This window comes from Rhodococcus sp. KRD197, assembly GCF_017168235.1.
GTDB lineage: Bacteria > Actinomycetota > Actinomycetes > Mycobacteriales > Mycobacteriaceae > Rhodococcoides.
This window is the reverse complement of record NZ_JABFAO010000076.1, coordinates 1-57,671: the sequence shown is the minus strand read 5'-3', so window position 1 is coordinate 57,671 and position 57,671 is coordinate 1. Positions and strand designations below refer to the sequence as shown.

The 57,671-nt window shown below is 63.3% G+C and carries 49 protein-coding genes and 1 pseudogene (1 of these 50 running past the window's edge); 27 read left to right on the top strand and 23 right to left on the bottom strand.

What is annotated here, in order from left to right:
* The 15 genes from J1M86_RS25235 to J1M86_RS25165 all read left to right on the top strand — a co-directional run.
* Window positions 1-1,473 carry the 3' portion of an acyl-CoA dehydrogenase family protein gene (locus J1M86_RS25235; RefSeq protein ID WP_206511824.1) on the top strand. 336 nt of this gene lie to the left of the window's left edge, so the window shows 1,473 of its 1,809 coding nt (coding positions 337-1,809); its start codon lies beyond the left edge, outside the window; it ends in the stop codon at window positions 1,471-1,473.
* Window positions 1,470-3,107, top strand: a complete 1,638-nt coding sequence (locus J1M86_RS25230; protein ID WP_206511823.1) for an acyl-CoA dehydrogenase family protein — start codon at window positions 1,470-1,472, stop codon at window positions 3,105-3,107. The genes J1M86_RS25235 and J1M86_RS25230 overlap by 4 nt, the downstream gene beginning before the upstream one ends.
* Window positions 3,108-3,209: 102 nt before the next feature.
* Window positions 3,210-3,470, top strand: coding sequence for an acyl carrier protein (locus J1M86_RS25225; protein ID WP_206511822.1), 261 nt, complete (start codon window positions 3,210-3,212; stop codon window positions 3,468-3,470).
* Window positions 3,467-6,511: a type I polyketide synthase gene (locus J1M86_RS25220; RefSeq protein WP_206511821.1), complete on the top strand. Its 3,045-nt coding sequence runs from the start codon at window positions 3,467-3,469 to the stop codon at window positions 6,509-6,511. The genes J1M86_RS25225 and J1M86_RS25220 overlap by 4 nt, the downstream gene beginning before the upstream one ends.
* The gene (locus J1M86_RS25215) at window positions 6,511-7,515 is read left to right on the top strand and encodes a 3-oxoacyl-ACP synthase III family protein (protein WP_075837580.1); all 1,005 of its coding nucleotides are present in this window, start codon (window positions 6,511-6,513) and stop codon (window positions 7,513-7,515) included. Before J1M86_RS25220 ends, J1M86_RS25215 begins: the two co-directional genes overlap by 1 nt.
* On the top strand, window positions 7,512-9,236 hold the full coding sequence (locus J1M86_RS25210) for an HAD family hydrolase (RefSeq protein WP_206511820.1): 1,725 nt from the start codon (window positions 7,512-7,514) through the stop codon (window positions 9,234-9,236). Before J1M86_RS25215 ends, J1M86_RS25210 begins: the two co-directional genes overlap by 4 nt.
* A gap of 3 nt (window positions 9,237-9,239) precedes the next feature.
* Window positions 9,240-9,461 carry an acyl carrier protein gene (locus J1M86_RS25205; protein WP_206511819.1) on the top strand — a complete coding sequence of 74 codons (222 nt, stop codon included), beginning with the start codon at window positions 9,240-9,242 and terminating at the stop codon, window positions 9,459-9,461.
* Window positions 9,458-10,246 (top strand): 2-oxo acid dehydrogenase subunit E2, encoded by a 789-nt coding sequence (locus J1M86_RS25200; RefSeq protein WP_206511818.1) that lies wholly within the window; start codon window positions 9,458-9,460, stop codon window positions 10,244-10,246. Before J1M86_RS25205 ends, J1M86_RS25200 begins: the two co-directional genes overlap by 4 nt.
* A gap of 4 nt (window positions 10,247-10,250) precedes the next feature.
* The gene (locus J1M86_RS25195) at window positions 10,251-11,357 is read left to right on the top strand and encodes an alpha/beta fold hydrolase (protein ID WP_206511817.1); all 1,107 of its coding nucleotides are present in this window, start codon (window positions 10,251-10,253) and stop codon (window positions 11,355-11,357) included.
* Window positions 11,354-12,097 carry a thioesterase II family protein gene (locus tag J1M86_RS25190; protein ID WP_206511816.1) on the top strand — a complete coding sequence of 248 codons (744 nt, stop codon included), beginning with the start codon at window positions 11,354-11,356 and terminating at the stop codon, window positions 12,095-12,097. The genes J1M86_RS25195 and J1M86_RS25190 overlap by 4 nt, the downstream gene beginning before the upstream one ends.
* On the top strand, window positions 12,094-13,356 hold the full coding sequence (locus J1M86_RS25185; protein ID WP_206511815.1) for an MFS transporter: 1,263 nt from the start codon (window positions 12,094-12,096) through the stop codon (window positions 13,354-13,356). The genes J1M86_RS25190 and J1M86_RS25185 overlap by 4 nt, the downstream gene beginning before the upstream one ends.
* A complete protein-coding gene (locus J1M86_RS25180; protein WP_206511814.1) occupies window positions 13,353-14,840 on the top strand; it encodes an MFS transporter in 1,488 nt (495 codons plus the stop codon). Before J1M86_RS25185 ends, J1M86_RS25180 begins: the two co-directional genes overlap by 4 nt.
* Window positions 14,837-16,324, top strand: a complete 1,488-nt coding sequence (locus J1M86_RS25175) for a class I adenylate-forming enzyme family protein (protein WP_206511813.1) — start codon at window positions 14,837-14,839, stop codon at window positions 16,322-16,324. The genes J1M86_RS25180 and J1M86_RS25175 overlap by 4 nt, the downstream gene beginning before the upstream one ends.
* Complete coding sequence (locus J1M86_RS25170) at window positions 16,321-17,859, top strand: phosphopantetheine-binding protein (protein ID WP_075837645.1); 1,539 nt, start codon at window positions 16,321-16,323, stop codon at window positions 17,857-17,859. Before J1M86_RS25175 ends, J1M86_RS25170 begins: the two co-directional genes overlap by 4 nt.
* A 175-nt stretch (window positions 17,860-18,034) precedes the next feature.
* The gene (locus tag J1M86_RS25165; protein ID WP_083667226.1) at window positions 18,035-18,841 is read left to right on the top strand and encodes an AfsR/SARP family transcriptional regulator; all 807 of its coding nucleotides are present in this window, start codon (window positions 18,035-18,037) and stop codon (window positions 18,839-18,841) included.
* 64 nt (window positions 18,842-18,905) lie between these two features.
* On the opposite strand, the gene J1M86_RS25160 is transcribed toward J1M86_RS25165, so the two are convergent.
* Complete coding sequence (locus tag J1M86_RS25160) at window positions 18,906-20,195, bottom strand: FAD-dependent monooxygenase (RefSeq protein ID WP_075837571.1); 1,290 nt, start codon at window positions 20,193-20,195, stop codon at window positions 18,906-18,908.
* Window positions 20,196-20,511: 316 nt separating this feature from the next.
* Between J1M86_RS25160 and J1M86_RS25155 the strand changes: the two genes are divergently transcribed.
* The 4 genes from J1M86_RS25155 to J1M86_RS25140 all read left to right on the top strand — a co-directional run bounded on the left by J1M86_RS25155 (window position 20,512) and on the right by J1M86_RS25140 (window position 24,702).
* On the top strand, window positions 20,512-21,684 hold the full coding sequence (locus tag J1M86_RS25155) for a cytochrome P450 (protein ID WP_206511863.1): 1,173 nt from the start codon (window positions 20,512-20,514) through the stop codon (window positions 21,682-21,684).
* Window positions 21,681-22,718: a ketoacyl-ACP synthase III family protein gene (locus J1M86_RS25150; protein ID WP_206511812.1), complete on the top strand. Its 1,038-nt coding sequence runs from the start codon at window positions 21,681-21,683 to the stop codon at window positions 22,716-22,718. Before J1M86_RS25155 ends, J1M86_RS25150 begins: the two co-directional genes overlap by 4 nt.
* Before the next feature lie 2 nt (window positions 22,719-22,720).
* Window positions 22,721-23,377: a hypothetical protein gene (locus J1M86_RS25145; RefSeq protein WP_206511811.1), complete on the top strand. Its 657-nt coding sequence runs from the start codon at window positions 22,721-22,723 to the stop codon at window positions 23,375-23,377.
* A gap of 119 nt (window positions 23,378-23,496) precedes the next feature.
* Window positions 23,497-24,702, top strand: coding sequence for an oxygenase MpaB family protein (locus J1M86_RS25140; protein ID WP_307786745.1), 1,206 nt, complete (start codon window positions 23,497-23,499; stop codon window positions 24,700-24,702).
* A 478-nt stretch (window positions 24,703-25,180) separates the two neighbouring features.
* On the opposite strand, the gene J1M86_RS26940 is transcribed toward J1M86_RS25140, so the two are convergent.
* The 4 genes from J1M86_RS26940 to J1M86_RS25120 all read right to left on the bottom strand — a co-directional run bounded on the left by J1M86_RS26940 (window position 25,181) and on the right by J1M86_RS25120 (window position 28,646).
* On the bottom strand, window positions 25,181-25,873 hold the full coding sequence (locus J1M86_RS26940; RefSeq protein ID WP_206511810.1) for a PLDc N-terminal domain-containing protein: 693 nt from the start codon (window positions 25,871-25,873) through the stop codon (window positions 25,181-25,183).
* Between the two features lie 29 nt (window positions 25,874-25,902).
* On the bottom strand, window positions 25,903-26,943 hold the full coding sequence (locus J1M86_RS25130) for a zinc-dependent alcohol dehydrogenase family protein (RefSeq protein ID WP_075837567.1): 1,041 nt from the start codon (window positions 26,941-26,943) through the stop codon (window positions 25,903-25,905).
* Between the two features lie 111 nt (window positions 26,944-27,054).
* On the bottom strand, window positions 27,055-27,954 hold the full coding sequence (locus tag J1M86_RS25125) for an EamA family transporter (protein ID WP_206511809.1): 900 nt from the start codon (window positions 27,952-27,954) through the stop codon (window positions 27,055-27,057).
* Window positions 27,951-28,646, bottom strand: a complete 696-nt coding sequence (locus J1M86_RS25120) for a nitroreductase family protein (RefSeq protein ID WP_206511808.1) — start codon at window positions 28,644-28,646, stop codon at window positions 27,951-27,953. The genes J1M86_RS25125 and J1M86_RS25120 overlap by 4 nt, the downstream gene beginning before the upstream one ends.
* Window positions 28,647-28,750: 104 nt before the next feature.
* On the opposite strand from J1M86_RS25120, the gene J1M86_RS25115 reads away from it, so the two are divergent.
* Together J1M86_RS25115 and J1M86_RS25110 are read left to right on the top strand one after the other, a co-directional pair.
* On the top strand, window positions 28,751-29,251 hold the full coding sequence (locus J1M86_RS25115; protein WP_075837642.1) for a MarR family winged helix-turn-helix transcriptional regulator: 501 nt from the start codon (window positions 28,751-28,753) through the stop codon (window positions 29,249-29,251).
* A gap of 98 nt (window positions 29,252-29,349) precedes the next feature.
* Window positions 29,350-29,769, top strand: a complete 420-nt coding sequence (locus J1M86_RS25110; protein ID WP_083667218.1) for an SgcJ/EcaC family oxidoreductase — start codon at window positions 29,350-29,352, stop codon at window positions 29,767-29,769.
* 47 nt (window positions 29,770-29,816) lie between these two features.
* Here the strand turns inward: J1M86_RS25110 and J1M86_RS25105 are convergent, their stop codons facing one another.
* Window positions 29,817-30,755 (bottom strand): universal stress protein, encoded by a 939-nt coding sequence (locus J1M86_RS25105; RefSeq protein WP_206511807.1) that lies wholly within the window; start codon window positions 30,753-30,755, stop codon window positions 29,817-29,819.
* A 330-nt stretch (window positions 30,756-31,085) separates the two neighbouring features.
* Between J1M86_RS25105 and J1M86_RS25100 the strand changes: the two genes are divergently transcribed.
* Window positions 31,086-32,957 carry a pyruvate kinase gene (locus tag J1M86_RS25100; protein ID WP_206511806.1) on the top strand — a complete coding sequence of 624 codons (1,872 nt, stop codon included), beginning with the start codon at window positions 31,086-31,088 and terminating at the stop codon, window positions 32,955-32,957.
* 21 nt (window positions 32,958-32,978) lie between these two features.
* On the opposite strand, the gene J1M86_RS25095 is transcribed toward J1M86_RS25100, so the two are convergent.
* From J1M86_RS25095 to J1M86_RS25070, 6 genes are all read right to left on the bottom strand, one after another.
* Window positions 32,979-34,970, bottom strand: a complete 1,992-nt coding sequence (locus tag J1M86_RS25095; protein ID WP_206511805.1) for a TerD family protein — start codon at window positions 34,968-34,970, stop codon at window positions 32,979-32,981.
* 140 nt (window positions 34,971-35,110) lie between these two features.
* The gene (locus J1M86_RS25090) at window positions 35,111-37,870 is read right to left on the bottom strand and encodes an HAD-IC family P-type ATPase (protein WP_206511804.1); all 2,760 of its coding nucleotides are present in this window, start codon (window positions 37,868-37,870) and stop codon (window positions 35,111-35,113) included.
* Between the two features lie 106 nt (window positions 37,871-37,976).
* Complete coding sequence (locus J1M86_RS25085; RefSeq protein WP_206511861.1) at window positions 37,977-38,555, bottom strand: FKBP-type peptidyl-prolyl cis-trans isomerase; 579 nt, start codon at window positions 38,553-38,555, stop codon at window positions 37,977-37,979.
* A 152-nt stretch (window positions 38,556-38,707) separates the two neighbouring features.
* Window positions 38,708-39,463, bottom strand: coding sequence for an SDR family NAD(P)-dependent oxidoreductase (locus J1M86_RS25080; protein WP_206511803.1), 756 nt, complete (start codon window positions 39,461-39,463; stop codon window positions 38,708-38,710).
* Window positions 39,460-41,025, bottom strand: a complete 1,566-nt coding sequence (locus J1M86_RS25075; protein WP_206511802.1) for a long-chain fatty acid--CoA ligase — start codon at window positions 41,023-41,025, stop codon at window positions 39,460-39,462. The genes J1M86_RS25080 and J1M86_RS25075 overlap by 4 nt, the downstream gene beginning before the upstream one ends.
* Before the next feature lie 11 nt (window positions 41,026-41,036).
* Window positions 41,037-42,164, bottom strand: a complete 1,128-nt coding sequence (locus J1M86_RS25070) for a DUF5938 domain-containing protein (RefSeq protein WP_206511801.1) — start codon at window positions 42,162-42,164, stop codon at window positions 41,037-41,039.
* A 226-nt stretch (window positions 42,165-42,390) separates the two neighbouring features.
* Between J1M86_RS25070 and J1M86_RS25065 the strand changes: the two genes are divergently transcribed.
* A complete protein-coding gene (locus J1M86_RS25065) occupies window positions 42,391-43,014 on the top strand; it encodes a TetR/AcrR family transcriptional regulator (protein WP_206511800.1) in 624 nt (207 codons plus the stop codon).
* 68 nt (window positions 43,015-43,082) lie between these two features.
* Here the strand turns inward: J1M86_RS25065 and J1M86_RS25060 are convergent, their stop codons facing one another.
* Window positions 43,083-45,983, bottom strand: coding sequence for a BTAD domain-containing putative transcriptional regulator (locus J1M86_RS25060; RefSeq protein ID WP_206511799.1), 2,901 nt, complete (start codon window positions 45,981-45,983; stop codon window positions 43,083-43,085).
* A 219-nt stretch (window positions 45,984-46,202) separates the two neighbouring features.
* Here J1M86_RS25060 and J1M86_RS25055 point away from each other — a divergent pair, with 219 nt between their 5' ends.
* Complete coding sequence (locus tag J1M86_RS25055; RefSeq protein WP_206511798.1) at window positions 46,203-47,249, top strand: trans-aconitate 2-methyltransferase; 1,047 nt, start codon at window positions 46,203-46,205, stop codon at window positions 47,247-47,249.
* 36 nt (window positions 47,250-47,285) lie between these two features.
* Window positions 47,286-47,666, top strand: coding sequence for a hypothetical protein (locus J1M86_RS25050; protein ID WP_206511797.1), 381 nt, complete (start codon window positions 47,286-47,288; stop codon window positions 47,664-47,666).
* A gap of 13 nt (window positions 47,667-47,679) precedes the next feature.
* Here J1M86_RS25050 and J1M86_RS25045 read toward each other — a convergent pair whose 3' ends face one another.
* Window positions 47,680-48,180 carry a hypothetical protein gene (locus J1M86_RS25045; RefSeq protein WP_206511796.1) on the bottom strand — a complete coding sequence of 167 codons (501 nt, stop codon included), beginning with the start codon at window positions 48,178-48,180 and terminating at the stop codon, window positions 47,680-47,682.
* Window positions 48,181-48,276: 96 nt separating this feature from the next.
* Complete coding sequence (locus tag J1M86_RS25040) at window positions 48,277-48,843, bottom strand: dihydrofolate reductase family protein (RefSeq protein ID WP_206511795.1); 567 nt, start codon at window positions 48,841-48,843, stop codon at window positions 48,277-48,279.
* Window positions 48,844-48,981: 138 nt separating this feature from the next.
* Here J1M86_RS25040 and J1M86_RS25035 point away from each other — a divergent pair, with 138 nt between their 5' ends.
* Complete coding sequence (locus J1M86_RS25035; protein WP_075837639.1) at window positions 48,982-49,914, top strand: LysR family transcriptional regulator; 933 nt, start codon at window positions 48,982-48,984, stop codon at window positions 49,912-49,914.
* A 24-nt stretch (window positions 49,915-49,938) separates the two neighbouring features.
* On the opposite strand, the gene J1M86_RS25030 is transcribed toward J1M86_RS25035, so the two are convergent.
* Genes J1M86_RS25030 through J1M86_RS25000 form a run of 7 tightly spaced genes read right to left on the bottom strand, consistent with a single transcriptional unit; the run spans window position 49,939 to window position 56,660 of the window.
* Complete coding sequence (locus J1M86_RS25030) at window positions 49,939-50,928, bottom strand: cyclase family protein (protein WP_206511793.1); 990 nt, start codon at window positions 50,926-50,928, stop codon at window positions 49,939-49,941.
* Complete coding sequence (locus tag J1M86_RS25025; RefSeq protein WP_307786744.1) at window positions 50,925-51,638, bottom strand: SDR family oxidoreductase; 714 nt, start codon at window positions 51,636-51,638, stop codon at window positions 50,925-50,927. The genes J1M86_RS25030 and J1M86_RS25025 overlap by 4 nt, the downstream gene beginning before the upstream one ends.
* The gene (locus J1M86_RS25020) at window positions 51,631-52,605 is read right to left on the bottom strand and encodes a fumarylacetoacetate hydrolase family protein (protein ID WP_206511791.1); all 975 of its coding nucleotides are present in this window, start codon (window positions 52,603-52,605) and stop codon (window positions 51,631-51,633) included. The genes J1M86_RS25025 and J1M86_RS25020 overlap by 8 nt, the downstream gene beginning before the upstream one ends.
* Window positions 52,602-53,540, bottom strand: coding sequence for a VOC family protein (locus J1M86_RS25015; protein WP_206511790.1), 939 nt, complete (start codon window positions 53,538-53,540; stop codon window positions 52,602-52,604). Before J1M86_RS25015 ends, J1M86_RS25020 begins: the two co-directional genes overlap by 4 nt.
* A complete protein-coding gene (locus tag J1M86_RS25010) occupies window positions 53,537-54,556 on the bottom strand; it encodes an amidohydrolase family protein (protein ID WP_206511789.1) in 1,020 nt (339 codons plus the stop codon). The genes J1M86_RS25015 and J1M86_RS25010 overlap by 4 nt, the downstream gene beginning before the upstream one ends.
* Window positions 54,553-55,677 (bottom strand): FAD-dependent monooxygenase, encoded by a 1,125-nt coding sequence (locus tag J1M86_RS25005; RefSeq protein ID WP_206511788.1) that lies wholly within the window; start codon window positions 55,675-55,677, stop codon window positions 54,553-54,555. The genes J1M86_RS25010 and J1M86_RS25005 overlap by 4 nt, the downstream gene beginning before the upstream one ends.
* A complete protein-coding gene (locus J1M86_RS25000) occupies window positions 55,674-56,660 on the bottom strand; it encodes a fumarylacetoacetate hydrolase family protein (protein ID WP_206511787.1) in 987 nt (328 codons plus the stop codon). The genes J1M86_RS25005 and J1M86_RS25000 overlap by 4 nt, the downstream gene beginning before the upstream one ends.
* Before the next feature lie 334 nt (window positions 56,661-56,994).
* On the opposite strand from J1M86_RS25000, the gene J1M86_RS24995 reads away from it, so the two are divergent.
* Complete coding sequence (locus J1M86_RS24995) at window positions 56,995-57,321, top strand: transposase (protein WP_241260654.1); 327 nt, start codon at window positions 56,995-56,997, stop codon at window positions 57,319-57,321.
* Here J1M86_RS24995 and J1M86_RS24990 read toward each other — a convergent pair.
* Window positions 57,281-57,544, bottom strand: a pseudogene (locus J1M86_RS24990) (transposase); the annotation flags it as partial. The gene J1M86_RS24995 and the pseudogene J1M86_RS24990 overlap by 41 nt on opposite strands.
* Between the last annotated feature and the right edge of the window lie 127 nt (window positions 57,545-57,671).

Genomic DNA, 57,671 nt, shown 5'->3' with positions numbered 1-57,671 from the left:
CTCGCGGACCTCGTCTGCGAGGGGAAGCAGGTGTCATGGGGGTTGACCGAGCGATCACGCGGAAGCGATCTGCTCTCCGGTGACGTCCACGCGGACGCCATCGATGTGCACGGTCACGCCACGGACGCGAGAGTGGGCTTCGGACAGGACGCCGACGGGTTTCTGCTGCACGGCGAAAAGTGGTTGATCAACAACGCGACCCGCGGACATGCAGTCTGCGTACTGGCACGCACCCGCGACGGCGGCACCGCGCGGGGCTACAGCTTGTTCCTCGTCGAGAAGTCCGAACTCGGTGCCGCGACATTCGGCACACTGCCGAAAGAGCTGACCCACGGCATTCGGGGCGCCGACATCAGCGGCATCACTTTCGATCGTGCATACGTGCCGGCGTCAGCTCTTGTCGGACGCGAGGGTCACGGCCTCGAGATCGTACTCAAGGCACTGCAACTGACTCGCACGATGTGTTGCTACCTCTCGCTCGGCGCCAGTGACCACGCCTTGGCGATCACGGGCCGGTTCGTCCGCGATCGTGTGCTGTACGGTCGCACGCTCGGCGATCTGCCTGCCGCGCGAACCGTGCTCGTCGAATCGTTCGGCGCCCACTTGCTGGCGGAGGCATTGACCACTGTCGCAGCACGGTCGATGCACGTTCTGCCTGGCGAACAGTCCTGCCTCGCGGCCGCGAGCAAGTACCTCGTCCCGTCGACGATCGAGTCGACGATGATCGACCTCCGCAGACTGATGGGTGCCCGATCGCTCCTCTCGGGGATCGGTACCGAAGGAACCCTGTACAAGGTCGAGCGAGACCACAGAATCGTCTCCCTGTTCGACGGAAACACCGTGGTCAATCTGAACACTCTGATCAGCCAGTTCTCGGTACTGTTGTGGAAGAAGAACGCACGGACCGCCGAGGACCATCACAACCTCCGAGTGTCCGCCTCCATCGGTGCGCCGCTCCCGGCTCTCGATCTCGACCGACTGTCCTTGATTCCCCGCCGCGGGCTCGGGCTACTGTCTGTTCTCGCCGAATCGGTCCGCGAACTCGACAAAACCCTCGACAGCCGGGACTCAGGGCACGCATTCGTGCTCGACTGCGCGCAGGAGTTGGTTCATACCGTCGAGACACTGTCCGAGGAAACCCGCCTGCTGGGCCGTGACCCAGTCGAAGTTCCGACTGCGGCTTTCGTTGCAGCGGAACAACTCGCAGCATGTATCGCCGGATCAGCGGCAATACAGATATACCTGAACAACAGAGCAGATATGCCTTCAGACGCACTGTGGTCCGATGCACTCTGGCTACAGCTCGCGCTGCACACCGCACTCGCCAGAATCGGGATACGACGCCCCCTGCCCCTCGACAGCGTCGACGCAGGCTATCGCGTGCTGCTCGATCAGCTCGGCCGTCATTCGCACCCGACGCTGTTCGACGTGCCGGTCTCAGGCAACGTCGACGACGGGCGGGTGATCGCATGACCAGCCTCGACACAATGCTCGGCGATCCGTACGATCCCGACAACGCCTACGGGGTCACCGGTGTTCTCGAAGCCGACGAACGCCGCGAGATCATGGCCGGAACACGATCGGTCCTCGACAGCTACGGGTTCGGCGCGGAGTTCGTGCCGACTGCACTCGGTGGCCGATTCACCTCGACCGAGCGGCTGATTCAGTTGCTACGACCAGTTTTCGGACGCGACGCCTCACTCGGCCTCGGGTACGGCCTCACCTCGTTCATGGCCGCGGTCAATGTCTACGCAGCAGGTCGGGACGACCAGAAGGCTGCGGTTGCTGCAACGCTGATGTCGGGCACTCCGATCTCCGTTGCCTACCACGAGCTCGATCATGGGAACGACTTCGGCGCGAATGCACTGCAGGCCACGGAGGACGCCGACATCTACCGGCTGAACGGCACGAAATCGGTGATCAACAACGCCGACCGGTCAGCGTCGGCCGTCGTGTTCGCTCGCACCGGAGCATCCGGATCCGGTGGCCGGGAGCACTCGCTGTTCTTGGTCGATCTCGACGGTCCCGACTCGCCCACAGCGACTCCCCGGCATCGGAGCTTGGCTCTGCGCGGTTGTCGACTCAGTGGACTCGACTTTCGGAACACGCCGGTGGCGTCCTCGAACATGCTGGGTGCACCCGGCACCGCAGTCGAAACCGCCCTCAAGTCTTTCCAGGTGTCGAGATGTGTGGCCGCGGGCGCAGGTCTGGGGCCAGTCGACGAGAGCCTCTTCGCGGTCGCCGGTTTCACTTCGCGAAGGCGCCTGTACGGCCGCGACCTTTCGGATCTACCGCACGTTCAGCACACTCTCGCATCGGCTTTCGCTGATCTCATGGCTGCAGAATGCATGATCGCCGACGCGGCCGAGACACTGCATACCCGGCCGGAGTTCGGCAGTGCGCACTCCGCTGCAGCGAAATACATCGTTCCGAGGGTCTTGGAATCTGTGATGTCCGACCTGTCCGTCGTTCTCGGTGCGCGTTTCTACCTGCGAACGGGACCGTACGCACTGTTCGGCAAGCACTATCGTGATTTTGCCGCACTCGCGATCGGACATGCGGGTGGAGCTGCCTGCCAGTTGGCGATCCTGCCCCAGCTCAAGCGCCTGACCACCCGAGGTGACGCGGCCGCAGCCAGCGCCCGTGAATCCGAACCAGTGCCGTTGAATTTCGCGTCCCTGCGGATGCTCAGCCCTGGACCGGACCCTGTCCTGAACCGTCTTCGAGTCGGCATCGAGTCGGCGCCGAAACATCCAGCGCTGGCCGAGGTGTGGCCAGTTCTCGCGGGTGCTGTCACCGAGCTGCGGTCAGCGGCCGCAACCCTGACTCCGCAGGACCTCGGTGTGACCGCGTCTGCCGCGGCGATGCGCCTCACCGAGCAGTATTCGCTGCTCCTCATGGCGGCTGCCGTCGTCGACAGGCTCGATGGGGACGCCCCGCCGTGGGCAGTGCTTGCCCTGCACCGCATCGCGGAACGGGTGGCAGGCCTGCGGCTGGCGGCACCTACCCATGTCGTACTCGAGACCTTCACCGAAGTACTCCGACGAACCCACGAGGGGCGCGCATTCGATCTTCGTGAGCGCGCAGTCCCCCGCACGATGCCCTGACGCCCGGGCCCGAGCGATCGGGCCGCAGCAACCTTCATCCACTACAGATCAACAGCACTACACCGTCATTCATGCACTCCCGTCACGCCAGAAGGAACGACTATGCCTGCTCGTCCGATCGACGAAACCGAATGGCTGATCGAGAAGCTCGCAGGATTCCTCCGAATCCCACCGAGTTCGGTCGACATCGACCGCCCACTTGCCGAGTACGGACTCGATTCGGTCTATGCCCTCACCCTGTGCGGTGACATGGAGGACGAGTTCGGAATCGTGGTCGAACCCACGATGGCGTGGGACTACCCGAGTGTCGCTGCGATGGCGGGGTATCTACGCTCCGAGATAGCAGCCAAGGCCAGCTCGTGACTGCGATTGCACCCGTCGCAGTCACCGGAATCGCCTGTCGGTTCCCCGGTGCGCCTGACGCCGCGGCATTCTGGAAGCTGTTGGTAGAGGGGCGCCACGGCACCACAGAAGTGCCCTCGGATCGCTGGACCACGAAGGACTGGACAGGCGGAGACTTGAGGGGCGGGGACTGCACTAGCGGTTCGGCCTCGCCTCGCCAGCCGAGTCGATTCGGTGGGTTCATCACCGGGCACGGCGAGTTCGATCACTCCTTCTTCGGCATCTCACCGGCCGAGGCGAGTGAGATGGACGTTCAGCAGCGGTTGATTCTCGAAATGTCCTGGCACGCGATCGAAGATGCGGGAATAGACCCCACCAGCTTGGCCGGCAGCAACACCGGCGTCTTCGTCGGGATGATGTCGAGTGACTGGACCTCGATGGCGATGTCGAGTCCTGCAGAGATGACACCGCATCGAGGCACCGGCGGAGGCTACTGCATGGCAGCCAACCGCGTGTCCTACCACCTCGACCTGCACGGCCCGAGCATGACCGTCGACACCGCGTGTTCCTCTTCGCTGGTGGCAGTCCATCAGGCTGTCAACGCAATTCGGATCGGCGATGTCGACACCGCGATCGTGGCCGGGGCCAACATGATGCTCTCGCCCGCCTTGTCGGTCTTCTATGCCGAGTCCGGACTCGCCTCCACGGACGGCAGATGCAAGCCGTTCTCCTCGCGGGCCGACGGAATCGGGCGCGGTGAAGGTATCGGAGTCGTCGTGCTTCAGCGTGAGACCGACGACATCGCACGTTCGGGGATGTCGTACGCCCGGGTCCTGTCCTCGGCCGTCAATCACGACGGGCGCAGCAACGGGATTTCCGCACCCAGCATGTGGTCACAGATCGACGTTCTCGAGTCGGCGTATTCGCGGGCCTCGCTGGTTGCGTCCGACGTCGACTTCGTCGAAGGGCATGGCACGGGGACTGTCCTGGGCGACATGATCGAGTCTCGTGCCCTCGGGAAAGTGCACGGCGTAGACCGCGCCCAGCCGTGTCTGCTCGGTTCGGTGAAGGGCAATGTCGGTCATCTCGAGGGAGCCGCGGGAATCGCTGGTTTCATCAAGGCAGCGCTCTCGGTGAAGAAACGTGTCTTTCCCCCATCACTGTTCGCCGATCCCGAGAACAACAGTCTCGGACTGGGCGAGAAGGGTTTGCAGCTGAACGCCTCGGTAGCCAGGCTGCCACGCAGATCGCTCGTGGGCGGGATCAGTTCGTTCGGTATGGGCGGGACCAACGCGCACGTGGTCATCGGGTCACCCAGCGAATCCCGTTCTCCCAGTCGCCTGTCCGGCACTTCGGTGATCACCGTCTCAGCAGTGGACGAGAGCGCATTGGCCACCAACGCCATCGAACTCGCCGACTTCGTTGCCGATATCTCCGCCGACCGCTTCAACCAGGTCGCCTACTCGACCAATATGGTCAAGTCCGGTCTTCGATCGCGCCTGGCCGTCGTGGCCGACAGCGCGGCGGAGGCGTCGGCGGCCCTGAGACGAGCTGCTGTCGAACGCTCGGCCAGCGACGTAGAGCGGGGCCGGACGCCCGCACCGGCGTTTCTGTTCACCGGGCAGGGATCGCAATACCCGGCGATGGGCAGTGCCCTCGCGCGCCAATGCCCGGCATACGCGGAGAGGCTCCTCGAGGTTCTGGACGCGGCACCGGCCGAACTGCGTTCGGATCTCGAAAAGGTGCTCTTCCTGGAGGACTCCGCCGACCTGGTGCGCCGTGCCGCTGTTGCGCAGCCTGCCCTGTTCGCAGTCCAACACGCCTTGGCCGCAGCCTTCCTCGACGTCGGCGTCCGCCCCAGCGCAGTTCTGGGACACAGCCTCGGTGAGTTCGCAGCGGCCGTCGCAGCGGGTGTTCACTCGATGCCGGAAGCCCTTGCACTGGTCTGCGCGCGCGGTCGCGCAATGGACTCCGCCTCGCCCGCCGGCGGAATGCTCTCCGTCCGTGCCGACGCCGAGACCATCGCATCACGCGTGGACCTCGATGCGACGCTGTGCATTGCCGTGATGAACGGTCCGCGAAACACCGTGCTCGCAGGTGAGGCCGCAGCGCTCGAACGTGCCGAACGCGCTCTGGCAGAGTTCTCGCCGAAGCGACAGCGGGTGACCCATGCTTTCCACTCCCCCGCGATGGAACCGGCGGCTTCGGCGTTCCGGGCCGAGGTGGGATCCGGTATGTCGGCCGGCGACGCAACGATGGGGTTCTACTCCACCCTCCGCGGCCACCGGATCGACGGTCGCGACATCTCGCTCGACTACTGGAGTGAGCAGATGGTCCGGCCGGTTCGCTTCCTCGCCGCATTCGAGGCGCTCGCCGACGACGCCCGACCTACGCATCTCATCGAAATCGGTCCGCACGCGGTCCTGACGACCCTGGCACGCGATATCGGCACCTCGGGTGCGGACTGCCTCATTCCTATCGCAGGGCCCGCGTCGGTCGGATCGGAGTTCGCGCAAGTTCTCGCGACTCTCTACACCGCGAGTGCCGACATCGTGTGGCCTGCGCTGTACGAACCGCAACACCGCACGATTCGACGCCTCCCCGGATACCGCTTCGATCACGACCGGCATCGGTTGGCGAGCAAGCCGGCGCTGCGACTGCGTTCGAGTATGCCTGCCGCAGAATCGGGGCTCGAGAGCCCGGCGGTCGGGGCGGAATCGAGCGGCCTCACGGCCGGACGGTCGTCCTATGCAGCGGCGGAAGCGGCTTCGGGTGAAGTCGATTTCGATCTCGAAACGTCGATTTGCACAGCCATCGCGCAGCTCGGTGGATTCGACATGGCCGAGTTCACTCGCGAATCCCGACTGCGCGACGATCTCGGCTTCGACTCCATCATGGCAGTCCGACTCGGGGATCGAGTCAACGAGATACTCGCGCCGTGCCCACCCATAGCGGTGGTCGATCTCGCCGACAACCTCGATACCGTCGGCAGTCTCGTCGACTTCGCCCACCAGCACGCGCAGCAGCATGTGCGCACACCGATTCTCGAAGGAGCGAACTGATGTACGTGCTCGCAACCGGGACCTGCCTGCCCGGCAATGCAGTGGACAACTCGGCGCTCGCTGCACGCTTCGGCATGAACGCCGAGTGGATCGAGCTGTTCGTCGGCACCCGAACACGTTACTTCGGAGTCGATCTCGAGTCCGGGGAGCGAACGCACTCGATCGTCGATCTCGGGACGCACGCAGCCAGACAAGCGCTCGATCGCGCCGGGCTGGAGCCGTCGGACGTCGATTTCCTGGTACTGGCCACTGCAACGCCGGATACGCTCATGCCGACCTCTGCGACCGGAGTCGCAGATCGGCTCGGTATGAACCTCATTCCTGCGTACCAACTGCAATCCGGCTGCTCAGGGGCGATATCGGCCTTGGACGTCGCGCGCCGCATGCTCGACGACGAAAACCGAATCGGTCTGGTGATCGGGGCCGACCTGTGCGCCAAACATATGGTTCTGGACCGCGATATCAGCTCCATGCACCCGTCGAAGCTCGTAAACTACATGCTCTTCGGTGACGGGGCGGGCGCGATGGTGATCTCCGCGGACCCGGATGGTGCAATCATGCGAGCGAACACCATCCATTGCGTGTTCAGCGGCGTGGGCAGCGTTCCAGGGCAGACAATCGAGTGGTTCGGCGATGCCGATCGCGATTCGGAAGTTCCTGCCGTGCAGGAGGACTACAAGGCGATCGAACGACGCGTGCCCGGCATGAGCGTCGAGACCGCACGCGAACTCCTGCGTCGATCATCCTGGACCACGGACGACGTCGGCTACCTCCTGCCGCCCCAGCTGTCCGGAATCATGACGGCCCGCATCCGGAAAGAAATGGGCATGGACGGTGCACGCGAGATCAGCTGCGTCGCTGAGACCGGAAACAGCGGAAACGCACTGGCGTTCCTCCAATTCGACCTCCTCGCCGAGGTCATCGGGCCCGGTGAACGGGCCCTTGCCGTAGCCATCGAGTCCAGCCGCTGGATTCGCGGCGGAATCACGCTGGAGGGATTGTGACCACCACCAACCCGCACGATCCGATTGCGTTATCGATACTCGGTAGTTCGACCGTCCGCGGACTCGAAGCCCCTCTCGTCGCGGAGCTTGCGCGACATGGCTTCACCTCGGCGATTCGCATCGGTGGATACGGCACCTGGGCTCTGGAATTGATGGACGACCGAGCTCAGGTCTTCGAACACGACCCGATGATGACCGTCGTGATGCTCGATGCGAAGGTGGTCCTGGATCACCTCGGCGACACCTGGACGGCGCAGGACATCACCAAGGCCCTCGATCTCGTCGCCACCCAGCTCGAGGAGTCCCTGCCGGCTCATGCAACACGGCGGCTGACTGTCCTCACGACGATCCCTTTGCCCATGGCCGTGCTTGCGATGTCGATAGACCTGACATCCAAAGCACGAATCGGTGCCGCGTGGCGCCGATTCAATGCGCGGTTGCTCGACCTGGCCGTGGCGGACCCCTCGATCGTGGTTCTGGATGCGGATGCAATTCTCACCGAGATCGGCCCCTTGGCCGATCCTCGTATGGCGGCCTACGTCGGCATAGCGCTCGGCACCGACTACATGCGCGAGTGCGCGCGTCAGATCGGCCACATCGCCCGTTCGCGTCGCGGCTTCGCCAGCAAGGCGCTCGCTCTCGACCTCGATGGAACCCTTTGGGAGGGAATTCTTTCCGAGGATGGCATCGACGGTATCAACTTTCGACACGGCCATTCCGGGGAGGCATACGCAGCGTTTCGACGCGCACTTCGCCAGCTCGCCTCCCAGGGAGTGCTGCTGTCGATTCTGAGCAAGAACGACGACGACCTCGTCCGACGGGCACTGCTGGACCACCCCGACTCCGACCTGAGCGAAAGCGATTTCGTCAGCATACGAGCCGATTGGAACCCCAAGCCCGGCAATCTGGTCGAGGTCGCGGCCGGTCTCGGAATCGGTGTGGACTCCTTCGTCTTCGTCGACGATTCCCCGTCGGAGCGGGGTGCGATGCGCTCGGCCATGCCTACCCTGCCGATCGTGGCCGTCGACCCGGATGAGCCCGCGTTGCATGTCGTATCGCTACTGCGCGACGGGTGGTTCACCACCACGTCCATCACGGATGAGGACACAGCACGAACGGCCAGGTATCGAATCGAGATGCAACGCAAGTCGCTGCGCGAGCGAGCGCAGGACATCGAGACCTATCTGCGCGATCTCGGAACGACCGTGGTGGTCTTCGAACCCCTCGGCGTCGAGATCGCTCGGATCGCGCAGATCACGCAACGCACCAATCAGTTCAACCTGACAACTCTGCGCATGGACGAACAGGCCGTGCGGTCGTGGATCGAGAATCCGCAGTCCGCAGTGCTGGCAATCGAATGCGCGGACCGGTTCGGCGACCACGGAATCGTCGGCGCTGTGTTCCTCGAGCGTGCAGGCACGACCACATTCGTGCGCAACTTCGCGCTGTCCTGCCGGGTCTTGGCTCGCGGGGTGGAAACCGCTCTGCTCGCGTACGTAGCGCAGGGCGAGTTCACGCGTGGGCAAACGGGGATGATCGCTTGGCGCACACCGAGCGCGAAGAACTCGGCCACCGCCAGCCTGTACCTCGATCACGGGTTCCGCGTGTCCTCGCACGATCATCGTGCAGCGCACGGCCTGAGTTCGGACTCCGACCAATTCGTCCTGGCTGCCGCCGACGCGCCGTCGGTGCCGCTGTACGTAGACATCAAGGAGAGATGAACAATGACCGAGGAACGATTCGTCGAGCTGGTACGCGCTGAAAGCGGCTTGGACATCACGCAGTCGGGCCTGTCGACTCCATTCGACGGCATCGCCGGATGGGACTCGCTCTACCTGTTGAAAGTCATCACAGCAGTGGAGGGCGAGACAGGCAGACCGGTCTCGGTCGTTCGCGCCATGGAAAGCACGAGCCTGCAGGACATCTACAAGGTCGCCACGGCATGACCTCGCTGGTGTCGATGGCTCGGAGTCTTGGGGTGGTGCCGAACAGCCGATGGCACACCCTTGCGTTCCTCGCAGGCAACGGCGGTCGCAGTCCGGTGTACCTCGGCGTGGAGGTGGATGCGTCGGCGATGCTCGCCCGCAGAGCCGACACGGCCGCCGCGTCGATCGTTGCCCAGGTCGTCGCTGCTGTCGGCACGGTCTGGGTGCGCCACCCGGAGGCGAACTCCTCGTTCACCTCCCTCGGTCTGCCGTTCGTGGCGCGTCACCGTGATGTCGACGTGAAGCTGTCGTTCGACATCACCGTCGCAGGGACGAGAACTGTGCAGTCGGCGATTCTCGCTGCCGCACAGAATGTATCGGCCACCGAAGTCACCGAATGGATAGCTGCGACACGTACACGGCTCGAGGCGGGCGACCGTGGGCCCGTCCGCGCTCTGCAGTTCCTTCCCGGTGTGGCCGGCCGTGCCGCCTTCGAATTGGCCACCCTGCTGCCATGGGGCCACCGATCGCTGGGAACCGTTGCCGTCACCTCACTGGGCCACCGTCCGATCCGGCACTTCTATTCAGACGGAGGCACCACGATGACGGTGGGGATCAGCAGACTGACCGAGACCGTCGCACTCGTGAACGACACCGTCGTCAGCAGGACGGTGCTACCGCTGTCGCTGACTTTCGACCACCGGGTGATCGACGGCGCTCTGGCGGCCGAGGTCGCCGCAGACCTTGTCTCGGCGCTGGAATCCCCCGTCGCACGAACCGCACCCGAACTCGAACGGACCGTTTGACATCATGGACTACCTCGACGACTTGAAGACCCTGGTCGCCCTGCATGCGCGCGCCCAGGGAATGGGTCCCAGGCACACTCGAAGGATCCTCGACTCCATCACCACTCTGGAGGACGGGGAAGGCGGATGGGCGGACGCATGGTTCGCAGAAGGCACTGCTCGACTGGAGGCTGGTCGAGACCGCGAGGCCATACAGCTTTTCAACCTGGCCCGCTTTCCTTTCGCCTCCTCGCCTCGTCGGAAGCAGGCGTACAAGGCATGCACCGCCGCGTTCACGAATTGGGCAGCGGAGATCGACGGCGTGGAGAAGCTCACTGTCGGGCTCGACGGGTCCACCGTGCCGGTCTGGTTCCGGGGACTACCCACCGACGGTCCGAGTCCGCTACTCGTGGTGATCGGCGGGATAGTCAGCCCGAAAGAACAGTGGGCAGAGATGCTGCTGTCCGCACGCGCACTAGGTATGGCAGTGGTGATCGCCGACTTTCCCGGGGTAGGTGAGAATTCGACTCGCTACAGCGAGAACAGTTCGGTGCTGATCTCGGCCATCGTCGATGCAGTGTCGACACGCATGATGATCGAAGGCGTCCACGCACTCGCGATGAGCTTCGGTGGCACCCTCGTTCTGAAAGCCGCGGCGACCGATCCTCGCATTCGTTCGATGGTAACGGTCGGGGCACCGATCAAGTACCTCTTCGGGAGCGCATCGATATCAGGTGAGCTGCCCGCAGCCACCGTCCGCACTCTCGAACACGTCACCGGCGCTACAGGTTCGGCATTGGCGTCGACGCTGGCCGGCTGCGCTCTGGACGATCGCGAACTCGACCGCATCAAGATTCCGGTTCTCTACATCAAGAGCAGCCAGGACGAGATCACCCCTGCAGCTGAATCACAGCTGGTGCGAGACCGCATAGTGAACTCGCGCGTCATCGAATTCGACGATGTCCATGGCTCGCCCGAACACATGACGGCTATCCGGTTGTGGACCATCGTGGCGTTGATGCAGCAGACCGGGCTCAAGCCGGTTGCAGGTGCGGCCCTGTCGCTGATTCTCTCGCTGGGGTCACGCCTGTCGATGTTGTCACCGGTCGATCTGGGCAGGCGTGCAGCATGATCGATTCTGCTGCAGAGGCTGTCACGGAATCGCCTACTGTGCTGTGCTTTCACCATGCCGGCGGATCGGCCTCGGTGTACCGGCGCTGGTCCGACTCCGCCATCCTCGACGTCGTTCCCGTCCAGCTTCCAGGTCGCGAGAACCGCCGCCGTGAACAACGTTTCACGGATCTGTCCGCACTGCTCGATCTCCTGGAGATCGAGCTCGCGGATGTGATGAACAAGCCGTACGTGCTGTTCGGCCACAGCATGGGCGCCCTCGTGGCCTACCGGCTTGCCGTTCGTGCACTCGATGCAGGGCGCCGACTGCCCGAGTCGTTGGTGGTCGCAGCCGGTGCGCCGCCGCACGTGCCCACACTCCCGCTTCCGCTGGACTCCTTGACCGATCTGGAAATCGCGCACGCGCTCGCCGAGTTCGACGGCCTACCAGCAGTGCTGTTGGACCGGCCGGAATGGCTCGGTCCGCTGCTGGCCGTCGTCAAAGACGACATCAGGGTGTGTCAGAGCAACCGTGTCGACGACACCACGACATTGCCGATACCGATCCACGCAATCGGCGGTACCACCGACCGGCTGGTCTCGACGGCTTCCCTCGCACAGTGGGACCGGCACACAAGCAGAGAATTCTCCATGACCACTATCGACGGGGGACACTTCCTCACCACGGACAACAGTGAGGAACTGTTTTCTCTGGTGGAGCGGATCGTCCGCACGACCGTCGGGTCGGTGAGCATCCCATGACGATCGAATCGGCCCAGGGCAGGCGCATCGGGCGCGGGCCCGTCGAGTCCCCGGCTCCGCGCGGACTCGAAACCGGACTCGCCCTCGCGGGGCTCGCCGGGTGGGTGGCGTTCTTCGCGCCGACGCAGGTATTGCTCGCGGTCGCGACCGAACGTATGTACCCCTCCGACAAAGAGCTCTTCTTCGGATTGATCTCCGCGGCGGGCAGCGCGGTCATGCTCATCAGCTATCCCCTGATCGGGGCCTTGTCCGATCGATTCCTGCAGACCGTCGACAGACGGACGGTGTCGCTGGTCGGTGTCGTTCTCGCAGCGGCCTGTCTGGTCATGACGGGACAAGCCGACAGCGGTGTGGAACTTGTCATCTGGTGGTGCGCGACACAAGCCGGAATCGCCGCGATCCAATGTGGCGTGGAAGCAACTGTCGCCGATCGGATTCCGGTCGCACACCGTGCTCGCATCGGCGGGAAACTCGCGGCAGCGCAGATGTTCGCCGCCTTGCTCGGTACTGTCGTCGCGTCGGTCTCCACCGATCTGTCCGTCTCGTACCTGGTCGTAGCCGGCGTCGTCGTACTGCTGGCGGCGCCGTTCATCTTCGTGTCGACCACACGTGAGCCGAAATCGGTTCTCACACCGCCCTCGCCGGGGCCTGAACGCAACCGCGAGCACACCTCGACACCACAGTTGTGGCTGGGATGGACCAGCCGAACGCTTGTCCTGTTCGGGCTGGGCAACGTGACTCAGTTCCTCTACTTCTTCGTGCACGACGAGCTTGCACGGCCGGAGCCCGCTCGCGCTCTCATTCTGTTGACCGGGCTCTTCGTGGTGTCCGTCGTGGTGAGCGCTCTGGTGTTCGGGAGGCTGTCCGACCGTATCGAGGACCGGACCGGGCCGGCAATCATCGGCTCGGCGCTCGCAGGACTTGCGGCCTCGGTATTCGGGTTCACCTCCTCCTGGCCCGTGATCCTCTGTGCGGCAGTTGCCTTCGGAGTCGGACTCGGCGCGTTCATGGGGCCGACGTTCGCACTGCTCACCGAGTTGCTCCCCGATCCCAGACACCACGGCCGAGACCTCGGGCTGCTCAACTCGGCTGTCGTCGCCCCCAGCGCGCTGGCCCCTGTGGTGGGGGTCGCGATCCTGCGACTCGACCACGGCTTCACCGTGCTGTACGTGGTCGCAGGCGTGTCGCTTCTATTCGGATCGGCCGCGATGTACGTGCTGCGTCGGCGCAACCGCGCCATCTCGATGGGTGCGCTATGACCGCGACCGAGGTACAGGTCAGCCGACGACCCTGGGTCGTCCTGGTCGCCATGTCGGCGGCTGTCACGATCGTCATCTTCAACAGCTCTGCCATCAATGTCGCCCTGCCGACGATGGCCACCGAACTCGGGCTCTCGGCAGCAGCCATGCGCCTGGTCGTCGTCATTTACTCGGTGACGTTCGCGGCCATGCTGCTACCTGCGGGATACCTGTGCAACCGAACGGGAGCGCGGACCGTATTGCTGCTCGGTCTGCTGGCGACCGGACTGGGCGGAGCCGCAGCAGCTGCCGTCGACAACGTGCCGACCATCATGATCTCCCGTGCGGTGATGGGCGTCGGCGCCGCGTGCGTGATGCCGTCGACCCTCGCGCTCGTCGTCGCCACGACTTCCGAGGCGGGCCGATCGAGGGCCATCGCAGTGTGGAGTGCGGTATCGGTGGCCGGGGCGGCAGGAGGCCCGATCATCGGCGGAATCCTCGTCGACGGATGGGGCTGGAACTACATCTTCGTGGTGTCGGCCGTCGGTTCAGCCGCGATGGCCACTGCCATTCTTGTCCTGGTGCGTCCGCAGGCAAAGCTGCCGCAATCAGCGGTCGACGTCCGGCTTCTCGTGCTCGCTGCCGGCGCCATCACCACCTTCGTGCTGGGTGTGACGATTGTCAGCGACGAGATGCTGCCCGGCATCGCTCTGATCGCGGTCGCCTGTGTCCTCGCCGCAGCAGCGTGGGCAGTGAGCGGCAAGAAACCCGACAGCACCGGTGACGAGCCGCCGCGAACCCGAGAGCAACGTCGTGAGTTCTTCGGCGCGTCGGTCTCGAACATGCTGTTGTTCTTCGCTCTCGCCGGGACATTGTTCGTACTGACCCAAAAACTCCAGTTCCAGTTCGGGCTGTCACCGTCGACGGCCGGGTTCGCTGTCGCGCCGGTGACGCTTGCGTTGCTGATCGGAGTTGCTGTATCCACGCCGTGTTCGAGCGCCTTCGGTCGCCGACCCGTCGTCGTGGGCGGCCTCGTCACCGCAGCGATCGCCTCGATCACGCTCTCCGCGTTCGGAGGCGAACTGAGCACCGTGCTGGGTGCGGTGTTCTTCGCAGGCATCGGCGTCGGAATGGCGCTCCCGCTCGTCACCGAATCCATGGTTGCCTCCGTGCCCTCCCATCGCGTGGGCGAGGCCGCAGCGGTCAACGACACGATGCAGGAAATCGGATTCTCCCTGGGCGTCGCGGTCCTCGGTTCGGTCCTGGCCGGCTTCTACCAAGCTGGACTACGCGAAACGTCGACCGAGACTGGGTCGCTCGGCGCAACCCTGGCCGAGGCCGACCGACTGGGCGATCGGGAACTACACAACGCGGCAATGTCCGCGTTCTCCACCGGATCTACCGCCGCCTTCACCGTCGGAGCAGTCTTCCTCGTGGCCGGCGCGATCATCGCCCACCTGTACCTCCCCTCGACCGACCGAACAGCACGAAACGGAGCGAGATGAACACGACCCTGGCGTCGACTCCCCTTGGCCTACTGCACGACACCGCTGCGAAGTCACCGACTTCGATCGCGCTCCACGCCCCCGGCGGGCACACGGTCGAGTACGGGGACCTGGCCGGTCTGGTCGCCGAGACAGCGGCCGCACTCGCCGCGACGGGCGTATGTCCCGGGGATCGTGTCGTCACACGGTTGCCCAACGATGTGCCGGCAGTCTTGCTGATCTTCGCAGCGTGGACGGTCGGTGCGATCGCCGTTCCGCTTCCCCCGTCGACGACTGACAGTCAATTGCACTCCGTGGCAGCGGATTGCACGGCAGCCCTCATCGTGGTCCAGTCCCTACCGAGCGACGAATTTTCGAGTGGTTCAACGGTTCTGACCTGGAGTGACCTCATCGCTGTCGAGACTCTCGAGCAAACCGTGCACCGCCCGGTCGCCGGAGCGGAGCCCGCGCTACTGATGTACACCTCGGGCAGCACTTCCAAGCCCAAGGGTGTGATCTGCCCGGCTGCCGCAGTGGTCTTCGCCGTGGACTCGATCGGGCAGCGGCTCGAATACAGGGCATCCGACCAGGTACTGCTGATGTCCCCTTTGTCCTTCGACTACGGCCTGTATCAGATTCTGCTGTCCTTCTCCGCCGGTGCTTCGGTGGTGCTCGCGGACGCTGCGGACGCCTTGGGTCTTCTGAAGACCATTCGGTCGCGACCGGTGACCGTCGTGCCGGCGGTGCCTGCCGTTGCAGGCATGCTGCACACGCTCCTCTCCCGTGGCGGCAGCATCGAGACGGTACGGATGGTCACCAGCACCGGAGCGGACCTCCCCCCGTCACGAATAGCGCAGTTGCGCGGTGTGTTCCCGAATGCAGCGATCATCGCCATGTACGGAATCACCGAATGCAAGCGCGTGACGATCGCCGAACCCGATATCGACCGCCACCGCCCAGGGTCGGTGGGGCGGGCGATCCCCGGCACCAAGGTGTCCATAGTCGACGACGACGGCCAGGAAGTCGAAACGGGCAACGAAGGTCAGATTGTCGCTATCGGGCCGCACGTCATGAGTGGCTACTGGAACGCCGAACACCTCAGCGCCGAACGCTTCGGTACCGATGCCGCTACCGGTGAACGGTGCCTTTTCACAGGGGATTACGGCCGTGTCGACCCCGACGGGCACCTCTACTTCACCGGGCGTCGAGACGACATCTTCAAGTCCAACGGAGTACGCACGAGCGTGTCCGAAATATCGGCCGCGGTCGAGTCGCTCGACTGCGTTCAGTCCGTCATTGTCGTCAAGCCCACCGAGGAGCGGGGACTGGCCATCGTCGTGACGGCAACGACGTCCGAACCCGCAGTCCTGACGGCGCTGTCCGCGCTGCTCGAACCTGCCAAGATGCCGACGCGCTGCGTCGTACTCGAAGAACTACCACTCACCGCCAACGGAAAAGTCGACACCCGCCGCGCGGTGCTCGCATTGACGAAGGAAACGCCATGACACGCCATGCCGACATCGCCCGTGACTTCGGAACACCGGTCTACATCTTCGACGCAGAGCGACTCGAGTCTGCAGCGCACGATCTCGCCCGTGCGTTGCCGCAACCGAGCTCCATCTATTTCTCGCTGAAGGCAAACCCGAATCCCGCTGTTGCAGAGACACTTCGACACGCTGGGTGTTCAGCAGAGGTGAGTTCCATCGGAGAGCTCGATGCGGCGCTGACCGCAGGCTTCGACGCCGCCGACATCATCTACACCGGGCCGGGAAAAACCGACGAGGAAATCGTGCACGCTCTGACGAGCGGCGTTCGCGAGTTCTCGACCGAGTCGAGGACGGATCTGCAGCGGCTGTCCACACTTGCCGAAGGCTTGTCGATACAAATCGGAATCCTGTTGCGTGTCAACAGTGAATCGGCACCGGGAGCAGCAGGAATGCGGATGACGGGAGCGTCGTCCCAGTTCGGCATCGATACCGGGACCGTCCCGTTGACGCGCGAGGACATCGATCTTCCCTCCATCGAGGTCCACGGCTTCCACTTCTACCCACTGAGCAATGCCTCCGACGAGGCGGCGCTCATCTCCGAGATGAAGAACAGTATCGATACCGCGTGCAGACTGCGCGACGAGCTGGGTATCGAATTGAAGATTCTCGACCTCGGTGGCGGTTTCGCCGCACCGTACGCTGCGTCCGGCGCCCGGCCGATCTACACGAATCTGAGCGAATCCGTCTCCGATGCGCTGGACGCACGACTGCCCGGTTGGCGGTCCGGTGAGACCAGGATCGTTTTCGAATCCGGCCGCTACCTCACAGCGGACTCGGGCGTGCTCGTTGCTCGAATCATGGATGTCAAGGACAGTCGCGATCGTCGATATGTGATTGTCGACACCGGAATTCACCATGTCGGCGGGCTTTCCGGTATCGGTCGCGTACTGCCGGTTTCGGCACAGGTTCTCGCGAGCTCGACCCATGGCGAGGTTGCCGGTGTCGATACGTCGAGCGTCGAGGTGGGAGACGAGCGCGACATCGTGATTGCCGGTCCGTTGTGCACTCCAGCAGATGTCCTCAACCGCAACGCCGAGCTCGTGGATCCTCACCCAGGTGATCTGCTCGAGGTCCCGAACGTAGGGGCCTACGGTCTATCCGCCAGCTTGATGGGATTCCTGTCCCGTCCGGCGCCCGCGGAGGTTCTCGTCCGCGGCACCGATGTGTTGTCGGCCACACGAATTCACTTCAACAGAACGGCGCTACCCATGCCCGCACCACAGCTGAACCATTCCAACCACAACTGGGATCGAGCGTTCGAACGTCATATCGCTCGCGCGGTCCCCCGCCTTTCGATCGAAAACGGTCTGAGCGCCGAGGAGGACCTCAAGAACGCCGGGCTCGACTCGCTCGCGCTGGTCGCCCTCCTGGGAGACCTCGAACGCGAGTATGGCATTGCGATCACCGATGACCAACTGACCGCGGAGAACTTTGCCTCGCCGGCGTCGATCTGGGCGCTGATCGAACGCGCAGGAGCGGCCGTCAGGACGTAAGAAGTCGATCATGTACATTGCCGATTTCCTCGGTGGTATAGGACTTTCCGTGTAGGTGATCGAAGTTCGACCTCAACGTGAACAGTTGTCTCTCGCAACGCAAACTGGTCAATGACTCAGTAAAGTAGATCCTCGGCAGGTTGAGCAGCAATCGAATGAAGGAACATCTACAAAAATGAGCGTGTCGGGGCTCGAGGGTAGAGAAATTTCGATCAGAACGTTCGGATCTCTCGAATTGCATTCACAAGATGCGGTATTCGAGATTCCCAGCGGGACAAAGCTCAGGTCGGTGTGGGCCGCTCTCGTCATCGACCCTGGTAGTACCGTCTCGATGGAAACCGTCGCAGAGATCGTGTGGGGAGCCAAACAGCCCAAACGGAGTCGAGAGTCCGTCCACGTCTACATCTCGCAGCTCCGCGCATTCCTGGACTCGTGCGGCGAGTTTCCTGGGCTCATCGAGACACGATCCGGCGGATATCGACTGGCGGTGGACAAACTCGACGTCGATTGGTGCGCGTTCGACGACGCCATGAAGACCGCCCGCCCCAAGGCTCGGGCGGGCGATCTCGACGGTGCATGGAAGGACTTCGAGAGTGCGCTGGCGTTGTATCGCGGCCCCTTCCTTTCCGGACTGTCCGACAGCCCGCAACTGGAAGCGGCTGTCAACGAGATGAACGAGCTGTACCTGGCGTGCCTCGAGCAGCGAAACGAGGTGATGCTCGCGCGCGGAGACGTCGCGCCGTTGATCCGAGAGCTACTCAAGCTGACGAGGCAGTTCCCGGTGCGCGAGACGATGCATCGGCAACTGATGCGCGCTCTGTATCTGTCCGAGCGACAGATCGAGGCGTTGGAGGTGTACAACCGGTTGAGGCACACATTGCAGGGCGACTACGGAGTCGAACCGGGCCGCCAGGTCCGCAACGTCCACCAGTCGATTCTCGAGCGCGACTGCGACGCCATACGCGAGATGATCTTCGTCTAGCTCACGAGACGACCACGGGCGGCAAAGGTGCGAGTCATTCGCACCGTTGCCGCCCGTCGTCGTTTCAGACCGAAGAGGTCTCACCTGCGCGCCGGGCTGCCAGCCTGTCGACGGCGTGCCTGGTCACATTGTCGGAGTTCAGCAGGCTGTAGTAGATGGATCCCCAGATCCGCTTCTTGAGAAAGGCGGAGTTCCCGATTGCCCTGTAGATCGACCGGCGTCCGAACTCGCCGACCACGCCACGCTGCGCGAACGCCATCTCCTGTCGCATCTGAAGTGACCGAGCGATTTCGACGGACGGCTCGCGAATTTCCTGAAGCCGCCTGCATGCATCGTCGACAGCGATGTCGGTCGGGTGGGTGAGGGCCGCAGGCAGAAGATCTGCCAGCACCACGCCGTCGAGAATCGCATGGTTGACGCCCTGGGCCAGCACCGGCGACAGAGTGTGCGCTGCGTCGCCGATCGCAACGAGACCAGGTGTGGACCAGCGTGGCGTGTAGCTGGTGAAGATGTCGAGCACCGACGTATCTCGCCACGATCCGACCTGTTCGGCCACGGTATCGGCGAGCTCGGGTACCAGCTTGCCGATCTTGTCGTGCAGAGCAGACAATCCGGATGCGCGGATCTCGCGGAGTCCGCCCGGTGGGATATTGACACCCAGACGGACCAGGTCGGGCACGGTCGGGATGCACATCACGTGTGAATTGGCCTTCATATGAACCTGGTAGCAGGACCTATCCCATGTATCCGGCGCCGTCACCTTGACCCACAGGAAATCCCGCTGCATCGGTTTGCGCCGCGAGGGCAGTGACGCCATCGCCGCGGTCGTGCCGTAACGCCCGTCTGCGGCGACCACCAACCGCGAACGCACCTCGTGTATCGCGCCATCACGGCGGTACCGAACGCCACTGATGCGGCCTGCGGTTCGGACGAGTTCGCTGACGGTGGCGCTGCGAACCAACCGGAGTCTGTTGTGATCGGCGGCTGCCACCATCGCGTCGAGCAGTACGTCCTGGGGAACTTCCGTGGGGAGCTCTGAATCAGCTCGCAGTTCCTCGAATCGCAGGGACAGAACCGGGTTGCCCGAATCGACTATTCTGAGGCCATCCACGCTCATGTGCGACGCCGCCGGCAGTTGGTCGAATACACCCAGTGAGCGCAGCGTGAAGACGGAATCGGGTGAGATCGATTCGCCTCGAAAGGACCTCGAGGACGTTGCCGAGCTTTCCAGAACGGTGACGTCCACGCCGTTGATCGACAGCGCGAGTCCGAGCGCCATACCAGCAGGCCCGCCTCCGACCACCAGGACATCGGTGACGATTGTTTCGCCTTCGTTCGGATTGTATTCGCCCACGATTGCGGCTCCCTGGTTCCTGGTTCGAATGTCTTTTTCGACCGTAACAAGACTCGAATTCATTTAAATTGCAAAGCAATTGCATTCCGCCAAAGGAACGCTTAAGTCCGCCCTGAAGTCCGTTGACCGCCTCGCCGACACCCGCATAGCCTTCGACGGATCGCTTCCCACACTCGAAAGGCTGCTACCGCAGATGCAGAACGGAAACGACGGCGCACGTTGCCCTTACTCATACCCCTTCGAGCGCCCCTCCTCGATGGAGATCGCGCCCGAATACAACTCCATACAAACGGGCGAAGCGGTCGCGGTCGTGAGCATGCCTTCCGGCGACTCCGCATTTCTCGTCACGCGGTACGAAGACGTCAAGACAGTCCTCGGTGATCGACGCTTCTCACGCGCCGCGACATTGGCCGAGGGTGCACCGCGCCTCGGTCCGGTGCCTCAGAATTTTCCGACGCTGCTCAACATGGACCCGCCCGATCACTCGCGCGTCCGCAAGATGATCAGCGGCACCTTTACAGCTCGCCGCGTCAACACGCTGATTCCGTATATCGAACAACACGTCGATTCGTTCCTCACCGACATGATCAAGGCCGGTCCCGACGCCGATCTCATCGAGTCTTTCGCGGCGCGGCTGCCGGTCCAGATCATCTGCGAGTTGCTCGGTGTACCGATGTCCGACCGGGCGCAGTTCGGGGCATGGTCGCGGGCGTTCCTTGCCACGACGAGCAAGGAGTACACACCCGAGCAGGTCAAGGAAGCCCAGGTTGCGCTGTTCACATACCTCAACCAGCTGATCGAGACCAAGAAGGCCGACCCGCAGGGCGACATTCTGTCCGATCTCGCCGTGCAGAATGCGGCAGACCCCAAGATCTCCGACCTCGAGCTCGTATTCCTGGGCGTCACCCTTCTCGTTGCCGGCCACGAGACAACGGTCAACATGATCGGCAACGGCATCTTCGCGCTACTGCTCGAGCCCGCCAAGCTGGAAGAACTCCGGGCCCACCCCGAACTGATCGATACAGCGATCGAGGAGCTCCTCCGCCTGTTCGGACCCGGTACCGAAGGCCTGCTGCGGATCGCAACCGAGGACGTCGAACTGTCCGGGGTGCTCATCCCGGCCGGCAGCGGTGTGCTGCCGAGTCTCGTCGCGGCAAACCGGGACGAGGACAAGTTCGAGGATGCACAGAGTTGCGCACTCGGCCGAGACGAAGCGCAGCACCTTTCTTTCAGTCACGGGCCGCACTTCTGTATCGGCGCCTCTTTGGCTCGGGCGGAACTGAGGATCTCCTTCAACGAGATTCTGCGGCGTCTCCCCGGCCTCGCACTGGCCGTCGACCCGGCCGAGGTACCACGCCCGGAAGGCCTGCTCGTCAACGGCGTCTCGCGCCTCCCGATCACCTGGGATGCCGAGGCTGCACGCGCATTGCACGACTCCGAAACCGCAGCACTGTTGGACACACTCACCCTGCAGGAGCAGACTCGATGAAGGTCACCGACACGTACATCACCGGCACCGGCCACTGGTTGCCCGAGACCGTCACCAGCCAGTGGGCTGTCGAAGCGGGCTTGTACTCGCAAGAAGACCGCGACGCCGACGGGTTCATCGGCGCGTGCGTCGAGAAAGAACTCGCTCCCCCGCAGATGGCGGTGAATGCTGCACGCGATGCGATCGAGGGCGCTGGCATCGACCGGGCCGACATTTCCGTCGTTTTCCACAGCAGCATCTGGTTCCAGGGCGTCGACATGTGGCCGTCCGCATCTTATGTCGCTGCACATGCCGCACATTCGGGCGCAAGAGCTTTCGACCTGCAGCAGCAGTGCAATGTCGGCCTCGGAGGAATGGAGCTCGCTTCGCAGCTGCTCACCGCCATTCCTGGCGGAAACATCCTGATGACAACTGCGGATCGTTTCGGAGGCGATCGCATCGACCGCTGGAAGACCGAAAACGGAGTTGTCTACGGCGATGGCGCGGGTGCAATCGTGCTCAGTCGCAACCCCGGTGCCTTCCGTGTCCTTTCGACCTTCACACAGGCCGAAAACGATCTCGAAAAGGTCGTCCGTGGACCGGAATTCCGAGACAACCCCGAATCCGGAACCATCGACATCACGTCGCGGTTCGCTCACTTCATCGGAACCGGGGGAATGCGGGAAGCCGCCGGCCGTCTCGTCAACGCTGTCAAGAACTCGGTGGCAGGCGCGCTCGCGGATGCGGAATGCGAAATCGGCGAGATGGCGAGCGTCGTCATTCCCGCAGTGGGACGCACCAAGCTCGATTGGCAGTTGCAGGAACTCATCCCCGTCGATCTCGACCGCACCAACTGGAGCTTCGCCAGCACGACCGGACACCTGGGCTCCGGCGATCAGTTCGTCGGCTTGAGCGCGTTGCAGTCCGGCGGAACGCTGCAGTCCGGCGACAAAGTCCTTCTCGTGGGCGGCGGTGCCGGATTCACCTGCACAAGCGTCGTTCTGGAGTACAGCGACACCAATTTCGGTACCGCACCCTCGACCGAGGAGAAGTAGCTGTGACGTCAGCAAAGGCAGGCAGTGCGCTGTGGGCGTTCGCCGCCATCATGTTCCTCGCATACCCGATCCTGCGTCCCTACTCGTCCGAGGTGGGGATGGAGGGAGCCGAGGCATTCGGGGAGACCAGTTGGGTCATCGCTCACGTGTGCGCGATGTTGGGCTTCATCGCCATCGCGCTGGCAATGCGTAGCCTCGAACAGCTCGTCGGCCCGAGCGCCGGGGCGTCCGCAGCGAGTGTTGCCGTCGTCGTGACTTGGATCGGTGTGGGGTTGACGCTCGCCTACTACGGCGCGGAAGCATTCGCGCTCAACGCGGTCGGCGCCAAGGCGGTGTCCGACGCGGATCCCGCGATCATGGAACTGGCGGATCCGATCAGGAACGGCGCAGTGCAGATCTCGATGTTCGGAATCGGCCTGCTGCTCGTCCTGATCGGCGGCGTCTACGCGGCACTCGCTGTTCGCAGCTCGGACATTCTTCCGTCTTGGTCGGGGTTGCCGCTGGCCGCTGGTCTGATCTTGTTCGCGCCACAGTTCTTCGCACCTCCGGCAGTACGCATCGCACACGGGGCACTCATGTTCGTGGGTTGCCTCATCCTTGCGTGGGCTTTCTGGAAAGCACGATCCCTGCGTGCGGATCTGGTGACCTCTGCCGCGTAGGACACTCTGCTGACACGATGCTCGCCGATCGGACGGTTTCGTCCGATCGGCGAGCATCGTGCTGTTTCGGTCACCCAAGGGGGTTGACAACGGGCGTTGTCAGAACGAAGCTGAACAGTGTGACCACCGAAGCAGCACCGACCCGCTACATGCGTGACCGCGCACATTCAGCGCGAATCAGCGCGCCCCTGCGCCCGTTCGCATGGCCCGCACCGGATGCGACGGAAGACGAAGCCACGCACTTGCGTCGCGCTCTCCTCGAGCGCGACGAACCGAGCGCGGCCCTGGTCCGGGCAATCCGTGAGGACCGAACCGTGACCCTCGCGCAGTTTCGACTCGCACTGCACGAAGGTATCGACGCGGTGGTCGACGCCCCTGCCGAACTTCGCGACTATTTCAGGATGCTCGAGGACACTCCCGCCTGGGTCGACCGAGACAAGATCGCACTCGGTGGGCGCGCGTTGCGTCGAGCCGGGTCCGATGTCGGCGACGTTCTCGCGTACGGATCCCTGCTCGGCGGGTACAACAATTCGGGTCCACTCCCGATCTTGACAGGCACGGGCCGACTGACCGGGGCCCGGACCGCTCGACGGATTGCCGAAACCGGCACCTGGTGGAACGGATGCGTTGCCGACGGCGGGTTGGACCGGTTCGGCGAAGGTTTCACGCTATCCGTCCACGTGCGTCTGATGCACGCGTTCGTCGACTACCACTACGAGTACGAAACCGACTGGGACAGCAGCGATCGAGGGCTTCCCATCAATCAGTTCGATCAAGCGGGCACGCTGGGACTGTTCTCGATCACGTTCCTGCTGCATACCCGAATTCTCGGTGTCCGCTACACCCGGGAAGAAGCCGATGCAGTCCTGCATCTGTGGTGCTATGTGGGCTGGTTGATGGGCGTCGATCCACGATGGCTGCCGTTCGAGCAGCGGGCGGGCCTACGCATGATGTATCACATCGGCGCCTCCGCTCCGGCAGCCGACGAACACAGTCACGTCCTGTCGAAAGCGCTGGTCGAAGTGCCGCTGCACACCAAGTTTTCCCGGTTCGACAAGCTCCGACGACGATACGAGTACGAGCGTGGGTTGTCCTTGGCCACGACACTTCTCGGTCCAGCGGCGGTAAGAGCACTCGAGGTACCTGTCCGACCACCGTGGTACCCGGTGGGCCGAGTCGTCGTCAATACCGTCAAACACCGTGTCATCGGCCGATTTCCGGCGGGCAAGCGGTATCTGCAACGGCTCGGCGAGCGGCAGTTGACGGAGAACGCGCTGCGCCTGCTCGATGGTGAGCACGCGGAGGTTCCGCCGATAGCCGGGTAGTACCGGCGAGCATCGCCGAGACCGAAAGAGTCGTTCGACGCCGCTCGCAGTGACAATGGGCCGTGTTTCTCCACTGTCGTGTAGCGCAGAATTCGAGGTGTGAACGCAGAGAATTCGACATTGACTGTGAGCCTGGAAGAGGTGGGGGCGCGTCGCTGGTGGGCTGCGCTCCTGGCGACTGTGGCGTCACAGTCGGGAAATGCATACATGCGATTCGTCGGTGTAGTGGACGGGGAGCCGAGGTACGTCGGCGATACATTTCCAGTGCCTCGAACATGGGGGACGATTCCGCCGCGCGAAGCGTGGGCTCCCGGCATGTCTTCCGCACTTGCGCAATTGCAGGAACAAATCGAAAGCGCGGGCTGGCAACTGCGCAGTAGCTCGGACCACCCGTGGTCGTGGGTATATGAACGACCTTCCCACGACCACGATTGACTCGGTGGTGTGCGCACTCGACCAGTCCGTGCGCTCTGTTGATTCAGTCGGCGTGAATGTCGGAAGCTGGACTGCTACCGAACTGGAGCAGGTTCGACACCTCGTCGGCATCGACTTCACGCCGGCGGCCGTCCGCGCACAATTCGACATAGAAGGCCTCGTATCCGCGGGGATCAGCACCCCGGTCCCCCGTGCTACGACGCTCGAACACGCGCGCTCGAGGCCAGTGCACCAGCACAGCAGACCGCAGGGCCGACCCCTCGGGTGCGGTGCCACCGACGGGGCCGTACTCCCCGATCACCGCAGCCTGCACGACTCCGTTCACCGATGCCGTGGTCACAGGGAATACGACAGGAGATGCGCTGTCGGCAACATCGATGGCGATCGAATGTGATTCGATCCGCGCCGGAGCATCAGGGGTTGCCGGTTGAGGTCGATCGCCCTCGGTCGGGAGTCCCGCCGACGGTGTGGGTTCTGCCGACGGTGTGGGTTCTGCCGACGGTGTGGGTTCTGCAGACCGTCTGCCGAACAGGAAGTAGGCGACGGGCCCTACGAAGTTGACGCAGATGATCAGTGCCCACATTCGCTTGTTTCCCACAACCTGATCGCGTTCGCGTCGCGCAAGATCGACCCACGCACCCCCAGCCAGCAAGAGTTGGACAACAGCGAGCACAACCAGGGCGCCCAGACGGAGCGGGCTCAGCTCTTTCCATTGATTTCGATCGCGGTGCAACATGGCTCTCCTTTTCACCGACCCACGAGCGTTCACCTACTGACAACTACCTTCAAGGCCCCTGAATCGGCGGCACCGCTGAACACGTCGTAGGCCTCCGCGAATTCGTTCATCGAGAATCGGTGAGTGATCAAACCTGCGGGGTCGAGCAAACCGTCGGACGCAAGTTTCGCCAGAGTGGGCGTCGAGAACGTGTCGACCAATCCTGTGGTGATCGTGAGATCACGGATCCAAATGTCTTCCAGGTGCAACATCACGGGAGCTCCGTGCACCCCGATATTGGCCACATGCCCGCCGGGACGGACCACTTCGACGGCCATCTCGAAGGTGGCGGGAATCCCGACGGCTTCCATGGCCACGTCGGCTCCCAACCCGTCAGTGATCGCGCGGACCGCCTCGAGGACGTCCTCGGAGCTGTTGTCGATGACGATGTCTGCCCCGAGCTTCAGGGCCGCTGCCAGTCTGCCGGGGTCTTGGTCCACGACCACGATCCGACTGGGCGAAAGCAGCTTGCTGGTCATGACGGCTGCCAGGCCTATCGGGCCCGCACCGATGATGACGACGACATCACCGGGCTGCACCCGTCCATTGAGGACACCGACCTCGTAGCCGGTCGGGAAGATATCGGCCAGCATGAGCATCTGCTCGTCGCTGAGTCCGGTGGGCACCGGGTGGGTGGAGTTGTCGGCGAAAGGAACTCGAACCAGCTCGGCCTGGGTTCCGTCGATGGTGTGTCCGAGAATCCATCCCCCTCCGCCGGTGCACTGGCCGTAGCGTTGCTCGCGACAGAACCGGCAGGAGCCGCACGAGGAGATGCAGGAAACGAGCACGCGGTCACCGACTTCGACCCGAGCTACCCCGCTACCGACTTCGACCACGGTGCCGACGGCCTCATGGCCGAGGACTCGTCCGGGTGTCGTTTCGGGGACGTCGCCTTTCAGGATGTGCAGGTCGGTGCCGCAGATCGTGACGGCGTCGACACGAACTATGGCATCGGTCGAACTCTCGATCACCGGGTCGGCGACCTCGTCCCACGATTTGCTGTCGGTCCCATGAAAAATCATCGCTCGCATTGTGTCTTCTCTCTTCGAGTCGCAGGCACTAGGTTCGAGGTTCTCGCTACGAGGCTAGGACTGCGTGCGGGACGGGAGAAGAGCATTCGGTCTGCAAGGCAAGGACCAACGTCACGTGCTCACTCTTGCTCTGCCATCTACCGCTGCGCGACGCTTCCAGATCGGTTGCGCGAGGATGACTGCGGCGATGACGACGACCGCCCCGAGCAGCTGGAGGACCGAGAGCGTCTGACCGAGAACCATATACCCCAACACTGTGGCGGCAAGCGGACTCGCGAAGGACAGGAACGAGACCGCCAGCGCAGGAAGCTTCTCGATGCCGCGGAACCACACAGCGTAGGCGAGCAACGCACCGATCACGCTGAGGTACAGGAAGCCGGAGACATTCTCGACCGTAATCGTTTTGGGAAGTCCCTCGCCGGCCAGCATGAACGGCAGGAGAACCACTCCGCCCACCGTAAGCTGCCAACCAGTGAAGGTCAGCACGCCCACGCCTTCGGGACGCCCCCATCGCTTCGTCAGCACCAATCCCGTCGCCATACTGGCTGCCCCTGCCAAACCGGCGACTACGCCGACGAAATCCAGAGCGGCGTGGGGCTGCAGGACGAGCAATCCGACGCCGAGAGCTCCGAGTACACAGGAGACGATGTGGACTGCCTGAATTCGAGCACCGAGCAGTCCTGCGCCGAGGACAAGCACGAGCATCGGTTGCACCGTCATGACCAATGCCGCGACACCGCCCGGCAAGTGATATGCAGCGACGAACAGAAAGTAGAAGAAGGCGCCGATGTTGAGAATCCCGAGAATCGCAGTTCGCCACCACCACATACCCCGCGGGAGTGCGCGCCCCACCGCGACCAGGAGCAGACCGGCGGGGAGTGCACGAACCACCGAATCCAACAGCGGTCGGTCCGGTGGCAACAACTCCGTCGTCACGAGGTAGGTGCTCCCCCATACTGCGGGAGCCAGGGCGGTGAACAACGAGTCGCGGAGAGCGCCGCCGGCCTTCATCGCAGTGGTCGCGTGTACGGAGGATCGAGACGGTCGGTTGCAGTGTCTCGGTACCGCTGATAATGGACGGAAGACGAGGTGGGTCGTCGACCGGGGTGGCGACGTTCCTCGGCGGCATAGCCGATGGGCAGCAGCAAGGCGACAGCAATGCTGTCGCGGTCGCCGATTCCGATCGCCTCTTTGACCAGCGTTTCATTCCATCCGTTCATCGGCGAACAGGCCAGTCCCAGCTCTGTGGCGGCAAGCATCGCGAAGCTCGCCGCAATCACTGCGTCTTTGACGGCGTACTCGCGTTCGAGACCGCGTTCGACGAGGTCCTCCTGAAACTCGCGACTCGACTCGGCGGAACTCGAGACGAACCGGTCGGACCAGGCTCGATTGCGGCGGGCGGAGTCGAAAATGTCGGTGTTGTCACGGCGCCATGCGTCCAATTCGGCAAGAAACACCAACACCACCGGCGCTTCACGTGGATGTGGTTGCTCGCCAGTAGCTTTCACCAACCCCGCTCTTGCCTCTGAATCACTCGCAACGACGATGGCGCGTCCCTGGTAGTTCCATGCGGACGGAGCTTCGAGTGTCAGTTCCAGTAGTTGGTCGAGCACTTCGGTGGGAATCGGATCAGGTCGGTAGTGCCGGTGACTCCGGCGTGACCTGATTGCATCGGTGACGGAGATTGTCGGTGATGTGTTCATATCTCGTTTCCGAATATTTCGATGTCGAATCATTTTCCATCGAGACGCTACGTCGGGTGCTAGCATCTGTCAAACAGTTCGATGTCGAAATATTTGGAGGTTCGTTGTCCGACGCAGTCGACTCCTTCCTGGCGCAGTGGCAACTCGAGCGACCCGAGATGGACGCGTCGCCGATGGGTATCGTCGGACGACTCTCGCGTACATCGCGGCTGGTAGAACGCGAGATACGCGAGTACTTCGCCGGTGAGGACATGGAGCCGTGGGAGTTCGACGTGCTCGCAACGCTGCGTCGCTCGGGGCCGCCGTACACCCTGACGCCGAAGGACTTGGTCGCGAGGACGATGGTCGGATCAGCAGCGATGACGAACCGCGTGGATCGACTCGTTGCGAAGGATTTGGTGAGCCGCGAGACCGATCCCAGCAATCGCCGCAGCATTCTGATCAGCTTGACCGAACAGGGCCACGGCCTTGTCGAAAGAGTGGTCGACGGCCATGTCGCCAACGCGGCTCGTGTCGTTGCCGATCTCGACCCCGGGGAGCGAATCGAACTGGACCGCCTACTGCGCAAGCTGCTGATCTCACTCGGCGACACCGGCGCGGAGTAGTCCTCCGGTCCACACGTTCGATGGCAGAGAACCCTGCAAAGGGGCTGCGCGAGTCAGTCCTTGACCTCGAGTGCACTCGAGTTTCTAGCATTCGCAGGATGACACACAGAATGGACAGCGACGTTCCGAGCCCCGCCGACGTCGAAGCAATTCGAGGAATCGTCCGAGACATTCAGGACGGATTCAACAACAACGACGCCGCGTTGATGAACGCGCATATGGCGGACGACGCCGTAGTCGTCAACGCACGCGGCGCGGTTCTCAATGGACGTCGTGCCATCGAAAAAGCCACTGAGGACAGCCTCGCCGCTGGCTACCTCCGAGACTCGACTGCGTACTACGAACTGACGGACGTCATAGCGCTTGCTACTGACGTGATTACGGCCCGCAAGAACGCATGGTCCACACGCGAGAACTCGCAGGACGGAATACCGCCAGAGATGAATGCGCTCTACATCTTCGTTCGTCGCGCCAATCGGTGGGTTGTTTGGCGCAGACAGAACACTCTGATCGCATGAGTCCGCCGCCGCAAACACGTGTTGAACCTGACTGAATTCCTTTCGGCTTACTCGTCGACGGGATCCGCGGTGGGCCGGTCTGCTCGGGCGCTGTCACCGACAACCAAGTCCGTAGGACAGATCAGGATTGGACATGGGCTGTGTCCGACGAGGCGATGAGTGGTCGACCGATAGAGCGTTTCGGTAACGCGACCACGACCGTGGGTGCCCACAACGAGCAACTGGGCATCGACCGAACCTGCTGCCAGCGCATGCGCTCGGTGGTTCACCCGCGCCACTTCCTGCGTCACCTGCACTTTCGGGAATCGGTGTCGGGCGGCGACAAATGCGTCGACAGAAGGCATCGCCCCCTCCCCCGCAACCGAACTCGCATCCGCTCGTCGCAGTGTCCTGTCGCGATCGGAGTCATCCGGCAGATGGGCGTGCACCGCACGGATCGGTGCACCGAATCGGTCCGCATACTCGAACGCGCTCATGACGGCCTGTTCGCTCGACCCGTCGGCATCGACTCCGAGAACGACGGGTCGCTTGTTGTCCGGGTACTGCCAGGACGGGCCTCGCCGCACCAGCACCGGACATGAGGCCCTGCTGGCGACGTCGGCAGCGATCGACAATGCCGACGTCGGCCCGTCAAGGCCTCGCGGGTGACCCAGCACGATCATCTGGGCGTCGCGGCCGACTCTCGCCAGTGCAGTCGATGTCGGACCGGCAACAATGGTGCCCGACGACGAGATGTTCGGGTGCCGTTGACCGACCGCGGCTACGGCGTCATCGACGATTGCCCGCGCAGCATCGCGTTTGCGCGCGATGACCGCTCCCTGCTTGATGACCATTTCCGCGCTTACCCGGTAGAGATCTTCGGGAAGCACGTGCACTATCCGTATGGGGCAGCCGACTTTGTCGGCAACGGAAGCCGCCCACAATGCAGCGACTACCCCCGCGCGCGAACCGTCGACCCCCACGACGATTTTTCGGCTGTCAGCCATATATGTCTCCGATCCAGATGATGACTTGTTCGACGAACATCAGACTGCCGTTCGACGAGTGCGCTGCACCAGGGTCGTTCGACCATGACAAGACCCTCTCTGGAACCGTGACACTGCTTCTGGGTTCACCAACAACAGAGAACAGTCGCACCGTGTTCACACCAAGCCCCACGAGAATTCACTCACTATTCATCCGACAGCGCTTCCGATCATCCAGACGGGTCGAGATCCCCTGTCCGCGTGGGCAATTTGCGAGAGCTGCACCACACTCGGCCGACAGACGACCAAAGACCCTAGAGCCGACACAGCGGTGCGGACACACTCGGGACTATGACGACGCACCAGCAAGTAGCACTGGTCGAGCTTGCCTCGAAGCTCGACGGCCTCCGCGGTGAGCTGATCGCTGCCGCTGGCGGCGACGATCGGCTCGCTGCAGTGGACCCATGTAATCGGGCCAGTGCCGAGAACCTCATGCACTACATGGCGTTGCGCCGACATGACGTGCGCTTCCTGCAGGCAGATCTCGCAGCGTTGGGGTTGTCCTCACTGGGACGATCCGAGGCGCACGTCCTCGCATCCGTCGATGCGGTGCGGGCGGCGGTGGCGAGCCTGGCCGGGTTGGAGCCCCCGGAGGACGGCAGAGGCATGGTGGACTTCGCTTCCGGCGAACGGCTACTCGAACGCAACGCGATCACGCTGCTCGGTGCGGGCCGCAATGGCCGACAAACGCGCATCATGGTGACATTACCCAGCGAAGCGGCCACCGATGCAGCCCTCGTCGACCGACTCGTGGCAGCCGGAACCGAAGTTGTCCGGGTGAACTGCGCACATGACGGTCCGGCGCAGTGGGCGGCGATGATCGCCAACGTGCGCACCGCGGCCCGGGCGCACGGCCGCCATGTGAAGGTCACCATGGATATCGCCGGCCCGAAACTGCGGACCGGGCCGATCCTCCCAGGAGCCACAGTGGCGCACATCAAACCCACCCGCGACGATCTGGGCCGATGTGCGACTCCAGCCCGAGTGTGGCTGACACAGCCGAACGGACCCGACTGCCCTGACGCGGCACGCCTTCCGGTGACGGACGAGAAGTGGCTCGCCCGCCGCAAGACGGGCGAGCGGATCACTTTCCGCGACACCCGCGGATCCAAACGCAGTCTCCTGATCACCTCGGCGACGCCCGAGGGGTGCGTGGCTGACTTGGCGGATACCGCGTACGTGGAGCCCGGCACCACCCTGCACCACAACGACCACGAACACCACCATCATCACGGCGACGATGTGGTGCAGGTGGACGCGTTGGTGCCTCGCGAGCAGAAGCTCCGGCTCCGTGTCGGCGACGACCTCCTGGTGGTGCCAGATCTCGATCCCGTCGACCCCCACGCCACCCCGGTTCGGATCGGATGCACCCTGCCTCAGGTGTTCGAGGACGCACGAGTGGGGCATCGCGTGTTCTTCGACGACGGAAAAATCGGCGGCATCATCGAAGCCACCGGTCCGGGTGGGTTGACGGTGAAAATCACGGACGCGGCACCGCAGGGCGCTTCGCTCGGCGCAGGCAAGGGCATCAATCTGCCCGACAGCCAGTTGCGGCTATCTGCGCTGACCGACGAAGACACTGCAAACTTGCCCTTCGTGGTCGAGCATGCCGACGCCGTGAGTCTCTCGTTCGTCAGAAGCGCCGACGACGTCGCCCTGCTGCAGCGTCGGCTGACAGATCTCGGCGGCACCCATCTCGGCCTGATACTGAAAGTCGAGACCGTCGCCGGGTTCGAGAACCTGCCGGAGATCTTGTTGACGGCGATGCATTGGCCGCAGGTCGGGGTGATGATCGCCCGCGGCGATCTGGCCGTGGAGGCAGGGTACGGACGCCTGGCGGAGCTACAGGAAGAGATCCTCTGGATCTGTGAGGCCGCGCATGTGCCGGTCATCTGGGCCACGCAGGTCCTCGACACGTTGGCCCGCACCGGTCACCCCTCGCGCGCCGAGGTCACCGATGCGGCGATGGCGGGTCGAGCAGAGTGCGTGATGCTCAACAAGGGGCCATTTGTCGATCACGCCGTCACCTTCCTCGACGACATCCTCGTTCGGATGGCAGAGCACCAACGCAAGAAGAATCCGCTACTGCGGCAGCTTCATTCGTGGGGTTACCCACACGACCGCGCATCCGAACCCGCCGAGGCAACGCACCGCGCGCCGTGATCGAGGTACTGGCCGAGTGCTTCACACATCGGCGGCCTCCGCCGAAGCCGCCTCCGGCGCTGACGGCACCCAAGGCTTGAGAGGTTGCACCACATCACGGTAGAAGGCATCGACTCCATCCGTGACGCTGCCGATGAACCCGGCCGCTGATCCCGAACGCTTACTACCCATCTTGGTCGGTGATGTGAGTGTGAACCGCTCCAGTTCGCTGACACGCCCGACGGTCAACGACTTCGTATCCGCCCGAACCGTGGCCAAGTTCTCGCACGAGACTTCGCTCGCATCGGCGAACACAGCCTCGACGAGAATATCTGCCGGAGCGGTCTTGAGCTGCTTGAGCAACCACGAGGCACGTCTGAGCGCTGTACCGTCCGTCGGTGCATCGATGGTGGTGCTGCACTTGATCTTGTTGGTGCGCAGATCTGCCTCGACCGTGAGATCACCGGCGGCATCCGGAATCCGCATGGTCGCGGACAGAGCGCCGGACGCCGCGAGCTGTTCGACGATGTACTCGTTCCGCGCTTGCGGGTCACCGCTGAGTTTCCTCGGCAGATGATGTTTGACCGTCACACCGAGGTCCGCGGTCATCCTCAACGCCAGATGCCTCGACAGTGAAGCCCACGTATTTGCCACCGACATCGCCTTGACATCGCTCGCCCGTAGGGTGCCTGCGGTGACCGAATCGCGCACTGCAACCCAGTGACGACCCATGTCCACGAACTCCGTCGCGCCAGACTTCGGGTGCGTCAGATACCGGACGAACTCACTTAGGATCCATGCTTGCAGCGAATCTGCGAGATCGCCATGCGACAACAACATTCGCGCTTCGTGTATCACCTCGGACCACGAAATATGCCGAAGCGATACCTTGTTGAGCTTGGTCTTGTTCACCTGAACCGGAAGCTCACCTGCCGACGCCGGGATGTCGTTGGACAGGCTCAACACGACCTCGTACTTGTGGCGTCGCGCAACATCGAGGTAGTTCTCCAGCTGATCTCTGTGCAGCTTGCCTGTGCCGGTCTTGACCTCCAGCAGCGCAGTCCATACGTGGCCTGCTCGCGAGACACGGAACACTCCGTCGGGGATCACCTTCCCCTCGCCCTTGACGAACGGCACTTCGAGGTAGCCCTCGAATGGGCCGGCGGGCGCTCCGGCGCGGGAGCAGATCGCTCGGGCGAACGGACGTACTGCCTGCATCGTGGCGATCAGCGCCGAGGTGGCCCTCTTCTCCTGTTCCTCACCGGACCCGACGCCGGAGACCGAGAACAGGCGAGCGGTCTGCCACCCCTCCCCTCCTGCGAGGGTGAACTGTGGCAGCGCGACCTTCTTGGCAATTGGTTTCTTGGTGCGAACGCCACGTTTAGGTGTTTCGACGTCGACGATCGATACATCGAGGACTTCACTGGTTGAGGTGGCGGCCTGAGCAGGCGAGACCGCTACCTCGGCCACGGCGACGTCGTCCACCGATGCCGCGGAGTCACTGTTGTCGACGTCGACACCGAAATCCTGAGCGAGCCCGGCCAGACCTGATTCCCATCCTTGACCGACCGCGCGCAGCTTCCACGCACCATTTCGTCTGTACACCTCACCGAAGACGAGCGCACGCTCGGAAGTTGCATCAGCAGTGACGAATTCGCCCAGCACCGAACCTGATTGGTCTCGAACCTGCAGGGCCAACTTACCGAATCCGTCCAGCGTGTGGGCGTCCGAACTGCCTGCGATGACAACCTTTTCGACATCCGAATGCAGAGAGGTCAAGTGGATCGACACCCGCTCCTGCTTACCCTCGTCAGTGCTGCTGCTGCCGAGATACCGCACGGCCGCATCCGAGCACTCGGGTTGGTTGTAGAAAACGAAGTCTGCGTCCGATCGGACATGGCCGCTCGAATCCACCAACAGCGCCGACGCATCCAGATCACGCTCTGGATCGACCCATGACACGATCACGTCCAACTCGGTCGCATCGTCCGGTAGGGCAATGTTCTGCCCCTTGGTCAGAATCGGTGAACTCACGTGTACACGCTCCTGTCGGACAAAACGGACCTCAACTGCTGAGCGTATCCACCTCACACCGGCTGCACGGGACGTCGGAAAACAATCATTCAATCGAATGAATCGCCAACCCGGTAGCTTGCGACACCGCGTTCGGCTCGCTACTTCATCGCTGCCGAAGTGCCGTAAAGATGTGTGCGATGCGCGCTTGCCTTGGTCGAGCTTCTGCGCGCCCCGAGCGACTTGTCTACGCCAACCGCCAGGCTGACCACGACCGCGATCGCAAAGATCCTCAGCCAAGCCCCGGCGTCCAACGGAGCTGTCTGGAATATCGTGTTCATGAAAGGGAGATAGGTGATTGCGAGCTGTGCAACTGCCTGCGTCGCCACACCCACTATGAGCCAGCGGTTGGTGAACAGGCCGATGCGCCAGGCAGAGTGGACCAGCGAGCGACACGAGAACAAGTAGAACGCTTGGACCACGGCAAAGACGTTCAGCGCTGCGGTGCGCGCCTCAGGCAGTGACGCGCCGTTTGCCAGCTCCCACTCGAACAGCCACCATGCGCCAGCGACGAGCAGTGCCGATACCAACAGAGTCCGGCCGACCAACGCGCCGGTCAACAGCGACTCGTTCGGGTCGCGCGGCGGTCGGGTCATGACGTCTGCCTCTTTGGGCTCGAACGCCAGCGTGAGTCCGAGAAACACGGCGGTTGTCATGTTGATCCACAGAATCTGGGTGGGCAAGATCGGCAGCGCAGTGCCCAAGGCGATCGCCGTCAAGACCACCAAGGCCTGTCCGACATTCGTGGGCAACGTCCACGTGATGAATTTCGTGAGATTGTCGAAAACGCCGCGACCTTCCTCGACAGCAGCTTCGATGGTGGCGAAATCGTCGTCGATCAACACCATGTCGGCCGCGTCCTTCGCGACTTCTGTGCCACTTCCCCCCATTGCCACACCGATATTCGCTCGCCGCAGCGCGGGCGCATCGTTGACACCGTCTCCGGTCATGGCAACGATGTGTCCCTTTTCCTGCATGGCCTCGACCAGTTGCAGTTTCTGCGCCGGTGTCACCCTCGCGAACACACAGGCTCGCTCGATAGCGTCCGGAAGGTCCTCGGGTGCAATCTCGGTCAGCTCCGCACCGGTCAGAACGCTTCCCGCAGTATCCTCGTCGGCTTCGAGCACTCCGACCGCCCGAGCGATTGCGCTGGCGGTCCCGGCATGGTCACCGGTAATCATCTTGACCGCTATGCCTGCGGTGTGGCACACGGTCACCGCCGAGGTGGCTGCCGTGCGGGGTGGGTCGAGCATGGCCTGCAGGCCGGTCAGTGTCACGGTGCCAAGAAGCGCTCGCTCGGTGAAGTCGGTGGCGTCGGTCGACTCACGGACGCCGGTCGCGAGCACCCTGAGCCCCTGTAGCGCCAGCTGTTCGGCGGCAAGCAACACCCCCGATCGATCGATCGGCCGTCGGGAACCGTCGGCATACATTTGGTCGTGGCACAGTTCAAGCATCCGTTCCACCGCACCCTTGACGAGCACCACATGGTCGCCGCTCCCCGTTGCGTGCAAGGTAGCCATGTACTGACGCTCCGAATTGAACAGAATTGTGTCCTCCCGCGGGAGGCTTTCGCCGACGTGCTCGGCTGTCAGGCCGGCCTTGGCTGAGACGACGAGCATCGCGGCTTCGGTGGGATCACCGACGATCCCCCACTGGTGGTCTTCGTGGGTCAATACGGCGTCGTTGCATCCCGCTCCTGTCAACAGTGACCAGCGCAGTGCGAGGTTCGCATCGATCGACACGGGCGTTCCGCCTCCCGACAGCAACTCACCGTCTGGGCTATAACCCGACCCCGTCACCTGCACGGCCTCACTGGGCGTCCAAACTGCTCGCACGGTCATCTGATTCCGAGTGAGCGTGCCAGTTTTGTCGGCGCAGATTGCCGTCGTGCTGCCGAGCGTCTCCACCGCGGGCAAGCGTCGGACGACGGCTCGCCGCTTGGCCATTCTCGATACACCGATGGCGAGCATGATCGTGACGGCGGCGGGAAGACCCTCGGGGATTGCTGCGACCGCGAGGGCGATGGATGCGGTGAAGGTCTCCACGGCGTCTTGCTGGCGCAGCAAGCCGAGGGCGAACGTAAACGCAGCCAAACCCAAGATCCCCACGGTGAGCAACTTGCTGAACCGGGCCAGTTTGATCGTCAGGGGGGTCGCCAACAGCGTTGCGTCACCGACGAGCCGGTGAATTTCCCCCATCTCGGTGTCTGCTCCCGTTGCCACCACGATCCCTGCGCCGGATCCTGCGGTGACCAAGGTGCCCGAGTACAGCATGTTGGATCGATCCGCGACGGGCGTCGCGTCGGTAAGAACAGCTTCGTTCTTCCCGATCGACAAAGATTCGCCGGTCAGCGCTGATTCGTCGACGCGCAATTCGTAGTGCCGAAGTAGCCGGATGTCCGCCGGCACCTTGTCACCGGCCTCGATGAGAATCAAGTCTCCGGGCACAAGCACTTCGGACTCGACGACCAGTTCACGACCTTCGCGAACGACTCTGGCGTCGGTGCGGACCATTGCACGGAGTCCTTGCAGCGCCGACTCGGCTTTGGACTCTTGGACAAAGCCAACGATGGCGTTGACGACTACGACGGCGAAAATCACAACCGAGTCCACGTACTCCCGCAGCAACGCGGTGATGACTCCAGCGATCAACAAGACGTAGATGAGCGGATGGTGGAACTGACGCAGGATCCGCACAAGCAGACTCGCGCCGGTGGCTTCCGGAAGCACGTTGGGCCCGAACCGCGCCGACAACCGATGTGCCTGTTCGGTGGTGAGCCCGCGCAGCGAATCCGTCTCGAGCATCTGAGCAACCTCATGGCTCGATAGTCCGTGGTACGGGGTGGTGGAGGTAGCTGCCATTGTGTCGACGGTTCCATATGGGCGACCGGGATCACCAGTGCCCAACGGCCAGTTGCCGGGGGCCATTGGACACTGGTGAGTCAAAGAAGGAGCGTTGACACCCGGATCACCCGGTCACGGCGAGGATCGAAATAGCGAATACAAGGCTGTCACCCGCAGCAATGCCTGCACGCGGTTGACCGTCGGGGTACCCGTCCGCGGAACTCATCGCCACGGCAACGGTCGATCCAACCGTTTGACCCGCGATAGCTTTCTGAAACCCTGGAACCACTCCGCCGAGAGGGAATTCGGCCGGCGCTCCTCGCTCGTAGCTGCTGTCGAACACCGACCCATCGCGCCCGTTCACACCCACGTAGCAGACAGACACCTCAGCATCGTCCGAAACGACTGGTCCATCCCCTGCTTGCAGCGTCGACACCTGAGTCTCGTCGATGCTGAACGCGGTTTCGACGTCGATCACGGGCGCCGACGAAGCCGTCGAGCCGGTGACCTCGACACTCCCGGTTTGTCCCTCGAGAGTCCACTCCGGATCTGCGGAGCTCTCTGGAGCGGCGGTCGGGCAGGTGTCGAGGGCGGCTGCTTCGGTACTCGTCGGGGTCGCAGTCGCCCCAGAATCAGAACTGCAACCGGCCAAACCGAGCACCATCAGAGCCGCTCCGGCTGCGGCAACACCGGACGAGGTCATGCGATTCGTTTTCACGGTACGACGCTACCCAAAGCTGTTCTTTCGTCATACGACGCCCTCCGCACGCCGGTGGGGTACGCACCAGTGCCCAACGGCCGGTTACAGGGGCCATTGGACACTGGCGATTCGGGCACTGGGGAATCGACAGGGAGCTAAACGAGCGACGCCGAGAGCCCTCCGTCGAGAATGTAGTGGCTTCCCGTGATCCACGTTGCCCGGTCGGACGCGAGGAACAGGGTCACCTCCGCGATGTCCTCGGGTGTTCCCAATCGTCCCTGTTTGGCGGCGACGAGGTCACCGAACGGCATCTGTGTTGCGGCTTCGAAACCCGGGACCAATCGATCGACCATGGCGGTGTCGGCGAAGCCCGGGCACACGGCGTTCACCCGCACCCCCGACGCACGCATCTCGATTGCCGCGACGCGCGTGAGCTGGATCAATGCAGCCTTTGTAGCGCAATAGGAACCGAGCAGCGGGCTACCACCGACGCCGGCGAGGGAGGAGATGTTGACGATATTGCCTTTCGACTCGACCAGCGCTCCGATCGCGGCCTTCATGACGAGGAACGGTCCGCGCACATTCACGGCATAGATCTTGTCGAAGCTCTCCGTCGACTGCTGTAGCAACGGCGACGAGATCTCGATTCCAGCGTTGTTCACCACGATGTCGAGCCCGCCCAGAGCCTCCACAGCCTGTGCGACCGCGGCCTGGACCTGGCCCTCGTCGGTGACATCGCAGTTGGCGATACCGGCCGCACCGATCTCCTCGGCGGCCTTCGCTGCCGCACCTTCGTCGATGTCGCTGACGACGACGCGCGCACCACGCTCGATGAACATCTTGGATATGGCTTTTCCGATGCCGGCACCGGATCCGGTAACGAATACTCGCTTGCCCTCGAACTCGGTCATGGTGTGTTTCCCTTCGATGAGGATGATGATGAGAGAGTCATGATGCTGCGCACTTCGGTCTTGAGAACCTTCCCGACTTTCGAACGGGGAAGATCGGACCATATCTGAATCTGCTTGGGTGTCTTCATGCTTCCAATTCGCTTTCTCACGAAGGCGATCAGTTCCTCACCGGACGTCTCGCGACCGGGACGAAGAAGAACTGCGGCGGTGACGCGTTCGCCCCACTTGTCGTCGGGCAACCCGACGACAGCACATTCCTTGACGGAGGGATGTGCCAACAGGGCCTGCTCCACCTCGGCCGAGTAGACGTTGAATCCGCCCGTGATGATCATGTCCTTCGCCCGGTCGACGACGTACAGATAACCTTCGTCGTCGAGATACCCGATGTCGCCGGTGTGGTGCCAACCGTGCGTACCCGCTTCGGCTGTGGCTTCGAGATTATCGTGGTACCCCTGCATCACCAGGGGTCCTCGGACGACGATCTCTCCGCGTTCGCAGCGATCGAGCAGCACACCTTCGTCGTTCATGATCGCCACCGTCGTGAGCGGTGTCGGCTTGCCTGCCGAGCTGAGTCGTTCGGTGGCGATGGAACCGTCGCTATGGAAGTGGTCGGCCGGAGCGAGCGTGGCGATCATGTTGGGAGCCTCGGTCTGCCCGAAGAGCTGTCCGAGAACAGGACCGATGCGCTTCAGCGCCTCTTCCAACCGAGTCGGTGACATCGGTGCAGCGCCGTACCAGAGGCACCGCAACGACGAGAGATTCGTTCCGTCGAGATCCGGGTGATCGAGAATGCCGTAGATGACCGTCGGGGGAAGAAACGCGTGCGTGATGCCGTGCTGCTCGATGAGGGACAGGAACTTCCCGATGTCGGGTGCAGGCATAACGACCACATGTCCCCCGAGGCTGAGGATGGGAAAGGTCAGTACTCCCGCCGAGTGCGTGAGCGGCGCAAGTGCCAGATACTGCGGCCGGTCACCGAAGGGGTAGCTCATCAACGCCGAAGCCGTGGAGGTCAGCATGTTCTCCTCGGTCAGGCGCACGCCCTTCGGTCTTCCCGTGGTGCCACCGGTGCCGGCGATGATGCACAACCCGTCGGCCGGACGCTGGTCGACGACCGAATCGGATCCGTGGTCGGCGAGCCACCGATCGTACGAGAGTGCGCCCGGCACCTCCCCGTCGAGGCATACGAGCCATTCCAGTTGCGGCAACTGGTCGCGGATGCGAGCAACCAGATCGGCAAAAGCACTCTGGAAGAACAGGAATCGGCAACCGAACAGCTCGAACAATTGACGGTTCTCGTCGGCCTCGTTGCGCGGGTTGATCGGGCACCACACGGCGCCCGCTCGCGAGACTCCGAACACGCAGGTCAGCGCAAGCGGATCGTTGGCTGACAACACGGCAACACGATCGCCCGCGTCGATCCCGGTATGTTGCAGGGCACTGGCGATCGTCACCGTGTCGTCGTACACCTGACCGTAGCTTCGGGTGGTCTCGCCGATGGTGAGACAGGGCGCGTCTCGGCCCAGTGAGACCCCTTTGTCGAGGTAGTCGGACAGCCGCATCGACCCTGTCCTCAACTGTGCGCGGTGACGATGGGGTCGAGCACCAGTCCGAACGCGCGGAGCACGCCGAGCAGCTCCCGGTGGCCGAATGCCTGGCAGCTCGAGGCGAATCCGACCTTCTTCGGTGGCCCCTGCAGCAGGTGTGACGCCGCGTAGGCGTTGAGCAGCGCAGTCTGCTTGTAGTTGCAGTTGCCGTGGATCACGGTGTGAACCCGACCCAGCGGGCCTGACGCGTACACCGAATCGAGCGAGGTGTTGATGCGTGGATTCTCACGAGGAGGTGTCTCGCTTCGAACCGAGGCAGATACGGTGTCGATGATCTGATACTTCTCCGCGTCGGTCTTTCCTTCCATCTGACCCAGTGCGGCAGAGATGATTTGGGGCACGGCCAGCATGAGCGGCTTGTTGATCACTCCGCCGTAGGCCTTGGCGTTCGCCACACGGGGATCGTTCTTGAACCACACCGGATGGGACGTTCCGCCCCACGGGAGGGCTAGACCGAGGTCGTGCTGGCCTGGCACCACGACCTGGAATACTCCCTCGTCGGCCGGCCACTCGACGTACTCGTTCTGCTCGAGGTAGTAGGCCTTGGAGAACGCGGCATTGGTCAGGATGGTATTGGTCGAGGCGACGGTCGGATGCCCTTTCCAGAAGACCTCGATATCCAGCGTATCCAGCCCGGGCGTCTCGAGGCAGATGTTCGCGGCGATTTCGCCGATGCTGTACATCTGGGCCAAACCTGGTGTGAGTACCAGGTTTCGGGATCCGAACTCTGCGCCGTATTGTGTCTCGGCATCGATCATCCAGTCCTGCTCGCCGGTGGTGTCGGTGTAGTGCGCACCGATCTCGATGCAGGCCTGGGCAACTTCGTGTCCGAAACGCGAGAACGGTCCGACCGTGTTGAGCACGATCTCAGCGCCGCGAAATGCCTCCACCAGAGACTCTTTGGTGTGCTCGACCTCGACGACATCGTATTCGACGGTGTCGATACCGGGGACCACGTCGAGAATGCCCTTGACTCGGCCTTCGTTGCGTCCAGCGGCCAGGAACGGGATGTTGAACTCCCGCAGGTATTCACAGATCAATCGGCCGGTGTATCCCGATGCCCCATATACGACGACCCGCTTGTCGGTTGGCATGAAAGTCCTCTCGTGAACAGTCCGCACGCACGGCAGACCGAGGTGGTTGGAATCGGCGCACCGGAGAGGGGATGACGTACATCCACTCTTCTAACGTGTGCTGCCGATCACACTATGGCAGAATTTGTACAAGCGTCAAGAGTTTTCTTGACGCGTGCCCAAAGTTCGAGCATCCGAGGTCGGGCTTACACTGACGTACTACCGAACGCGCGGGAAGGACACGAACATGACGCAGACTGCTGATCCGCGCGCCCGGATCGAAGAGCGTGCCCGCAACAAGTTCGAGTCCAAGCGGACCGAGCTGGCGGAGGCGACGCTGCACACGCTCGCCGAGCTCGGCTATGCACGCACCTCGCTTCGGGAGATCGCGCAGAATTCCGAGTATTCGCACGGCGTGCTGCACTACTACTTCACCGACAAGCGGGACCTCATCACCCATGCGGTTCGTCAGTACGAGGCCACCTGTGTCACTCGCTACGACGAGGTGGTCTCGAGCGCGATCGACGCCGAGCACCTGGTCACCGACTTCGAAGAGAAGTACTTCGCGACTCTGGTGGCCGACGCGGGGATACACCGGCTGTGGTACGACCTGCGCAATCAGGCCCTGTTCGACGGCTTGTTCCGCCGTGACGTGCTCGAGATCGAAGAACGCCGCGAGGACATGATCTGGCGGGTGGTCATTCGGTACTGCGAACTGCGCGGATCCACGCCGGCGCTGGACCGAGCGTCGGCGTACATCCTTCTCGACGGCATCTTTCAACGTGCGCTGCTACACCACTTCGCCGGAAACACCGACCAGATCGACGCTGCTCGGGGGCAGCTCCGGGCTGCCTTCGCGTTGCTCGACTGATCAAGAGAGCGCCTCGGATTCACATCGGCGGGCGGGCGGGCGGAGTGCACAACGCAGCCGACCGGCTACTAACGCCGCTGCTCGTGCAGCTCGGTCTGCACGATCTGTATGTCGATGGCCCTCCTGGCAGTTTCGAGCAATTCCGTCCGATCGGTGACGAGTAAGGCCGGCGACGATGCTGGACTCGGACCGTAGGCCGGTGCATCCGGGGCTTGGTCCGCGGCCGCATGGAGAAGCGCCGCGCACTCCTGGTCGCCCAAGGTGTTCAACAGGTCGGCGAGATTGCGGAGAGCTGCCCACAGATGAGTCCAATTGCCGGTGCGCGCGAAGTAGTCGATCACCTCGCGGTATCCGAGCAACGCCTCATGAATCCGGCCCGACGTCGACCGCACCGTCAGCAATCCGACGGTGGCCACACCCACCAGAAAGGTGGCGCCGCACATTCGGGCCAAGTCGATCGCACGCAGGTAATGCTCTTCGGCCGGTAGCGGATTCCCAGCATAGTTCTCGATCTCGCCTGCCACGTACGAGTGCCACGACGCCATCGTGGGCCAGGTGGCACCCGTTCGGCCCTTGTTGTTCAGGTGCCGAGCCTCGTCGAGACCACCGGAGTAGAGGACCGCCAGCGCTGCGATCCCGAACGGTTCAGCGAGGCGGGGAGTGATCGTTGTGGCGCGCAGGCTGTAGCTGATCGCGTCGGCGTATTCACCGCGGGCCAGCGCGGTCACCGACAGCGTCAACAGACAAAGACATGTCTGTTCGGCGTCGGATGCACGTTCCATCCCCATCTTCGAGAGTTGTTCGGCGCGTTGATAGTCCCCCCGGTGATAGACCGCTTCCGCGGCCGCCGCGTAGGCGACCGAGGCGCTGGGATGGTTGGCGAGGTCGGCATCGTCGACGAGTTCATCGGCCCACGAGCGGATTTCGATGAGGTCACGGTATTCGATCGCATCGAACAGCGAAGTGACGATCGTGACTGCTGTGTCCAGTGATCCTCGATCCCGTGCCAGCCGCCAGGCGGCGCGCAGATTCGGCAATTCGCGGCGCAGGGCCGCGTCGGCCACGTGCTCGTGCTCGGTGGTCAGCCCAGCGCCGATTGCCGATGCCCGTCGGGTTGCCCATCGCAGTAACAGTTTCTCCGCGAGTTCGGACTCGCCTTCACTAGCCGACCGATCGAACCCGAAAGCCCGGACCGTCTCCAGGATCCGATACCGGGTGCCGCCTTCGATGTCGACCGCCGATGCATTGTCCTCCGATACGTTGTCCTCCGATACGTTGTCGAATTCGACGTCGATCATCGATGCATCGACCAAGTGCGCGAGTGCTGCGCCGGAGTCGCCGGGCATGCCCAGGTCCGCTGCAAGCCGTTCGGTATCGGCCAGGTCGATGCCGTCGGGGAACACCGTGAGGAACCGGAACAGCCGTTGTTCATGGGGATCGAGCAGCTCGTACGACCAGTCGATGGTGGATCGCAGCGTTCGATGTCGAAGATCGGCTGTCGGTCGGCCATCACCCAGCAGATCGAGCGCGCGGTCCAGCCGTTCATGGAGATCGGTCAACGAGAATGTGGACAACCGGCCGGCAGCGAGTTCTATTGCCAACGGCAGGCCGTCCAAGCGGCGCACGATCTCCCCGATCGTGCGTACTTGCGACGGTGTCGGCACCAATTCGGGTCGAATGCGGCGCGCGCGGTCGATGAACAGTTCGACTGCTGGTGCTCTCGACCATTCCTGTTCGCCATCGACCGAAGGATCGAACGTCAAAGGGGCCAACCGCCAGGTACATTCGGCTGCCAGGCCCAAGGGTTCGCGGGAGGTGACGAGAACTGACAGGAGTGGGCAGGATTCGAGCAGGGCGGCAACCGTATCTCGCGCGGTGTCGAGGAGATGTTCGCAATTGTCGACCACCAAAAGACCCGGACGACCGCCGAGCACGGCCGCACAGGCGCTCAGAACATCCCCGCGGACCACGTTGACATTCAGCGCAGCCGCGAGTGCGTGCGGAATTGCCGCGGGATCGGTGAGCGGCGCCAGCATCAACACCGTTGCATCGGGCGTATCGTTCGCCACCTCGAATGCAACTCGGGTCTTGCCCACGCCACCCGGTCCCGCGAGTGTGATCAGACGTTCCGATGCCATGAGTCGGCGCAGCGCCGTGACCTGGTCTGCGCGCCCGATCAACCTCGTTGCCGGTGACCTCGCTATCGCCGGTGTAGTCGGCCCTGCGGCTCCACCGGCGATCTCGCGCTCGAGCGTGCCGAGCGCAGGTGAAGGATCCAAACCCATCTCCTCGGCCAACCTCGCCCGAAATTCGCGACCGATCCGCAACGCCTCCGGTGCCTCACCGGTAGCCGCCAACGCGCGCATCGCCAACAGCACCGATGGCTCGCGCAACGGGTCGGCGACCAGCTGGGTAGTCGCCAGGGTGATGATCTGACGCGCTCGACCCGCGGCGACCGCACAATCGATGAGTGCGTCGGTCACCTCGCGCTGTAGGTTCCGGCACTCTTCGATCGCGGTGGCGATATCGGCGATATCGACCAGGTCGGTGAGCTGCGGGCCCCGCCACAGCGAATGCGCTCTCTCCAGCACGGCCAGCGCACCGATCGGATCCTGGCCTCGAAGGCTCCGTGCCTGGGCGAGCTGCGCCCGCGCCTCGGACGCATCGCACTCGTCGCCGCCGAGCTGGAGTCGGTATCCGTCGCCGCTGTTCTGCAACCGCATCGCCGCCGCCCCCAGGTGACGGCGCAACCGGGAGATGTGGGCCTGTAGGGCAGAGCGACCCGATGCCGGTGCTTCGGACGGCCACAAGGCGTCCACCAACCGGCCGACCGGAACCGTCTCGCCGCGAGCGAAGGCGAGTAGCGCGAGTACTGCCCGGCGCTTGGGTCCGGGCACGTCGACTGGAACCCCTCCGACAAGAAGCCGCAGCGGGCCCAGCACTTCGACCCGAACACCAACGTCAACCACCGCCACTCCTTCCGCCGGGCCGACTTCCTGCCACGTTCGTCCCGTTCGGGATCGCTGTCTCGGGATCACTGTCTCGGGATCACTGTCAGCGCCGTGTCCGCCGACGTCAGCGGCGTGACAGCGACTCGATCGACACTGTCCAGTGTGACCGGTTGTTCGCCGGTCCACCGCATGAATCACCGGAACATTCGCGGAACGAACTCACCAAGGAGAAGTCAGATGGACGAGAACAAAGTAGGGGAATTCATCGGTCAGGTGGTCACCGATCTGGGCGCTGCAGCCGCCGCCGGTTCGATTGTCATCGGCAACCGGCTCGGCCTGTACAGCGCGCTCGCGAAGGGACCCGCCACACCCGAGGCGTTCGCCGACTACACCGGCTATGACCTGCGCTACCTCACCGAGTGGCTGCGCGGTCAGGCCGCCGGCGGCTACATCTCGTACGACCCGGCGACCGAGGCATTCTCGATGACCGAGGAGCAGGCGTTCTGCCTTGCCGACATGGCAGGGCCGAACGTATCGGCCGCCTTCGTAGGCGTGCTGGGTTACCTGCGCGCCGAGGACAAGATCACCGAGTCGTTCAGGACGGGCGCCGGTGTCGGCTGGCACGAGCACGACCACAATGTGTTCGTCGGGATCGACGCATTCTACCGACCCGGCTACGCCGCAGAACTCGTGCCGAACTGGATTCCCGCACTCGACGGTGTCGCAGCGAAACTGTCGGCTGGCGGCCGCGTCGCCGACGTCGGTTGCGGCCTCGGAACGACATCGGTGTTGCTGGCGCAGGCATACCCCAAGAGCACCGTCGTCGGGGTGGACTTTCACGGTGAGTCGATCGCACTTGCCCGCAAACAGGTCGACGACGCCGGGGTGGGCGATCGAGTGAACTTCGAAATCGCTACGGCACAGGATTTCTCGGGTAGTGACTACGATCTCGTGACCACCTTCGACGCCCTTCACGATATGGGTGATCCAGTCGGCGCCGCCCGCCGGATCCTCGAGTCACTGGACTCCGATGGCACATGGCTCCTGGTGGAACCGATCTCCGCCGAAAACGTCGAGGACACTTTCAACCCGGTTGGGCGTCTCTACTACAGCGCCTCGACATTTCTGTGCGTCCCGAACGCCCTGTCCCAAGCCGGCGGCTACGCTCTCGGCGCCCAGGCACCCGAATCGGCGATACGACAGGTAGTCACCGACGCCGGCTTCACCCGGTTTCGGCGCGCAGCGCAGACCGCTTTCAACAACGTCTACGAGGTTCGGCCCTGACGAACGGCCGGGCCACACATCACGAGAGGCAATGACATGGACATCCCGGTCCTCGCCGGCGGGGTAGCCACCGCGGTGTTCGCATGCAGCACACTGCCGATGTTGGCCAAGGCGTGGCGCACCAAAGACGTGGCGTCGTACAGTCCCGGCAATATCGCCCTGGCCAACATCGGCAACCTGATCTATTTGCTCTATGTGGTTCATCTGCCACTAGGCCCGGTGCTGGTCCTGCATCTGTTTCACACCATGACCACCGCGCTGATGCTGTTCTGGTACGTGCGCTACGTGGTCCTCGGCGGGGACCGGAGTGCCGGCTCGGGTCAGGCACCACCTCGACGGTCCGAGGTGATGTCTACCTCTCAACGCTCGGGTGCTGGACCACTCCGCAGTGTGCCGGAGTGCAGTGTGCCGGAGTAGGGACTCGCCGACGTCATGTGCGGTCTTTTTTGGCTTGCCTCCGTTTGCCTGCCGCGATCGTCGAGGCCTCGTACTTCTTTCGGCCGGGCGATTTCCGGGTGGCGTCGACGCGGGACTTGCCCGCCGAGACGACCTTGCCCTCGCCGGCGCCGCCTTCGCCGGGCGACGGCGACGACTTGCGTGCGCGACTGAGACGTTCAGCCTTCAGTTCACGGGCGGTGTCTTTCGATACTGCGGCCAACCGACGACTCACTCTGCTCAGTGCAACCTCGAAGGCTTCCGCTTTGGCTGCGTTGCGCGAGTTCGCTGCCTTGCCGGCGCCGCGAGCACCTTTGGCGCCCACCTTGGCAGCGCCTGCGCGACGGTAGAGCTTGACGTACTTGTTGCGGCCTCGTCGAATGCGGGCGTGCAGATCGATCAAGTCATCCTCGGAGAGACCGGACATCTCCGATTTCTTGGTTTCCCGAATCAATACGTACTCGTCCTCGGACAGGGAGTTGAGGAGTTTCTTCATGCCGATTCCAATCCATACGTGGCCCTCGAGCGTAACTCGCGCAGATGAGACACGGACTGGTTTCGAGCGACGAGATCGGCCCGACAGCCGGTCCGATCAGTCGCGCTTCGCCTCGTAGCGCAGCAGGACGGTGCCGCCCGGGAAGTTCCGGTTCTCCAACAGTCGCAGCGACATCCATGACGGCAGCGACGGAAAGAATGGTGTACCGCCGCCCACGGCGATGGGCGAGATCACCATCCGGAACTCGTCCACCAGTCCGGCCTGCACGATCGGTGCGGCCAGCGTCGCGCCGGCCACCTCCAGCGTGCCCTCTGTTTCGGCTTTCAGCTTTGTTACCACCTCGACCGGGTCGCCGCGTTCCAGGCGGGAGTTTCCGTCGACGGACTCCAAGGTGTGCGAGAACACGACCTTCGGCATCTCACGCCAAATACGCGCGAAGTCGACCACTATAGGAGTGGCGTCCGGGTCCTGGTCGGCGGTCTGCCAGTACGCGGACATCATTTCGTAGAGCCGCCGCCCGTAGAACGACAGGGCGGTCTCCCGCTCGAAGTCATTCCAGTACTGGTGCAGTTCCTCGCTCGGATCAGACCAGTCGATACTGCCGTCAGCGTCCGCGATGTACCCGTCCACCGATACGTTGAAGCCATAAATGAGTTTGCCCATACAGATCAGACTGCACCGGAGGGCAAAACTCATCGCGACAAGCCACCGATCCAATGCCACACCATCGAATCCTCAGGCGACCCGGAAGCGATGCAGCGACCTTCTCTCCCAGGTTCACAGGCGGACTATGCTCGGACGGTGCGAAAGGTCAGCAGCGTCGCGAACCTCGATCTCAACTTGCTGGTGTCACTCGATGCCCTCCTGCAGCACAAGAGCGTGACCAAAGCCGCTCAGCAACTGGGCTTGAGTCAACCCGCACTCTCAGCCGCGTTGGCTCGACTTCGACGGCACTTCAACGACGATCTGCTCTACCGGGTCGGAAACGAATACCACTTCACCCCGCTTGCTGCCGAACTTCGTCAGCGCACTGGTTTGGCTCTCGACGGCGTCGAGCGAGTCTTCTCGGCGCAGCCGAAGTTCGACCCTGCGGAATCAACACGCGAATTCTGCGTTGTCGTGAGCGATTACGGGATCACCGTACTCGGCGACACCCTAGCCAGGTTGTTCACCGAGGCAGCGCCCCGCGCCCGTCTCCGCTTTCGTCCGACGAGCCCAGACTTGGTTGCACGTGCCGAACAAACACTCGTGGGTACGGACTTGATGCTCGTGCCGCACGGGTTCGTGACAGATCTTCCGCACAAGGATCTCTATCGCGATCGATGGATCATGGTCGTCTCGTCCGACAACGAGGACATCGGCGCCGAGATGACCGTCGAAGACTTGAAGTCATCGCCGTGGGTCGTGGTGTACCACGGCCATTCGGCCGCCACCCCGGCAGATCGTCAGCTGCGCATGCTCGGCATCGAGCCACACGTACAGGTAGTAACCGAGAACTTTCTCACGGTCCCGGGCCTTGTCTCCGGCAGCAATCGCATTGCCCTACTGCAGGAGCAGCTGGTTCGACTTCTCCCCCTGAACTCCGGCCTGCGTACCATTGCGTGCCCGGTGGAAGTCAGCGAACTGGTCGAGGCCATGTGGTGGCACCCGGTTTACGACCGAGATTCCGAGCACACCTTCCTCCGTGAACTCGTGATCCGGGCAGCCGAATTGGCGACCGCGGAGCTTCGGTGATCCACCGGCTGAGCTCGAGTTCGGCTATTTCACCGCGATCGGATTGACAGGAGCACCCACTGCACCTGTCACGGGAATCGGCGCGGCGGTCAAGAAGAACTCGTACACTCCGTCGGTCGCACAGTCCTCGGCCAGCGCATCGAGGTCCCACATCTCACCGAGGAACAACCCGATGTTGGGGATCGCTACCTGATGAAGCGGCTGAAATGCGACATCGAATTCATTCGGCCGCACTTCGAAGCCCCACGTATCGGTCGCGATCGCGGCAATCTCGCTGTCGTGCAACCAATCCGCGGTGGTGAAGGACAGTCCGGGAGCCGCTCCCCCGGCGTAGTCGCCCCACCCGTCGCGACGGGTGCGAGCAAGCTGCCCGGTACGCACCAGGACGATATCGCCGCGCCGAACCTCCGATGTCGGCCCCTGGGTCGCAATCGTCGCATTCAGATGCTCGGTTGTGATCGCGAAGCCGTCCGGCAGCTCGCCGTCGTCACCACAACATCTACCGACGTCGAGCAGCACACCTCGACCGACGATCCCATTGGCAACGGTTTCGATTCCGGTGACACCGTCACCCAAGCTGGTGACCACGGACGCGGCTGGGCGGCCGTTCCAGGCGATACCGTGATCGAAAATGTGACCTAGCCCGTCCCACTGCGTCGAACATTGCAGCGGCATGGCCACTACATCGTCGGCACCCCCGAGCCCGTGAGGGAAACCTTGAATGCCTGCGGCAGCATCGGTGCCGGTGTCGAGCATCGTGTGCACGGGATTGGTGCGCCGACGCCATCCTTTCTGGGGACCGTCCATGTCGAAGCTCTGTGACAGCGAGAACGACGAACCACGTCGCACGAGCGACCCTGCTGCAGCCCGCAGATCGTCGGTGAGATAGTTCATCGTTCCCAGTACGTCGTCCTCGCCCCACTTCCCCCAATTACGGTTCCGTTCGGCAGATTTCGCGATCTCTCCCTCGGGATCGGTGCGGTCGAGAATCCTGGGGGTATCGATACTGGTCATACAGAATCCTCTCGAAGTGCATCGGACACGGACTTGACGCCGCCATGCGACCCGGCACCGCCGTCGACGGGTATTTCGGCACCGGTGACGAACGAGGCGTCGGGGCCTATCAAGAACGCCACGACCGCGGCCACCTCCTCCGGCCGACCGGTTCGGCCCAGGGGTGTCTCGGCGACCGAGGCCGACCTGAACGCGGAGGGCGCTCCTCGCGTCATGGAGGTGTCGATGAAACCTGGATGCACGATGTTGACGCGAATGCCGCGCGCGCCCCACTCGACTGCGGCGGCCTTGGTGAGCCCACGTAGAGACCACTTGCTGGCTGTGTACGCCACCGGATAGTGCCCGGTGGTCGCAGCGAGAGAACCGACGTTGACGATCGATCCGCCGGCCCGCATCCTCTGCGCGACCGCTTGCATCCCCAACAGAGGACCGATGACGTTGACCGAGTGCAGCCGAGTCATGTCCTCGGCACTGACGTCGTCGACTCTTGCACGCCACGTGATTCCCGCACAGTTCACCAGGCCGTCGATGGGACCGTCGATTCGGCCGACGAGCTCGTCCCAATGCGTGCGCAACCTGACGTCGAACCCGGTCTCGAGATCGACACCGTGCACGACGGCGCCGAGGTGTCGCAGCCGATCAGCGACAGCGGCTCCGATTCCGCCCGCGGCGCCGGTGACGATGACGGCTGTGCCCGACAGATCAGACACGGACGTGCTCCTGTCGGACACCTGCATGATCGACGACTCGGGCCGCCGGAATCTCAGCGGTGGCGCGCGATCGCCCCACGGTGTTGATCAAGGTCCCGATCCCCTCGACGGTCATGGTCACCACGTCACCTTCCTGCAGCGGGGGTGGCGTCTGTTCTCCGCGCCGGCCCCACAGTTCGGCGAGACAACCACCGTTGCCGACGGTCCCACTGCCGAGGACATCTCCCGGATGTACCCAGGAGTCACGAGAGGCATACGCGACGAGGGCGTCGAAGGTCCACCCCATGTTCGCGAGCGAGTCATGGCCTATGCGTCGACCATTCACATCGACGGTGCATGTCATCTGCAGAAATCCGTCCGCGCCACGACGGGTGTGGATTTCGTCGGCTGTCACGATCCACGGTCCCAACGTGTTGGCGAAGTCCTTGCCTTTCGCCGGTCCTAGACCGACCTGCATCTCGCGACGCTGAAGGTCTCGCGCCGACCAGTCGTTGAGGATCGTGTATCCGAAGATGTGGCTGTGTGCCTGGTGCATCTCCACGTTCGATCCCGACTTGCCGATCACCGCGGCGACCTCCAATTCGAAGTCGAGTGCAGTACACGCCGCGGGCGGTGCGATCACTGCGCCATGACCGCTGACGGTGTACGGGTTGGTGAAGTAGAACCGCGGAGCTTCGTACCAGGCTTCCGCAACTCCCTGCACGCCGTCCACGCTGCGGCGAACACCCTCGACGTGTTCTTCGAATGCGACGAAATCCCGCATCGTCGACGGTTGCAGTGGAGCCAGCAGGGTCACCGCGGTCAGATCGATCGACGGCCGTGCGCGTGCTGCGGCGCCGATGTCGAGCGCGCGGGAAAGACCACCGCTCAGCAGAGACTGCATCGACTCGTCCAGGGGCTGAACCCGACCGTCGTCGACCACACCGCACGACACATCTCCGTCGTAGACGTAGGTCGCGAATTTCATACCGGCGGCGCCACGAACAGGCCCTTGTCGGGATCGTTGAACGACTTCTTCGCGACGAACTCGTCCATCGCGTTCGCGGTCCCCCATTGATCCGACACTTCCGGCTGGGAGAAGTCGAGCAGATGCGGATGCCAGGTGTCCTCGTCGAGGACCTCGAGTTCGGTGGTGTATTCCATCGTGTTGCCGTTGGGGTCGAGGAAGTAGGAGAACGTGTTGTTCCCTGCCTGGTGACGCCCCGGGCCCCAGATCTTCTCGACGCCGGCACGCAGCATTCGACCGGTGCCGCGCATGTATTCGTCGATGCCGCGAAGTTCGAACGACGCATGGTGCAACGACACGTGTGGTCCCCGTGCGACGGCCATGCTGTGGTGCTGCGCATTGGTCCTCAGGAACCACATCATCTCGCCCATGCGGGGGTGTGTGAGCGTATCCGAGAGTTTGAATCCGAACCATTTGTCGTAGAACGCCACTGTCACTTCGGGATTCGGAGAGTTCAGCACCACGTGCGAGAGCTTGACCGGGATCGATTCACCTTCTTCGACCTTGCGATGTTGCCGCACAGCCACATCCGCGGACACCTCGATGGTACGGCCGTCGACATCGAAGAACCGGAATCCGTAGCCACCACCCATCGTCTGCAGGGTTCCCGGCTCCCCCACCAATTGCACACCGCCTACAGCGAGACGCTCGGCCAGGCTGTCGACACTTGCAGCATCGGCCATTCCATAGGACACCAGGTCGAGGCGCTTGTCGGAGTCCTTGCGAATGCGCACGACGTAGTGCTCGGGCGAGCCCTCGGCCGCGAGATACGTGACGTCACCGTCGGTTCCGACGTTGGTCAAACCCCATTGTCGGGTGTAGAAGTCGAGTTGCTGTTGGTAGTCCGGTACAGCGAGATCGACATGGCGGAGATGGGTGAAAGCGTAGTTGCTCATGATTGGACTCCTGATGATGCGGTCGACAGACCAAGCCGGAAGGCGTTGTCGCCGAGTATGGAACGAGTGGCAGCTTCGGTCAGGCCCGCGGCGCGAACCTGGGACACGGGATCGGTAGTGCCCATGTCGAACGGATAGTCCGACCCCAGAACGACGGACTCTGCTCCGACGGCGTCGACGAGTGCTCGTAGCGCACCCGCCCCGTGCACGAGAGAATCGAACGTGATCCGCGGCAGGTAGCTACTGGGCCGGTCGGTGCACCGACGAGCCTCGGGGCGCACCTCCCACGCGTGGTCGGAACGGCCGATGTAGGTGGGCAGATAGCCACCCCCGTGCGCCGCGAGCACTGTCAAGGTGGGGTGACGATCGAGCACACCCGCGAAGATGATGTGCGATAGCGCGACAGCGTTCTCCACCGGCTGCCCGACCGTGTTCGAAAGATAGAAGCGATCGAGGCGTTCGTCGAGCGAGCACCCGAACGGATGCAGAAACACCACAGCACTGAGCTCGGCAGCTCGCGCCCAGAACGGTTCGAGACGCGCGTCGGACAGCTCGACGCCCGGCGCGAACGAGGAAATCTCGACGCCCGCCAACCCGCAGGTGATCACTGCGTCGTCCAGGGCGGCAACTGCGTCCTCGGGATGCTGCAGGGCGATCAGACCCAGTCCGACGAGTCGCGACGGCTCCTCGGCGACCAGGGCGGCAATGCCGCGGTTGGCGCTTGACGTGACCACCTGCGCGAGTTCACGATCCGCCCAGTAGTGGTAGTGCGACGGGGACGGTGAGACGACCTGAATGTCGATCCCCGCCGCGTCCATGTCGGCAAGGCGTCTGTCCACACCGATAAGCTGAGGAATGCGGGCTGCGACCATCTTTCCCGACACCTCCAGCGACTCGGCGCCGTTTCGTCGGGCATCGAGCGCGCGATGGGCGTCGAGTCCGGCGCGGCCTGCGACTGCTGCTTCGATCTCGGGGACGATCGCATGCGCGTGGACGTCCACGACCGGGGCGTTCATGGTGCCTCGCTGACGAGAGCGGTGACGCGGCCCATCACTCCGGGAACATCGGCGTCGGTGGCATGTTCGCGCATCCATGTTCCGATCTGCACAGACGCTTCCACAACCGCACGCGCCCGAGGGAGGCGACGATCGGTGAAGGCGTCGAGCAGGGCGTCGTCGATCGTATTCGCAGCCAGCACCATGTCCGCCAGCACAATGGCGTCCTCGAGTCCTTGCGCTCCGCCTTGGGCCACGGTGGGAGGGCAGCAATGTGCGGCATCGCCGATGAGGACGACCCGCCCGCGGTGCCACGGACCCTCCAGCACATGGGTTTCGAACCACGTGTAGTTGATGGCCTTCGGATCGTCGAGATGCTGTTTGATGTCGTCCCAGGGACCGTGATAGCTCTCGGCCAGGCCCTGCATGACGCCGAGACGCTGCTCTGGTGTCAGGCAGGTGCGGTCCTGTGCTTCTTCGACGATGTAGGCGTAGAGCGAGTTCACGCCGGTGGGGCAATACCCGGCGATGTAGCCGGCTCCGCCGTAGTAGAGGTCGGTGCGGGTGACACTGTCCGGACGGGGTCCGACGAGTCGCCAGATCCCCATTCCGGTCGGACGCGGGGTCAGATCGATGCCGATGGCTGCGCGAGTCCACGACCTGACACCGTCGGCACCGATCACCAGGTCGTACCGCCCGGTCGTGTCGTCCGTGAACGTCACTGCGACGCTGGACTCGTCTTGCATCAAGGAGCTGGCCGTGACACCGAATCGCAGCTTGGCACCGGCGTCTTCGGCTGCCGCATGGAGTATCGACGCCAGAATGGGTCGCTCCATTCCCATTCCCGAAGGAAGGTCGGGTCCGCCGGTACGAGCGTCGTCCATCGCGACCAGCAAGGTTCCGTCGGCGTCGGGCGCCCGTATTCCGATGGTGTCGAACCCGTACCCGTGCGCCGACACCTCGTCCCACACTCCCAGGTCTCGCAGAACCCGTAGCGCGTTGCCTTGCAGCGTGATTCCTGATCCCACGGCGTGACCGCCCGGCGTGATTTCGACGACGTCGACCGACGCGCCGCCCTTCGCCAGTGCGATCGCCGCTGCTGATCCCGCGATCCCAGCCCCGATGACGAGCACCGATGTCATGACGCGTCCACCACCGGAGTCTGCTGGTATCCGAGGCCCGTGATGGTCGAGGTCATCACGTCGCCGTCGCGCAGAAGCCTTCCCCAGTGCATTCCGTTGCCTGCGGGGCTGCCCGTCAGAATGAGATCGCCCGGCAACAACTGCACCGTCTGAGACACAGCGGCGACCAGCGCGGCGACACCGAACAACATGTCCTTGGTCGACTCGTCCTGCATTGCCTTGCCGTCGAGTTCGAGTGTCAGACGCATCTCGGACACCTCCCCTGCGTCTTCCTTCGGCACGATCCACGGTCCGAGGGGCAAAAAGCCAGGCGCATTCTTTGCTCGCAGCCAGTCGGTGCCGATTTCGGGCATATCTCGTCGGAACACCAGTTCGCGCGTGGTCAGGTCGTTGGCGATGGTGTAGCCGGCAATTGCGTCCAGCGCCTCGCCCTCGGACAGTTGGTACGCGCGTCGTCCGACAACTGCGACCAGCTCGAGTTCCCAGTCGTTGTTGTGTGTGCCGGCCGGGAGGGTGACGGTGTCGTACGGTCCGGTGACTGCAGAGGGCAGGCCGACGAAGAAGTACGGATCACCCTCTGCCGCACGTTTGTCCATCATGTCGGCAGCATCGGCGCGAACCTGTGCTTCGGTGCGTCCGTTCGAGATGTCTGCGTGCTTGACCGCTAGATCAATGACGTGTGTGCGGTAGTTGGCACCCGCCTGCAAGATCTGACGCGGCTCGATCGGCGCCGAGACGTTGGCGTCCACCACCGCGGTCCACTCGCCGTCGGTGGATTCGGCCAGAGATCGCAGGACCGGCAGAAGTCGATCCCAGTCATCGAGAATCGCCCGCGTACTGACGGGAGAAGTCATTTCCAGACGGTCGACGACGGAATCGAGATTGAGTAGGGCACCGGCGGCCAGAACAACCGCATGCGGTCCATCTGCCAGTGTGGCCGTGCCGAGCGCGAAGGCCGGGAGGGGCCGAGTGTTGGTATCCACAGGAGGCTGACTTTCGTTCGACGTGGGTGTGATGGCAACCACTGTTCCGCGACGCCAACGCATCAGTCAAAGAAACAATTGCGATATCCGCTATCAATACAATTGATGCGCAGGGCATAAATCAGCCTTATGAACGGTGTCAGCAATAACGATTTCCGTGATCCGCCCAGTTGGCTCAGACTGAGCGGCGAAACGTGATCCACCTCACTCACATCCCCTGATTTTCCGGAGGCTCCGCATGACCCAATGGCGTGTCCCCGGTGAAGGGGGCCATTTTGTTTTAGAGTCCTGTTGCCTGTTGCCTGTGACCTGGGCGGATAGGAGAATCACGAACATGGCTGGACGTAAGCGGAACTCCGCCGAGGACATCGTGCGCAAGCTGCGCCGCGCTGACGAGCTCACCGCGGCGGGCAAGACGCAGGAGGAGATTGTCGCCGAGCTCGAGGTGTCGGCGGTGACGTTGTACAACTGGCGCCGCCAGTACGGCGGGATGGATACCGACGCGGCGAAGGAACTCAAGGACCTGCGCGAGCAGAACAGCCGGCTCAAACGCCTCCTCGCGGATGCGGGGTTGGAGAAGGATGCGCTGCGGGAGGTGGCGAAGGACGCTCCTATAGATGTCAAGTGGTGGGGGCGAGGTAGTCATGCCGGAGTGCGGTGAAGACTTCGCGGGCGAGGTAGCGTTTTTGGCATCGAATGATTTCGGGCATCGATTTACCCTCTGACCTGAGGCGATCTGCGTAGCTGCGGGCTTGGTCGCTGTATCTGAGCCGTACGATCACTGCGGTATGGAGTGCTTGATTCGCGCGCCGGTCGCCACCGCGATGCAGGCGGTGACGGGTGGTCTTGCCTGACGATGCGGGGATCGGTGCTACCCCGCACAAGTGTGGCGCTCCTGAGGTTTGTGTGGGCGCCATTTCTGCTGTTCAGGGCGGGTTGTGTTGTTGGACGCAGTGTTCGGCGAGTTGCCGGTGAGATGAGGGACGCGCACGTGTTGGGCCTCTAGATTTC

What these genes read in the sequence shown, in the direction of transcription:
- J1M86_RS25170 (WP_075837645.1), top strand. Translation starts at nt 16,321, where the DNA reads ATGACACGCCATGCCGACATCGCCCGTGACTTCGGAACACCGGTCTAC.
- J1M86_RS25215 (WP_075837580.1), top strand. Translation starts at nt 6,511, where the DNA reads ATGTACGTGCTCGCAACCGGGACCTGCCTGCCCGGCAATGCAGTGGAC.
- J1M86_RS25055 (WP_206511798.1), top strand. Translation starts at nt 46,203, where the DNA reads ATGGACGAGAACAAAGTAGGGGAATTCATCGGTCAGGTGGTCACCGAT.
- J1M86_RS24995 (WP_241260654.1), top strand. Translation starts at nt 56,995, where the DNA reads ATGGCTGGACGTAAGCGGAACTCCGCCGAGGACATCGTGCGCAAGCTG.
- J1M86_RS25195 (WP_206511817.1), top strand. Translation starts at nt 10,251, where the DNA reads ATGGACTACCTCGACGACTTGAAGACCCTGGTCGCCCTGCATGCGCGC.
- J1M86_RS25075 (WP_206511802.1), bottom strand. Translation starts at nt 41,025, where the DNA reads ATGCGGCTGTCCGACTACCTCGACAAAGGGGTCTCACTGGGCCGAGAC.
- J1M86_RS25105 (WP_206511807.1), bottom strand. Translation starts at nt 30,755, where the DNA reads ATGGCTGACAGCCGAAAAATCGTCGTGGGGGTCGACGGTTCGCGCGCG.
- J1M86_RS25165 (WP_083667226.1), top strand. Translation starts at nt 18,035, where the DNA reads ATGAGCGTGTCGGGGCTCGAGGGTAGAGAAATTTCGATCAGAACGTTC.
- J1M86_RS25050 (WP_206511797.1), top strand. Translation starts at nt 47,286, where the DNA reads ATGGACATCCCGGTCCTCGCCGGCGGGGTAGCCACCGCGGTGTTCGCA.
- J1M86_RS25005 (WP_206511788.1), bottom strand. Translation starts at nt 55,677, where the DNA reads ATGACATCGGTGCTCGTCATCGGGGCTGGGATCGCGGGATCAGCAGCG.
- J1M86_RS25230 (WP_206511823.1), top strand. Translation starts at nt 1,470, where the DNA reads ATGACCAGCCTCGACACAATGCTCGGCGATCCGTACGATCCCGACAAC.
- J1M86_RS25090 (WP_206511804.1), bottom strand. Translation starts at nt 37,870, where the DNA reads ATGGCAGCTACCTCCACCACCCCGTACCACGGACTATCGAGCCATGAG.
- J1M86_RS25085 (WP_206511861.1), bottom strand. Translation starts at nt 38,555, where the DNA reads ATGACCTCGTCCGGTGTTGCCGCAGCCGGAGCGGCTCTGATGGTGCTC.
- J1M86_RS25030 (WP_206511793.1), bottom strand. Translation starts at nt 50,928, where the DNA reads ATGACCAGTATCGATACCCCCAGGATTCTCGACCGCACCGATCCCGAG.
- J1M86_RS25045 (WP_206511796.1), bottom strand. Translation starts at nt 48,180, where the DNA reads ATGAAGAAACTCCTCAACTCCCTGTCCGAGGACGAGTACGTATTGATT.
- J1M86_RS25020 (WP_206511791.1), bottom strand. Translation starts at nt 52,605, where the DNA reads ATGAAATTCGCGACCTACGTCTACGACGGAGATGTGTCGTGCGGTGTG.
- J1M86_RS25040 (WP_206511795.1), bottom strand. Translation starts at nt 48,843, where the DNA reads ATGGGCAAACTCATTTATGGCTTCAACGTATCGGTGGACGGGTACATC.
- J1M86_RS25065 (WP_206511800.1), top strand. Translation starts at nt 42,391, where the DNA reads ATGACGCAGACTGCTGATCCGCGCGCCCGGATCGAAGAGCGTGCCCGC.
- J1M86_RS25070 (WP_206511801.1), bottom strand. Translation starts at nt 42,164, where the DNA reads ATGCCAACCGACAAGCGGGTCGTCGTATATGGGGCATCGGGATACACC.
- J1M86_RS25110 (WP_083667218.1), top strand. Translation starts at nt 29,350, where the DNA reads ATGACACACAGAATGGACAGCGACGTTCCGAGCCCCGCCGACGTCGAA.
- J1M86_RS25205 (WP_206511819.1), top strand. Translation starts at nt 9,240, where the DNA reads ATGACCGAGGAACGATTCGTCGAGCTGGTACGCGCTGAAAGCGGCTTG.
- J1M86_RS25120 (WP_206511808.1), bottom strand. Translation starts at nt 28,646, where the DNA reads ATGAACACATCACCGACAATCTCCGTCACCGATGCAATCAGGTCACGC.
- J1M86_RS25080 (WP_206511803.1), bottom strand. Translation starts at nt 39,463, where the DNA reads ATGACCGAGTTCGAGGGCAAGCGAGTATTCGTTACCGGATCCGGTGCC.
- J1M86_RS25150 (WP_206511812.1), top strand. Translation starts at nt 21,681, where the DNA reads ATGAAGGTCACCGACACGTACATCACCGGCACCGGCCACTGGTTGCCC.
- J1M86_RS25125 (WP_206511809.1), bottom strand. Translation starts at nt 27,954, where the DNA reads ATGAAGGCCGGCGGCGCTCTCCGCGACTCGTTGTTCACCGCCCTGGCT.
- J1M86_RS26940 (WP_206511810.1), bottom strand. Translation starts at nt 25,873, where the DNA reads ATGTTGCACCGCGATCGAAATCAATGGAAAGAGCTGAGCCCGCTCCGT.
- J1M86_RS25225 (WP_206511822.1), top strand. Translation starts at nt 3,210, where the DNA reads ATGCCTGCTCGTCCGATCGACGAAACCGAATGGCTGATCGAGAAGCTC.
- J1M86_RS25190 (WP_206511816.1), top strand. Translation starts at nt 11,354, where the DNA reads ATGATCGATTCTGCTGCAGAGGCTGTCACGGAATCGCCTACTGTGCTG.
- J1M86_RS25015 (WP_206511790.1), bottom strand. Translation starts at nt 53,540, where the DNA reads ATGAGCAACTACGCTTTCACCCATCTCCGCCATGTCGATCTCGCTGTA.
- J1M86_RS25155 (WP_206511863.1), top strand. Translation starts at nt 20,512, where the DNA reads ATGCCTTCCGGCGACTCCGCATTTCTCGTCACGCGGTACGAAGACGTC.
- J1M86_RS25010 (WP_206511789.1), bottom strand. Translation starts at nt 54,556, where the DNA reads ATGAACGCCCCGGTCGTGGACGTCCACGCGCATGCGATCGTCCCCGAG.
- J1M86_RS25185 (WP_206511815.1), top strand. Translation starts at nt 12,094, where the DNA reads ATGACGATCGAATCGGCCCAGGGCAGGCGCATCGGGCGCGGGCCCGTC.
- J1M86_RS25175 (WP_206511813.1), top strand. Translation starts at nt 14,837, where the DNA reads ATGAACACGACCCTGGCGTCGACTCCCCTTGGCCTACTGCACGACACC.
- J1M86_RS25180 (WP_206511814.1), top strand. Translation starts at nt 13,353, where the DNA reads ATGACCGCGACCGAGGTACAGGTCAGCCGACGACCCTGGGTCGTCCTG.
- J1M86_RS25100 (WP_206511806.1), top strand. Translation starts at nt 31,086, where the DNA reads ATGACGACGCACCAGCAAGTAGCACTGGTCGAGCTTGCCTCGAAGCTC.
- J1M86_RS25130 (WP_075837567.1), bottom strand. Translation starts at nt 26,943, where the DNA reads ATGCGAGCGATGATTTTTCATGGGACCGACAGCAAATCGTGGGACGAG.
- J1M86_RS25200 (WP_206511818.1), top strand. Translation starts at nt 9,458, where the DNA reads ATGACCTCGCTGGTGTCGATGGCTCGGAGTCTTGGGGTGGTGCCGAAC.